This is a genomic window from Thalassolituus sp. (genome assembly GCF_984348125.1).
On sequence record NZ_CFHJLR010000007.1, the window covers coordinates 1 to 57,671 of the forward strand.

A 57,671-nucleotide genomic window follows, 5' to 3' on the forward strand; every position below is an offset into this window, starting at 1 on the left:
AGTTTCAGTGTAAGGGAGGGGTGTCCATTTCATTAGCTTATTAGTGTGCGTGCGCATTTATCCTGAGACACTCTTTCGAGGTTTCCGAGGTAGCCTATTGATTGCATTGAAGAATCTTCCATAACTCATATCTCCCTTCCAGAAAAACGCGCACACCTGTTATTTCGGCGAGGGCTTGCTCAAAAACTTCATTCGAAGTTCATAAGCTCTGATTTGATATAGGGTTAAGTTACTACGCTCCCCCAAGACGGGCAAGCGCATCTGCCCTACGTGATGATATTCAGGTGAGCAGGCAACAAAATCGACCAATAAAAAAGGGCCCGAAGGCCCTTTATTTGAGTCGCTGTCGTTTGAGCGCAATACACACCAAACGCTGCAGGCAAATACCCTACATCACAGACTCAGTACTTTCTCACCGCGTGCAATACCAGAGACACCAGTGCGTACGGTTTCGAGTACGCAGCCAGCACCGATGGATTCGATGAAGGCTTCGAGCTTGTCGCTCGTGCCTGTCAGCTGGATGGTGTAAACGCTTGGGCTAACGTCAACGATCTGGCCGCGGAAGATGTCGGCAGTACGTTTGATTTCAGCACGTTGTGCACCAATCGCTTTGACTTTAATCAGCATCAGCTCGCGCTCGATGTGCGGGCCTTCTGACAGGTCAACCAGCTTAACGACTTCAACCAGTTTGTTGAGCTGCTTGGTGATCTGTTCGATCTTGCGCTCGTCACCTGTGGTAGTCATGGTAAGACGAGACAGTGTCTCGTCTTCTGTCGGTGCCACTGTCAGGGTTTCGATGTTGTAGCCACGCTGGGCAAACAATCCAACAACGCGGGACAACGCGCCTGGCTCGTTTTCAAGCAGGATTGAAATAATATGTCTCATGATCAGGTACGCTCCGTCTTGCTCAGCCACATATCGCGCATAGAACCTGTTGGTACCTGCATTGGATATACGTGTTCGGTTTCATCAACTGCTACGTCGAGGAATACCAGACGGTCATTGTATTTACCAAAGGTGTCTTCAAGCGCCTGTGGTAACTGATCACGGTCGGTCACGCGAATGCCAACGTGTCCGTAAGCTTCTACAAGCTTAACGAAGTCAGGCAATGACTCCATGTAGGAGTGCGAGTGACGACCTTCGTAGTTCATGTCCTGCCACTGGCGAACCATACCCAGTGAGCCGTTATTCAGACACAGGATTTTCACCGGAATGCCGTACTGCAGACAGGTCGACAGTTCCTGAATGTTCATCTGAATCGAACCTTCACCAGTAACACATACCACCATGTCATCCGGGAAGTTCATTTTGATGCCCATCGCCGCCGGGAAACCAAAGCCCATGGTGCCCAGACCACCGGAGTTGATCCAACGGTTCGGCTTGTCGAACTTGTAGTACTGTGCCGCGAACATCTGGTGCTGACCTACGTCAGAGGTAATGAAGGCATCACCTTTGGTGGCAGTCCACATGGCTTCGATCACTTCCTGCGGCTTCATCAGCTGGCTGTCGTTTTTCTCGTAACGACCGCCATGACGCTCACGCCATTCGTTGATCTGTTTCCACCAGGTTTCCAGTGCTTCTGCATCGGGTGTTTCGTTGGCTTCGTCGAGCAGTGCCATCATTTCATCGAGAACCGCACCTACCGGGCCAACAATTGGCACGTCAGCGATAATGGTTTTAGAGATTGATGATGGGTCAATATCGACGTGGATGATTTTTGCATCCGGGCAGAACTTGCTGGTCGCATTGGTTACGCGGTCGTCAAAACGCGCACCAATACAGATAACAACGTCTGCGTTGTGCATGGTCATGTTGGCTTCGTAAGAGCCGTGCATACCCAGCATGCCGATAAAGCGCTCGCCAGTGCCCGGATACGCACCCAACCCCATCAGGGTGTTAGTGCATGGGAAGTTCAGACGATCAACCAGCGCACGCAGTTTGTCGGAGCTGCCATCAATGATGACACCACCACCGGAGTAGATTACCGGACGCTTAGCAGCCAGCAGCAACTCAACGGCCTTTTTAATCTGACCTGAGTGACCACGCTGTGGCGGCGTGTAAGAACGCATTTTAATTTTCTTCGGATAGACGTACTCGTAACGCTCGTTCGGCATCGTCATATCTTTCGGAATATCGATCACAACCGGACCAGGGCGACCGGTGTTGGCGATGTAGAACGCCTTAGCAACGATCTCTGGAATGTCTTCAGGACGACGAACCGCAAAGCTGTGCTTAACGATAGGACGCGATACACCCAGCATGTCGGTTTCCTGGAAGGCGTCGTCGCCCACTAAGTGGCTCATTACCTGACCAGAAATAACGACCATAGGGATGGAGTCAGTAAAGGCCGTCGCAATACCCGTAATGGTGTTTGTTGCGCCCGGACCAGAAGTAACCATCACCACGCCCGCTTTACCCGTCGCGCGCGCATAACCATCAGCCATATGAGCAGCGGCCTGCTCATGACGGACGAGTACGTGCTTCACTGCGCTCTGCTTGTACAGCGAGTCGTAAACGTGAAGCAGCGAGCCGCCCGGATAACCATAAACGTATTCAACACCTGCTTCGTGAAGTGCACGAACCAGCATGTCTCCGCCGGAAATTAATTCCACCGTAAAATCCTCTGTTCTTGTGCTCACCGTTGAGCACGAGTTACGTATGTTCGAGTCGGGTCTGCACCATCAACAGCTCAAACGGAACGGTTGGGGCAATCCCTTAAAAGGCTGGATGAGTCACTCTTAGTTCGTCATCAGATACCGGGTGCCTGGTCCAGGAAACCGGGGTCAGGGCCAGGCACGGAGGGTAACCGCATCAAAGGCCATGTATGACAATCACCGCGCTCCGGGTGTGTAGCATTGGGTGAGCTGTCATTTATGGCGTTTATTCTATCAGTACTTGATCAATGTGTGAACCACCAAACCCCTGTAAAATCAAGGCTCAGGCCGGTTTTTATCACTGTACTCAGTAAGGTTTCAGCAACGGTATTATCCAGTCTGAAAACGGGGCAGGTTTTACGCTTTCCAGATCAGGCTGACCTGACGGCCGGTGACACCATCACGACGATAAGAAAAATACCCACTTTCGTCTTCGAAAGTGCAGATCCCTCCTCCGTGCACACTGCCAATGCCCGCACGGATGAGCTGCCAACGAGCCAGCTCAAAAAGATCTGCATACCAGCGATCTCCCTCTCCCTTGCGGAAGCAGGTTTCGGGCGCATCGGGAAAGGCTCCTTTAACTTCAGGGCCAACTTCGAAGGCTTCAAACCCGATCGCCGGGCATAAGTAAGCACTTACCTGAGACACATCAGAGAACTCTTTAAGAGTGTTGAGCAAGACGCCCGAAGCCAGGCCACGCCAACCAGCATGGGCAGCCGCGATCTTGTCGCCGCTCTGATCACAGAACAACACAGGCAGACAGTCGGCCGTCATCACAGCGCAGGCGATACCTGCTTCTGTGGTGGCAGCCGCATCGGCTTCTGGGATTATTCTGAGTGAGTCAGCGGCTGCCTGAAATACCTCAACACCGTGTACCTGCTTCAGCCACTGGATGCCTGAAACGCCGGGCAAAGCATCAAGCAGTGTCGCTCGATTAGCGGCCACGGATTCGGGTAAATCACCCACATGATCGCCAAGGTTAAATCCGTTATACGGCGCTAACGAAACGCCGCCGCGCCGACCCGAATAGTAAGCGTGAACGCCTTCCGGCAATGACCATTCGGGTTCATGCAGGTCGATCATTAATAGTCGTCCTGCAGGGCTTCGTCGTCGGCCAGTGTATTCAGCAGTTCAACAAAGTCATCCGGGAGTTCGATTTCCCATTCCATGATTTCTTCGGTACGCGGGTGAATCAGCGTCAGGGCTTTTGCATGAAGTGCCTGTCGCGGAAATTTTGCCAGCATTTCGCGTAACTCTGGGCTGACGCCTTTCTTTAATCGGGTGCGGGCAGCGTACGTAGCATCACCAACGAGAGGGTGGCTGATATGCGACATGTGCACACGAATCTGATGCGTGCGGCCAGTTTCCAGCTTGCAGCGAATGTAGGTATGCGACGGAAACTTATGCAAGACACGATAGTGAGTGACCGCTTCTTTACCCATAGGGCTAACGGCCATCTTGGTGCGCTGCGTGCCGTGGCGGCCAATCGGCTCGTCGACCGTACCACCCGCAACCATGTGCCCCTGCACTACCGCCTCGTACTCTCGCCCCATACTGCGGTCCTGCAGCTGAGCGACTAAGTGCGTCTGCGCCTGTAATGTCTTGGCTACTACCATCAGGCCCGTGGTGTCTTTATCGAGACGATGGACAATGCCCGCGCGCGGAATATTGATCAGATCAGGGCAGTGAAAAAGCAAACCGTTGAGTAAGGTGCCGGTGCGATTACCCGCCGCTGGGTGAACAACGAGGTTGGTCGGTTTGTTCAATACCAGAATGTCATCATCCTCGTAGACGATATCCAGCGGGATATCTTCTGGCTCCCATTCGCCCTCAGCCTCCAGCTCGGCGGTTAAGGTCAGGGTCTCACCACCAACCACCTTATCGCGCCCCCGGACAGATTTGCCGTTCACCAGCAGCTGGCCATCTTTGATCCATTGCTGCAGGCGCGAGCGTGAGTAATCAGGGAACAGCTTGGCGGCCACCTGATCAAGGCGTTTGTTACCCTCTTGATAGGGAACTTCAATGGTGTGGTCTATCTGGTCAGACATAGGAAACCTTTAATGTGCGCGACGGATGATGATGACGCGCAGTTGTGTTCTAATACGGCGTATCGCGAAATTATATAGATGTATGAGAATGCACTCCATAAAGTCCATCCTGTTGGCACTGATCACAGCGTCTTTTCTTTCAGCCGGCCTGAGCGCCTGCTCTTCGAACCCTGAACGTGAAGTACGTACCGAAGCCGAGTACTACGAAGAAGCCCGCGAGGCCATCGACGACGATAACATGCTGATCGCGGAAGACCGCCTGAAGCGACTCGAAAGCGAGTACCCGTTCGGCCAGTACGCAGAGCAAGCTCAGCTTGAGCTGATTTACGTCAGCTTCAAGATGTCAGACATGGAAGGTGTTCTGGCTAAGTCTGAGCGCTTTATCCGTCTTCACCCACAGCATCCGAAAGTTGATTACGCTTACTATATGCGCGGTCTGGCAACCTACGAGCTGGGTTTTGCCTTCGTCGAGCGCTACCTGAGTGATGAAACAGAGTACCGTAACCCGGTGCCCCTGCAGGATTCATTCGCGTATTTCTCTGAGTTGCTGCGCCGCTTCCCTGACAGCGAATACAACGCCGATGCGCGTGCCCGCATGGTTTACCTGCGTGAGCGTCTGGCCAGCTATCAGATCAACGTCGCTAAGTATTATATGAAGCGTCATGCTTATCTTGCTGCGGCAAACCGCTGTGAAGAAGTTCTGATCCACTACCAGAAGACGCCGTATGTTAAAGACGCGCTGGCGATCATGACTGAGGCTTACCAGCTGCTGGAAATGGACGAGCTGGCTGAGAAATCACTGGCGCTGTTGAAGCTGAACTATCCGGATCACCCACAACTGGTGGATGGCCAGCTGGAAGAAAGTGGACTGGCAGATGTCGACCGTCGCAGCTTCTGGAACATCATCAGCTTTGGCCTGATCGACTGATCAGCCCGACTGATTTTCACCCTGCCAGCCCCCTGACCCCGCCCAGCTGGCAGGAAAAATGAATTTTTTGTTACCCAAACGTGCTGTTTCGCCGATAAATATTGACAGATAGCCGAACCAAGCCCATAGTCCTTCTGGCAAGAAAGAAAGTCTCCTGTCTAAATACTCCATCTCGATGTCAGTTAGCTGTAATACCTCGGTTTGTAGTTTCTAAGTTCAGCCTTATTTCATGCTTTATCGTCCTTAGCGTGGCTTTGTGTCATGCGGGACACCACTGAATACAATCCGAAAGGTAAAAATTATGTCTGATAAAACAACTGGCACAGTAAAATGGTTCAACGAATCTAAAGGTTTCGGCTTCATCGAGCAGGAATCTGGCCCTGACGTTTTCGCTCACTTCAGCGCGATCACCGGTTCTGGCTTTAAAACTCTGGCTGAAGGCCAGCGTGTTGAGTTCACTGTAACTCAAGGCCAGAAAGGCCCACAGGCTGAGAACATCGTCGCTCTGTAATCAGAACGTGATGCATAAAAAAGCGCAGTCGGGAAACCGACTGCGCTTTTTTTATAGCTCAAGAAAAGCGGAGGCGAATTACTCCTCGCTCCAGATGTCCGCCAGACTGTGCATCGCATCAGAGAACGCCAGATTCATCGCATTCAACATAGATGACGTCGATGTCTGAGTGAAAGCCCGACCAGCCTCTGTACGCAGCACTGCCACGTATTCTTCCAGGTCAGCTTCTGGAATATCTTTCCAGGCGTATACCATGTACGCAACGACCATCTGATCCATCTGACCACTTACGGCCTGCAACTGAGCATCAATAACTGGCTCAACCGCATCAAAATCCATTGGCTCATCTGGGTTCTGTTTGGCAGATACAGCGGCATACACAGACAGAGCGATTCGCTTCTGAAACTCCATCATCATGTCGGCTGCGTTGCTCAGTTCAGCAACTTCTGAAGCCAGCGACAACAATTTGGTTCTGTCCTGAAGCTTCTGTACTTCGCCCATCAACACCTGTGGCTGGACCAGAGTCGCGTTATTTTCCGCTTCTGTGATGTTGCTAGCCTTATCTGACTTGTACCACTCAAGCATGATCTCGGTTTCAGAGTCGCTGAGAGAAGATTTCAGTTCGCCACGCACATGATCAGCGAGCTTATCTTCACGGAACGCGCTGGCAAGAACATCACCTGACTTCTTCAGCGCTGCGTCGCTCATACCCGTCGACTCTGGAGATAAACCAGATGCCATCATTGGGCCAATGGATGCCAACTGATGCTGAATACCTGAAAGCTCCATCAGGCGATCGACTTTAGACTGAGCGAAAGAAAACGAGGCTGTCAGCATCAAAAGACTGAAAGCAATGAATCTCGGTAGCGTGGTATTTATATATTTTGGAGTGATACGTGTTACAGCCATGAAGGTACCTTATATCCCTGGTTGAGAGTGTTTATTCGGGATGGCCGCAGAGTGCGGCCATCCCTGATGACATTACTGCGGCGTGCGCACTACCATCAGGCGCAACTCTGTCATATCTTCAAGAGCATAGCGAATGCCCTCTCGGCCAATGCCTGAGTCTTTTACACCCCCGTATGGCATATGGTCGACGCGCCAGCTCGGCACATCACCAATCACGACACCACCGACTTCCAGCTCATCCCAAGCTTTCTGTGCTTTATACAGATCGCGGGTGAAGATACCCGCCTGCAGACCGTAGCGGCTGTCGTTTACTTTTTTCAGAACAGCGTCGTAATCATCAAACGGCTCTAAAATAGCCACGGGGCCAAACGCTTCTTCCGCGCTGAGTTCGCAATCCGCTGGTACTTTTTCCAGCAAGGATGCCTGCAGCATATTGCCGTCACGCTCACCACCACACAGTAAGGTCGCACCGCGATCCAGAGCGTCTTTAATCCAGCCATGCAGACGTTCCGCTTCGCCTTCGGAAATCATCGGACCAATAAAGGTTTCCGGATCTTTCGGGTCGCCGCTTTTCAGTGCCTTGGTTTTAGTCAGCAGTTTTTCTTTGAACGTGTCATACACATCGCTGTGGACATACAAGCGCTGAACACCGATGCAGCTCTGACCCGACTGGTAGAAAGCACCGATGATGACACGGGCAACCGCATCATCGAGATCCCAGTCGTTATCGACAACACATGCAGCGTTGCCACCGAGTTCCAGCACGACCGGTTTTTTACCAGCACGGGCTTTCAAAGCCCAGCCAACTTCAGGAGAACCGGTAAAGCTCAGAAGCTTCAGGCGGTCGTCTTCGGTAAGCATATCGGCACTGTCACGGCGACACGGCAGAATAGAAAACGCCCCTTTAGGGAGATCAGTTTCTGCGAGAATTTCACCAATCACCAGAGCGCCAATCGGCGTCATGCTGGCTGGTTTCAATACGAACGGGCAACCCGCCGCAATCGCCGGCGCGACTTTATGTGCAGCCAGGTTCAACGGGAAGTTAAACGGGCTGATAAATGCGCACGGGCCGATAGGCACGCGCTGAGTCATACCACGATAGCCTTTGGCGCGCGGACTGATATCCAATGGCAGAGTCTCGCCCAGCATACGCGGTGTTTCTTCCGCCGCGATTTTAAAGGTGTCGATTAAGCGACCTACTTCGCCTTTCGCATCGTTAATCGGTTTACCGGCTTCAATACACAAGGCTTCGGCCAGTTCGTCAGCGCGCTCGGTAAAGCGTTTCACACAATGCTCAAGAACAGCCTGACGTTCATAAACCGTCATTTTACGCATCGCTTCGGCTGCGCCTTCGGCCGCTGCAATGGCTTCATCCAGAACATCCGGCGTCGCCAGTGGCACTTCGTAAGCGACTTCTCCGCTGTATTTATCGGTAACTTTCAGGTCTGTATTGGCGTATACCGCTTCGCCTGCGAGATAGTAGGGATAGGTCTTACTCATGTCAGATCACCAGTTGCGAGAGTGCATTTCGTATCGGTTCAGGAATTGGGACGGATTTATTGGCCGCGCGTTCCACAAATACGTGAATAAAGTCGCCAAAGGCACAGGCCTGATCTTCGCCTTCTTTGAAGATAGCGACACCATAGGTCACTGAGCTGTTGCCCAGCTTGTTGACTCTCAGGCCAACTTCGATGGCGTCTGGGTAGGCAATCGGGGCAAGGTAATTACAATGTGAATTGACCACGAAACCAACAATCGGCGCATCATGAATATCCAGCCCACCCTCTTCGATTAAATGGCGGTTAACTGCCGAATCAAAATAAGAATAGTAAGTCACGTTGTTAACGTGGCCGTAGATATCGTTATCCATCCAGCGGGTAGTAATGGGGACGAACTTTTTATAGTCACTGCGTGACAGCGGTTTTTCACTGCTCATGGGTCATCCTTTTTTCAAAATTAATAAGCGGCGGTGTAAATAGCCAGCGCATCCGCTTCGGTGACTTCGCGTGGGTTATTAATTAGCAAACGTTGCTGCAGCAAGGCTTCACTGGCCAGCATAGGAACAGCATCTTCCGGGATGTCACATTCCCGCAGCCTCATTGGCAGGCCGGTCTCTTTGATCCGCTGTTCAAGCCAGGCGATCAGAGTGTTAGTAACCTCCTCATCGCTGATCCCGGCTGATGTTTCTGAGAAATCAGCTCCCATAATATAGGGCGCTAATTCCGCGTACTGTGCTGCCGCTTGTTTATCCGCTGCGTTAAACCGCATTACGTGCGGCAATACGAGGGAATTACTCAGACCATGCGGAATATGGAAATGGCCACCCAGTGGATACGCCAGTGCATGTACTGCCGCCACTGGCGCATTGGCAAATGCCTGACCAGCATACAGCGCACCGAGCAACATATTACTGCGCGCTTCGAGGTTGTGCCCTTCGTTAACAGCAGCCATGAGGTTCGATGACAACAGGCGCAGCCCTTCTTTCGCCAGCATGTCGGACACAGGGTTTTTCTTATGCACAGAGGTGTAGGCTTCAATAGCGTGCACCATGGCATCAATGCCGGTCGCTGCCGTAACGTGCGCTGGCAGGCCTTTGGTCAGCTCGGCATCTAATAAAGCAATGTCGGGCTGTAAAACGGGAGAAACCACGCCCGCCTTAGTCGTTGCACCTGTGGTAACGATAGCGATGGGAGTAACCTCAGAGCCTGTGCCTGCCGTAGTAGGCACCTGCAATAAAGGCAGACGTTTACCACGTGCATTGCCAACACCGTACATATCGCTTAACGGCTGTTTGCACTCTGGGTGAGCCAGTAAGGCCACCAGCTTGGCGACATCCATCGAGCTACCACCGCCAAATCCCACCACATAATCGGCTTTAGCAGCACGCGCCTGATTCGCGGCGTCGATGACCGTGCTGTCAGCCGGGTCGGCTTCAACGTCTTTAAACAGTGTTAACTGAATACCCGATTCTGAAAATGCTGGCAGTACGTCCTCAAGCAAGCCAATACTGATAATGCCCGGGTCAGTTACCAGCATGACGCTACGCGCACCCTGCTCTTCACAGATACTGGCCAGGCGCCGGGCTGAACCCGGCTCATTGATGATGGTGCGTGTCGTTGTAAACGTAAAAGCTGTCATTATTATTCTCTGCTGATTATTTAGTGGCGGACAAACTGCTCTGCTGTCAGGCCAAACAGGTTATCAGCCGACGTTTGTAGTACCTGGCGATGCAATTCTGCACGCGGCAGAATACGCTCAAAATAGAAACGCGATGAGGCCAGTTTCCCTTCATAAAAATCCTGATCGCCCGACTTTTCATCAAGCTTCTTCTGCGCTGTCAGCGCCATACGTAGCCAACCGTAAGCCAGAAGAACATACGATGAGAAATTCAGGAAGTCGGTCGCACAGGCGCCGATTTCTTCCGGATTATTGGCCGCACGCTTGATGATGTCCTGCGCCAGCTTACGCCAGTGAGCATTCATGGAAGTGAGTGCAGCGACTTGCTCACGCAAAGATTCATGCAGATCGTTCGCTTCGCATAAAGCGTCAATTTCGTCCTGCAATTTAGAAAGCTCGGCACCCTGATCGCCCATCACTTTGCGACGCATCAGATCCAGTGCCTGAATACCGTTGGTGCCCTCATAAATCTGAGTGATACGACCATCGCGTACCAGTTGCTCCATGCCCCATTCGCGAATAAAGCCATGGCCACCATACACCTGCATGCCCAGGTTAGCGGCTTCTGCGCTCATATCAGTGAGGAAGGATTTCACAACCGGGATCAGCAGCGCAGCGCGCACTGCGGCCTTTTCACGTTCTTCAACGTCAGGATGGTGTTGCTCCATATCCAGATACTGAGCCGCTTCGTACGCAAGAATACGGCAGCCTTCGACCAACGTTTTCTGAGTCAGCAGCATACGGCGTACATCGGGGTGAACAATAATCGGATCGGCCGCTTTCTCTGGTGCTTTCGGACCAGAAAGCGAACGCGACTGTAAACGGTCAATAGCGTATTCGACGGCGCCCTGATACGCCATTTCAGCAACGCCCAGACCCTGCAGGCCCACCTGGAAACGTGCATCGTTCATCATGGTAAACATGCACGCCAGACCGCGGTTTTCTGTACCGACAAGCCAGCCTTTAGCGTTATCAAAATTCATCACACAGGTTGCTGCGGCTTTGATGCCCATCTTGTGCTCTATCGAGCCGCATACCGCTGGGTTGCGGCTGCCGTCTTCGAGCACTTTTGGCACAAGGAAGAGCGAAATGCCTTTCACCCCAGGTGGTGCGTCCGGCAGGCGAGCCAGTACAAGATGAACAATATTGTCGGTCATGTCCTGCTCACCACCACTGATAAAAATCTTGGTGCCAGAGATTGCATAACTGCCGTCTGCCTGTGGCTCGGCTTTGGTGCGCAGCAGGGCAAGGTCAGTACCGGCATGAGGTTCGGTCAGACACATGGTGCCGGTCCATTCGCCGGAGACCATTTTCGGAAGATACGTATTTTTAAGCTCGTCGCTGCCATGCATGTTCAGCGCGAACACAGCACCGTCCGTCAGGCCGGTATACACACGGAACGACAGATTGGCGCTCATCATCATTTCCTGAAATGGCGCCGCCATCGATACAGGAAAGCCCTGACCGCCAAACTCTTCACTGCCGGTCATCGAGGCCCAGCCGTTTTCACAGAACTGCTGATACGCCTCTGGGAAACCCTCCGGTGTTTTTACTTCACCATTTTCAAAGTGAATCCCTTCTTCGTCACCACTACGGTTCAGCGGTGCCAGTACGCCCTCATTAAATTTTGCGCCTTCTTCCAGAACGGCATCGACAATTTCTGCCGTCAGATCATCACGACCGAGGCGGGCAAAATGTGAAGTAGCGTCGAGTACTTCGTGCAATACGAAACGCATATCCTGCAAAGGGGCTTTATAGGCTGTCATATCTGTAACCTGTTTTTAATTTATTATTTTCTGGGTATCAGTTAGCGATATCTGAAAACTTACCGCCACTTTCGGCGAGTTTTTTCAGCAACGGAGCTGGCGCACATGCCTCACCGAACTTATCGGTCAGTGCTTGTGTACGAGCAAGAATATCGCTTAAACCGCACTCATCGGCGTATGCCATAGGGCCGCCGCGCTCTTTCGGGAAGCCGTAACCATTCAGGTAGACCTTATCGATATCGGCACTGTTGCGGGCAATGCCCTCTTCAAGGATTTTCGCGCCTTCGTTCACCAGCGCAAGAATGCAGCGATCAACGATTTCCTCATCGCTGATATCTCGGCGGGTGAAGCCGGCTTTTTCTGAAGTTTCGACTATCAATGCTTCAACCGATTCGTCGACGATGGCCTCACGGCTGCCTTTTTCGTAGCGGTAGTATCCTTTACCTGATTTCTGACCGAAGCGCTCCTGTTCACAGAGCTGGTTGTCCACACGGACATTCAGTTCTTCAGGAGAGCCTTCAGGGAGCTGCACTCCCGAGAGCTGACGCGAGCGCCACTCAAGATCAATACCGACAACGTCGTACATACGGAACGGGCCCATCGCCATACCAAAGTTCTGCAATCCGCTATCGACCTGCGCTGGCAGTGCTCCCTCTAACAGCAGTCGGCGCGCCTGAAACACATAAGGCTCCAGCATGCGGTTACCGATAAAGCCATGGCAGTTACCTGCGACAACGGCGACTTTGCCAATGTGCTGGCCCAGATCTTCAGCCAGCTGCAGTACCGCAGGAGCAGTCTTCTCACCGCGAACAATCTCAAGCAGCTTCATAATGTGTGCTGGGCTGAAGAAGTGCAGACCGAGTACCTGCTCTGGGCGTGAAGTCGCCGCGGCAATGGCATCAACATCGAGATATGACGTGTTGGTCGCAAGGATAGCGTTCGCATTCAGCGTTTCATCCAACTGCTTGAAGATGGTTTTTTTCAGGTCGATATTTTCGTAGACCGCTTCAATCGCGAGCTGCACATCGGCAATGTCAGCGTAGTCTCCGCTCAGGCTGAAGCAGGCCAGGCGCTCGTCCGCCTGAGCCTGAGTGATACGCTCACGCTTTACCATGCCGGCATAGATGCCTTCGATGTAGCTCATAGCTTGCGCCCGTACGTCTTCGTTCAGGTCGAGCAGAGTCACTTTGATGCCTGCATTCGCGAATGAGATAGCAATGCCGCGGCCCATGGTGCCCGCACCAATCACTGCAACCTGCTGGATGTCGTTTACGCTTGAGGGGAGATTCGCTTGAGTCATATACCTTGCCTGTCCGGATTGTTATCCGGGTTACTATTGAGTTGTTATGCTTATTCGATCAGCTTCTGGGCTCATTCTGACCAAGATTGAAGAAGCACATGAAATTAAACATAGTGATATAGCTTATTGTGATGATGAATATCCGCAACTTTGACCTCAACCTGCTGGTCATCTTTGACGCCCTCATGCGCGAGCGCAACGTATCGCGGGTCGCCGACCAGCTGGCTCTGAGCCAGCCGGCCATCAGCAATGCTCTCAACCGCCTGCGCAGCCTGCTCGACGATCAACTGCTGATCCGCACCGCACAGGGCATGCAACCGACGGCACTGGCATTATCATTGGAAGGGCCGATACGTCAGGCCATTCAACAAATCGAGACCACGTTGTCCGGCGGTCATCAATTTGATCCTCAATCCAGCCGCCGCCGTTTTCGGATAGCGACTACAGACTACGCCGAACTGGCGCTGATGCCACGTTTATTGGCTTACATGCGCACAACGGCGCCCGGAATCGAATTCGACATTCTTGATCTGCCACCGGATACGCCGACGAAAGCGCTTGAAGATGGCAACTTAGACCTGTGCATCGGACGCTTCGGAGAGCTGCCGCCCCGCATTCGCCGCACAGGATTTCTGAAGGAGGATCTGGTTGTCGCCTATGACCCACAGCAACTGGACCTGACCTCCGGGCTGGATCTGGAACGATTTCTTGGCTTACGCCACATATGGGTATCGGGTGGGCAACACCGGGGGGTTGTCGATATGTGGCTGGACGATAACAACCTTGAGCGTGAGATCGTTCTTGTCACGCCCAATTACCTTGGCGCCACGCATCTCATCATTGGCAACGATATGGTCGTAGTGCTGCCAAAACGCATGGCCGACCAGTATGCAGGGCTGCTACCTATCGCGCTGGCTTCGCTGCCTCTGCCGATACCACCGTTTGATGTCGACATTATCACATCTTCCTTGCGGGGCGATGACCTCGCGCTGGAGTGGCTTATCAGCACTTTACAGCAGGAATTTACTGAGATCTGACGGATGAACCGTCGCAACCCGCGTCGTTGACGGACTCGCACACTGGCAAATCCAGCCATATAGTTATACATTAGTTATACCAAACAACGTAGAAATGTATAACTTATGCACCTCGGGCTGATTCTCGGCGACCAGCTGACACACGACCTCGCAAGCCTTCGCGTTCTCGATCCGAAGGTGGACCGGCTGATCATGGCCGAAGTCCGCGATGAGGCCACCTACGTAAAACACCACAAACAGAAGATCGCTCTGCTCTTCAGCGCCATGCGCCATTTTGCACAGGAGTTGAGAGATGCGGGGTGGCAGGTGGATTACTACGAATACAACAGTCAGGGAAACTTCAAATCCCTGTTCGACGTAGTGAAGCACTATGCAAAAGAGTATTCGGCTGAGCGCCTGATCCTGACCCAATGTGGTGAATACCGTTTGCAGAATGCGATGGACCGGGAATGGTCAAAATCACTGAACATCCCGGTCGATGTGTATGGCGACGATCGCTTTATCGCCACAACAAAAGAGTTCACAGACTGGGCCGACGGTCGCAAGCAACTACGTATGGAATACTTTTATCGGGAAATGCGCCGTAAAACCGGTTACCTGATGAAAGACGACAACCCAGAGGGCGGACAATGGAATTACGACGCCGATAACCGCAAAAAGTGGGATGGCAAAACTCCCTTTCCTAACCCTCCTGTGTTTGAACGCGATGATATCGACCGTGAAGTCATAGAACTGGTCGAAAAGAACTTCGCAGATCACCCAGGTTCGCTCGATGAATTTCACTGGGCGACTACAAGAAGCCAGGCTTCAACCGCGCTAGGCTTTTTTATTCAGCATTGCCTCAGCAATTTCGGTGATTTTCAGGACGCTATGGTGCGCGGTGAAAAAGCCTTGTTTCATAGCCTGCTCTCTCCCTACCTGAACTGCGGATTACTGACAGCGAAACAAGTATGTGATGCTGCCCAACGTGCCTGGGACGAAGATCGTGCCCCCCTGAATGCAGTAGAAGGCTTTATTCGCCAGATTATCGGCTGGCGCGAGTACGTGCGAGGTATTTACTGGCTTCACATGCCCCGATACGCGAAACAGAACACGCTGAAGAACAAGCGCTCACTGCCCCGCTATTACTGGGATGGCGATACGAAGATGGCCTGCATGGCCGACTGTTTTAAAAACACATTTGATCATGCCTACGCACATCATATTCAGCGCTTAATGGTCACGGGTAACTTCGCGTTACTTACCGGAATTAAACCTGAAGAAATCTGTGACTGGTATCTCGCGGTATACGCCGATGCCTACGACTGGGTTGAGCTTCCCAACACACTTGGCATGGTCATGCATGCCGACGGTGGATATCTGGGGAGCAAGCCCTATGCTGCTTCCGGAAATTACATTCATAAAATGTCGGATTACTGCTCGCAATGCCATTACTCAGTCAAAACTCAGGCGGAGGAGGACAGTTGTCCCTTTAACAGTCTGTACTGGCATTTTATCGACCGTCACCGTGAGGATTTCAAAAACAACCATCGAATGGGGATGATCTACCGGACTCTCGAGCGGATGAAGGACGATAAAAAAGATCGGATTATTGCCCGCGCCGACGACTTACTGAGCCGCCTAGATGACCTCTGATATGGCACATAAAAAATTGAACCTGCCGGAAAAGAACTGCGAATACTGCCTACGCCCTTTCTGTTGGCGGAGAAAATGGGCGCGTGACTGGGACAACGTACGCTATTGCTCACAGCGCTGTAAGCGCGCTGCTAAATCAACACCCGCTGCAAATCTTTGCGCCAGCGCGAGTGTGGAAGACGAGTTCTGATGCAAAAGACGACTCAAGTATTATGGCTGCGGAATGATCTGCGCCTACATGATCATGAAGGCTTTCGGCTGGCCGTCGAATATGGCGCGCCTCTCGCTGTCATCTATATCTTACCCGAGCACTGGCTGAATACAGATGATGATGGCATGAGCAGACTGGGGAGTGCCAAAGCACATTTCCTGCGAGCCTCATTGATTGATCTTCATCGACAGCTTGAAGATCAGACCATTAACTTCAATATGTATCATGGTCACCCAGTCGACATCATTACTCGACTCAGAGATGAACTGTGTGGCGACATAAGGCTGCTCACCTCGGATGCGCAGGCCCCTGAAGAACAAGAGTGGCTGGAAGCGGTTAAAGAATACGACATTGATCTGGTGACCTACGAAAGTCAGACACTCTTCAGTCAGGCACAAATGGCCACCTTACTGAACGACTTTCCTGCATCTTTTTCTAAATTCAGAAAAACGGTCGAAAAAAGACCAGAGCTTTTTTATATCCCTGAAAGCGCAGAAACAACCCGCCTTCACATCCATGAACAACCACTGAGAACCAGTGCCTCTATCAGCTGGCCAGGCAGCGAATACGCGGTTTCACTCGGCTGTCATGGAGGAGAAAGACCAGGGATAGAGTGGCTAAGTCGTTATGTGTGGGACGATAAAGCCATCACTCATTATAAAGAAACGAGGAACGCACTGACCGGTGAGAACTTCAGTAGTCGTCTCAGTCCGTGGCTTGCCTGGGGCTGTCTATCGCCGCGTTATATCTGGCATGAAATACTTAAGTTTGAAGCCAGCTATGGTGAGACAGAGCATACCTACTGGCTCAGATTCGAACTGCTCTGGCGGGAGTACTTCCACTGGTCAATGCGAGTGCATGGCGACCGATTGTTTGCACGCTCAGGAATCCAGAGAAAGAAAATCGAAGCTTCAGACAATAGTGTCCACTGGCAGGCCTGGTGTAATGCCAGTACGGGCGTCCCTATGATTGATGCAGGACTGCGCGAGCTAAGACATACCGGCTTTGTTTCAAACCGCCTGCGCCAGAATATGGCCAGCTACTTTATTCACCAACTTAAGCTGGACTGGCGACTGGGTGCCCGCTGGTTTGAGATGTATCTGTGCGACTTTGACGTTGCCAGTAACTATGGAAATTGGGCCTACCTTGCAGGTGTCGGTCACGACCCAAGACCCGTTCGTGAGTTCAACCTGAACAAACAGCTTCATCAATATGATCCAGAACTCAGTCATATCAGGCGGTGGTGCCCGGAAATAGAAGAGAATAGTCTGCAGGACGTTCTTGATCATCAGGCAGGAAGAAAACTTCTCGCGTCCTTCCCTCCGCCCGTCGTTACCGTACCGGCTTTTGATATTAAATCATGACGCAAATAGTATGGTTTAAGCGTGACCTGCGCTTACAGGATCACTCTGCACTCTGGCACGCTGCGCAATCGGGAACGGTACTGGCACTCTATATTTTTGAGCCTGATTACTGGCAATTGGATGACACCAGTCAACGCCAGTGGGCATTCACACGGGAAGCCCTGATCGATCTGAATCAACAACTGAAAAGGCTCGGTGGCGAACTCATCTGTATGAGCGGAGATGCGGTGCTTCGTTTTAATAAGCTGACAGAAGTTCTGAACATTCAGGGGATTCACAGCCATGAAGAAACTGGCAATCTCTGGACTTTCTCACGTGATCTGAAATTAAAAAAGCTACTTAAGAAATCCAATATTCCGTGGACAGAATACCCGCAGAACGGCGTGCGACGGCCTAACCGTAATCGCGATGACTGGGCATCCCACTGGAATCAATGGATGACGCAGACGCAATATCCAATACCCGATCACATTAATTTCCTGACCCTTGATCGAAACGAGAATTTTCTGAAACCCGAACAACTTCCAGAGCGTATTTCCTGCCAGCTGCCTTCTGTGCAGCAGCCGCAAAAAGGAGGGCGTGAAGAAGGTGTAAAAATACTCTCGGACTTTCTGAACCAACGCGGCGAATACTACCGTGGCTCAATCAGCTCTCCATTAACAGCAGAAAATGGCTGCTCACGGTTAAGCCCTTATCTGGCAGTGGGTTGCATCGGTATGCGCGAGCTTGTGCAGGCGGTTCGAAACCGGCGGCGAGCAGCGGAAGGGCGTTGGAAGGCGAGTCTGTCGGCATTTGAATCCCGGCTGTGGTGGCACTGCCATTTTATTCAGAAGCTCGAAGATCAGCCGGATATGGAAATTCAGAATCTTCATCCACTGACAGAGCAGCTCAACCGCCCTTTCGATGAGGAAAAATTCGAGGCCTGGAAAACAGGCAACACTGGCTGGCCGATGGTCGATGCCTCCATGCGCTACTTAATTGCCAACGGCTGGGTAAACTTCCGCATGCGTGCCATGCTGATTTCGATCGCATCCTACCCCCTAGCTCTGCCCTGGCAACCTGTGTCGCGCTATCTGGCATCTCTGTTTACCGATTATGAGCCGGGCATTCACTATCCGCAGGTGCAGATGCAGGCAGGGACTACCGGGATTAATATTCCGCGCATGTACAACCCTATCCTTCAGGCGCAACGACTGGATGCCAAAGGTCTGTTTGTACGTCGTTGGGTGCCCGAATTACAGCATGTCTCAGATCAATGGATCTTCGAGCCCTGGTTAATGCCACGAGCAATTCAGGAAAATTCACACTGTATTATTGGCGAAGACTACCCTGCTCCTCTGGTCGACTTCGCCGCGGCAACCCGACGAGCCAGAGCCGACCTGAAATCCGTTCGTGACTCTGAATTCTTTACCACTGCTCAGCTAATCGGTGAAAAGCATGGCTCGCGAAAGCGTAATTCAAGCCGACGAATGACAGGCAAAAAAAAGGCCCGCGATGCGGGCCAAATGACGTTGTTTTAAACAGCGAACTTTACAGGTCCTTCAACGCCGAAATTGTATCCTGCAGAACCTTCTTAGCATCGCCTGCCACCATGAGTGAGTTATCACGGATGAAGAGTTCGTTAGGAATACCTGCAAAGCCAGGTGACAGACCACGTTTAACAACAACGACAGTCTTAGCATGGTGTACATCAAGAATTGGCATACCGAAGATAGGTGAATTCGGATCTTCTGCAGCCGCTGGGTTAACAACGTCGTTCGCACCCAGAACAATCGCAACATCAGTCTGCGAGAATTCAGGGTTGATCGCGTCCATTTCTACCAGCTGATCGTACGGTACTTCCGCTTCCGCCAGCAGTACGTTCATGTGGCCCGGCATACGACCGGCAACCGGGTGAATTGCGTATTTAACTTTCGCACCCTGCTTCTCCAGCATACCAGCCAGTTCACGTGTCGCGTGCTGAGCTTGTGCAACCGCCAAACCGTAACCCGGAACAAATACAACGTTCTGAGCGCCATCAAGCAGCATCGCCAGTTCGTCAGCGGAAGAGAACTTCACTTTGCCTTCGTAGAAAGCATCGTTTTCTGAACGGCTTACGCCTGAGCTTTCAGACATAGAGCCACCGAACAGAACGTTCGTCAGTGAGCGGTTCATTGCTTTACACATGATGCTGGTGAGGATGATACCGGATGCGCCTACCAGAGAACCGGTAATGATCAGGCCATTGTTGCCCAGCACGAAACCCGCAGCCGCACCCGCCAGACCTGAGTATGAGTTCAGCAGTGCAACCACTACCGGCATGTCAGCGCCACCAATTGGCATTACCAGACAGATACCCAGAATCAGACACAGAACAATCAGACCCGCGATCAGCAGATCAGAGTTAACAGGATCGACCGCAGCAAAGTAAGCTGCACCCGCCAGCAGAGCTGCCAGGCTCAGTTTTACAATCCACTTGAACAGGCGGACCTGCTTAGCGTCGCCGATTTTTCCTTTTAGCTTACCAACCGCGATAAAAGAACCGGTCAGAGTCACAGCACCGATCAGAATCGACAGAATAACGGCGATAGACCAATCGTACGTAGGAACAAACTGACCCATCTCAGCCAGCTTCTGGCTTTCAAGGTAGTTAGCCGATGCCACCAACAGGGATGCACCACCACCGATACCGTTCAATGCAGCAACCAGTTCAGGCATGTCTGTCATTGCGACTTTCTTGGCGATAAACGCACCGATTGCACCGCCGATCAGCACACCAATAATGATGTATTCGTAGCTGACAACGTTATTGTCGAGCAGCGCAGCAATAATCGCCACCAGCATACCCGTTGCCGACATCTGGTTACCACGAACCGCTGTCTTTGGCTTGGTCATGCCTTTAATGCCGAGAATAAAGAGTACGGCGGCGACCAGATAACCGATGTTAATTACAGTTTCCATGAATTAATCGCCCCTTACTTCTTTTTAAACATGTTGAGCATGCGGTCGGTAACCATAAAGCCCGCCACAATATTGATGGTCGCCAGCGCGATCGCTGCAACACCCAGAACCGTCGACAGGACCGTCGTGTGCTCGCTGCCGCCAGAACTGATGATGGCACCCACAACAACAATGCCCGAAATAGCGTTAGTACCACTCATAAGCGGCGTGTGCAGAGTTGGCGGTACTTTGTTAATCACTTCCACACCAACGAATACAGCCAGCACAAAAATCGTGAGGCTCAGGATAAACATTTCCATAAGACTACTCCTTACGCGTTACCAGCCAGTTGAGCACTGAGCCCTTCGTGTTTTACTTCACCGTCTTCGGTTACCAGGGTAGCCGCGACGATATCGTCTTCCATATTTACAGACAGTTCACCTTCGTCCGCCATGTTCAGCAGGAAGGTAGAAATGTTTTTGGTCAGAAGCTGGGAAGCATGCACAGGAACACGACCCGGGTGGTCGGTATAACCGATGATCGTCACGCCATCGAGGTATACTTTGTCGTTCGCCACAGTGCCTTCGACGTTCCCGCCACGCTCTGCTGCCAGATCGACAATCACTGAACCTTTTTTCATGTAGTGCAGCATGTCTTTGGTGATCAGACGAGGAGATGGCTTACCTGGAATAGCAGCGGTCGTAATTACCAGATCTGCCTGAGAGATCTTGGTGGTCATCTGCTCACGCTGCTTACGATAAAATTCTTCTGATTTCTCGCTAGCGTAACCAGAGCTATTGCCTTCTTCCGTTTCAAGGTCGAATTCAACGAATTTAGCGCCCAGAGATTCAACCTGCTCACGTACTTCGGCACGCGTATCGTACGCTTCTACAACAGCACCCAGACGACGGGCAGTAGAAATAGCCATCAGACCGGCAACACCTGCACCGATGATGAATACTTTAGCCGGGTGGATGGTGCCCGCTGCAGTCATCAGCATCGGGAAATACTGAGGCAGAGCCATAGCGCCGGTCAGTACAGAACGGTAACCGCTGATTGCACCCATCGAGCTGAGTACGTCCATAGACTGTGCACGGGTTGTACGTGGAATAAATTCCAGAGCGAAAGAGCGTACTTTCTGTGCCGCCAGCTTTTCTACCATTGGCAGATTAAACCAGGCGTCCATCAGGCAGATCAGCGTGCTGTTTTCTTTCAGCAGAGGCAGCTCTTCTTCCTGAGGGTTGCGCACTTTCAGAATAATATCGGCTTGCTCATAAAGAGACTCTGCAGACGGGGCAATGCTTGCACCGCATGCACGATATTCTTCGTCACCAAAGTGTGCGCCATCGCCTGCACCCTCCTGAACAACGACTGAAAAGCCTTTGTCCAGTAGTGCCTGTATACCCGAAGGTATAATGGCAACCCGGGCTTCCCCAGGATAAATTTCCTTAGGTACACCAATCAGCATGGTTAGTACTCCTGTTAATTTAAATTTAAAGTCTGAAGTTTTTAAAACAAACAAGAGCCGCCTGCGGTCAGGTTACTGACTGCATAAGCGGCTTTTTTGTAAATATGGAATTAACTACATGAAACGTCTGTCAGCCAAAGGAACGGCGTTGCTCCTGTCGTTCCTGGTGGTGAGTTTCGCCTGAGGTCTCCTTGCCGGCGACTGCCTGCAACCCCAGAGTAGTCAGAGTATGACGACGAATATCCTGCAGCAGATGTGCGTTATCTACCAAAGATTCACCGTAAGAAGGCACCAGAGCCTTCAGTTTTGATTTCCAACCACCGTCCATACGCATACGGAAACAGCGCTCTAATACTTCGATCATAGCCTGGGCAGCCACGGATGCACCCGGAGATGCACCCAGTAACGCAGCCAGAGTACCGTCTTCAGCAGCAACCAGTTCGGTGCCGAACTCAAGCTTGCCGCGGCCTTTTTCATCTTTCTTAATAATCTGCACGCGCTGACCAGCATGTGCCAGCGTCCAGTCCTCTGCTTTAGCAGAAGGCAGGTATTGTTGGAGTGTTGCAACACGGTCTTTGTGTGACTGCATTACCTCGCTAATCAGATAGCGGGTCAGATCCATGTTATTCAGGCCTACGTCGATCATGGGTTTCAGATTATTAGCGCTGACGGATTTTAACAGATCTAGACGTGATCCTGCCTTAAGAAATTGCGTTGTGAACCCAGCATATGGCCCGAACAACAATGCAGGTTTGCCATTAATGATACGTGTGTCGAGGTGTGGCACCGACATAGGAGGTGCTCCAATGGCTGCTTTGCCGTACACCTTGGCATGATGCTGTTTAATTACATCTTCGTTCTGGCATACCAGCCACTGCCCTGATACCGGGAAACCGCCGTAGCCTTTACTTTCAGGAATGTCTGATTTCTGCAGCAGAGGTAATGCACCACCACCAGCGCCCAGGAATACAAATCCTGCCGTGATCGCTTCTTTCTTACCTGTGCTGCGATTTTTGATAGTAACGTGCCAGTTGTTGCCGCCGTTCTTTTTCAGAGCGGTAACTTCATGGCCAAGACGCAGGTCAAAACCATTTTTCTTTTCTAAGTTGGTAACCATGTTGCGGGTAAGAGAACCGAAATCAACGTCAGCACCGTAAGCAACGCGTGTCGCCGCAACAGGTTCTCCGTCAACGCGCTCATCCATAACGAGTGGCATCCACTCAGTCAGTGTCTGAGTATCTTCGCTGTACTCAATGTCAGCAAACAGGTGATGGTCTTTCAGCTTTTCGTAGCGCTTGCGCAGAAACTCAACGTTCTCTTTGCCCCAGACAAAGCTGATATGCGGCGTTGAATTAATAAATTGATCAGGTGACGGCAGATCGCCAGACTCCACCAGAGATGACCACAGCTGCTGTGAAATCTCGTAATTGGCATTGATAGTGAGCGCGCGTTCGATTGCAACGTCGCCATCGGCACTCTGAGGTGTGTAGTTGAGTTCGCAGTAGCCTGCATGACCCGTACCGGCATTGTTCCAGCCGTCTGTGCTTTCGGCTGCAACCTGATCCAGGCGCTCTACCATCAGGATATTCAACGAAGAATCCAGTTTCTTTAGTAATGTCGCCAGTGTTGTGCTCATTACGCCACTGCCCACGAGCAGTGCATCTACTTTATTCGTTGCCATCTTGATTTCTCCAGTAGGCGAAGATCATATTGTCCGATTAGCGCGGGTGTGCGCAGTGACTGCCGGGCTTGTGGCCCTGACTGTCTTAATATGTGCCTATGATACAACGAACGCTGAACAGCTAATCTGTATAGTTTTTTATTATAAGTATAAGTCAGAGCTTATAGATAAATGTTTGCGTATCCATACGGGTTATACGAAAGTCAGGTTGTGGACAAGCGGCAGCCTTACCCTGCCGCGGAGAGGAGATACTTTCAGGAGGCCTCGGCAGCGCCTTCGGTAGGTGGGTGGAAGCCTTCCTTCCCGTATAACTCTGATAACAACCTTGCTTCGCCATTCGGCTGCACCATACGCGCATGATGCCGCTGTAACTGACGCGGGTCTTCAACACCGCAGCTGTGTGCGATAACACCGACTTCGTTAACAAGAGTACGGACAAAGTGAGCGACTCGCTCCGCCTTGTCTGTTGGAACCAGACCACGCTGCAGCCTGGGGTCGTGGGTTGTAATGCCAGTCGGACAGGTGTTTTTGTTGCACTGCAGAGCCTGAATACAGCCTAGGGCGAACATAAAGCCGCGTGCCGACGTAACAAAGTCTGCGCCGACACAGATTGCCCAGGCCACCCGGTCGGGCGTGATCAGTTTGCCTGAGGCTATAACTTTTATCCGTGGACGTAATTCGAATTCATCAAGGGTATCCACAAGCATAGGGAGCGCCTGAGCCAGCGGTAGCCCCATGTAATCGATTAACGATTGCGGTGCCGCGCCGGTACCACCCTCAGCGCCATCTAAAGTAATGAAGTCGGGCGCACTGTCTTTGCCGCGCAGATGGATCTCGCGACACAGGTCCCTTATCCAATCATTGCCCCCCAGTACGACTTTAAACCCGGTAGGCTTACCCGTAATGTCGCGCACATGGTTAATCATATCGAGCAGATCACTGACTGAGCGGACTTCCGGCTGGCCATTAGGACTGATTGAGTCTTCCCCTACCGGGATATGTCGGATCGCTGCAATCTCTTCTCCGACTTTGGCGCCGGGCAGGATACCGCCTTTTCCGGGCTTGGCCCCCTGGCTCAGTTTGATTTCAAACATTTTCACCTGAGGACGATGTGCGATTTCTATCAGCTTTTCGTCGTCCAGCGAGCCATCTTCTTTCCGTACTCCGTACTTCGCGGTGCCAATCTGAAATACGATGTCGCAATCGCCTTCGAGGTGATACGGCGATAAGCCACCCTCACCGGTGTTCATCCAGCAGCCCGCTTTCTTCGCGCCCCGTGACAGCGCTTGTACCGCAGGTTTAGACAATGCGCCGTAGCTCATACCAGAGATATTTATCAGCGCGCTGGTGCTGTATGGGTTACGACAGTTTTTACCTATGGTGAGTACCTGAGACTCGCTCAGGTCTTTGCTTAATGAAGGAAATGGACTGTTGACGAACATCACGGTACCGGCGGTATCAAGGCGCCGGGTCGAGCCAAAAGCGACCGTTGTACTCAGATTCTTAGCTGCACGATACACCCAGCTACGATCTGCCCGGTTAAACGGCATTTCTTCGCGGTCCATGGCGAAAAAATACTGTCGAAAGAACTCGCCCAGGTGCTCGAACAGGTAACGAAAGCGTCCGATGACCGGAAAGTTCCGTCGCACCGTGTGCTGAGTCTGAAGGCGATCCGAGACATAGGCCCAGAGAAACCAGAGCGTACCGAGCAGAAGCCCACCCAGAAAAAGCGCCAACAGAGCAAGGACGCCCCAAGCGGCGGCATAAAAAATATCATCGGTCATGCAGAATCTCCTGTGTCTCCGCACAGGGTAAAACAGTCTACTGAGTCGTAAAAGTCACTTCATCAACAATCTTGGTGGGACAGAGAGTTACCCTTGAGGGAGCTCAAATCAGAGGCACAAAAAAAGCAGCCCGAGGGCTGCTTTCTGGTGCTGTGGCATGGCCAACTTAACCCCGGCTTCATGCCATTGGGGTGATGTTCTTTACGTTCTTCGCGGTGAAGTAAGCGAATCCACCATCGATATCTCCCACCTCGACCCGGTTCGGCGCCAGAGGTGAACTCTTGATCGCTGCGATATACAAGCCCTTACTCGCAACGAGGTTTTTATCGACATCGTTAAAATGCGGCTGGGAAAAAGCAAACGTCTTACGTTCACAACCCCGTTCTAATGTGAGAATCAGCTGAGCATCTGCAAGATCCGATGCGCGTGAAAAGTTTACGTAACTCACCTGATAACTCTGATCGAATTCAAAAAGGTACTGATCGAGTGTCTGACGGCTGATGCTCATGATGCTTATTACCTGTAGCAGTTCTGTCTGTGTACAGTCTTAGGTTTAGCTGGCGACGGGCGCCTTTTCCATCGCGGATAACAGAAAACTACACGAAACTTCCGGGTGTCATTTTTCCGTGTTTTCAGCATGAATGAAGAGAACAAATGGGAAAGTAAAGGTAGGAATGCTACCTATGACAGGTGTCAATTATCCGTTCTGATTCACACCCCGTTACGCGGGTGAGATTACCACTCAGCCGCGATGACCTCTAACGCCTGGCTTAAATTGGGGTACTGAAAGGTAAATCCACTGGTTAACAGTGCCGTTGGTAAGACTTTTTGCCCCTGCAACAACAACTCAGACATTTCACCGAACACCATGCCCGCAGCAAAGGCTGGCATGAGAAATAGTGTCGGGCGATGCAAGACGTTGCCGAGCGTGCGAGTGAATTCGCGATTGGTCGCGGGATACGGAGCCGTCATATTCACTGCACCACTCAAAGAATGCTTAGTGATGAAATCCAGTGCACGGATGTAGTCATCCCTGTGAATCCAGGAGATCACCTGATCACCGGACCCGATAACACCGCCCAACCCCAGACTGAAGGGCAACCACATCCTTTTCAGCATGCCGCCGTGCTGACCCAATACAATGCCGGTGCGCAACCAAACGACACGCTCAGAGATCTCCTGAAGAGCATCGGCAGCCTGCTCCCATTCGATGCAGAGATTGGCTGAGAACCCGGTGCCAGGCGCAGATGACTCGTTAAACGACGGTGTGGAGCCCGGAACGCTGCCGTAATAGCCAACCGCAGAACCGGACAACACCAACTCAAAATGCTGCCCTGAAGACTTCGCCCAACGTACAAGACTTTCGGTTAATGTTACGCGGCTGGCCCTGAGCTCGGCTTTACGGGACTCACTCCAACGCTTGTCCGCAATTCCCTCGCCGGCCAGATTGACCAACCAATCTATTTTGTCAGTCACCTCAGAGAAGTCTTTGACAAAACTTACCTCATCGCCGAGAAGCCTTTTACCTCTCGCGGGGTCACGGGACAGAACAGTGATCCTGTGCCCGTGCGATACCCAGTGGGGTACAAGCTTTGAACCGATAAACCCGGTACCGCCTGTGATCAGGATGTGTTTGCTCATGGCTCTATCCTCCTGGCCTCGGTGGCCACCTGGTTTACCGGTTTCGCTAATCAGAATTGATCAGCGGTCATACCCATCAGGCTGTCTTTACCCGTTTCGATTTCAGCCAGCAATGACAAAGTCTGCGGTAGTAGCTTATGCATGTAGAAAGCAGCAGTCTCTTTCTTAGCGCCATAGAAATCGGTCTCGGTCGACCCGTCTGCGAGTGCCTGCTCTGCGGTTGCCACCATACGGCTCCAGAAATAAGCAATCGCCGTGAGTGCAAACAGGCGCAGGTACGGCGTTGCAGCAGAACCTGCCTGCTCGCGGTCACCCATACCGTTCTGCATCAGCCACATTGTTGCTTTCTGCAGGCGACCCGTTGCTGCTTTCAACTCATCGCCGAAGGGTACGCCACCTTCAGTTTTGATGTAGTTATCCAGCATAGCGAAGAAGCTCTTCACTGCACGGCCACCGGCATGACCTAGCTTACGGCCTACAAGGTCGAGTGCCTGGATACCGTTGGTGCCCTCGTAGATACGGGTAATGCGCGAATCACGTACGAACTGCTCTACTGGCCAATCCTGAGTGAAACCAGAGCCCCCCATAAGCTGCAAGCCATCGTTTGCGCAGAAGAAACCTTCATCCGTCAGGAACGCTTTAACGATAGGTGTGAGCAGCTGCACCATATCATCTGCCTGCTGGCGCTCTTCTTCAGTAGCCGCTTTGTGTGCGATATCAAGCTGCATCGAAGTGAAGTAAGCCAGTGCTCGGCCGCCCTCAATGGTGGCTTTCTGACGCAATAACATACGACGCACATCAGGGTGAACAATAATCGGATCTGCCGCTTTCTCCGGTGCTTGTGGGCCGGCAAGAGAGCGAGACTGCAGACGCTCTTTGGCGAAATCACGTGATACCTGATAAGCCGCCTCAGCAATGCCCAGCCCCTGGAGACCCACCATCAGGCGCGCGCTGTTCATCATCACGAACATAGCCTGCAAGCCCTTGTGTGGCTCGCCGATCAGCCAGCCTTTAGCACCTTCGAAGTTCATCACACATGTCGCGGATGCTTTGATACCCATCTTATGCTCAAGGCCACCGCAGAACGCAGGGTTGCGTGAGCCGTCGTCCAGGAATTTAGGCACCAGGAACAAAGAAATGCCTTTAGAGCCACCCGGTGCATCAGGCAGCTTGGCCAGCACCAGGTGAACGATGTTGTCCACGAGGTCGTGTTCACCACCTGTAATCCAGATTTTGTTACCTGTGATCGCGTAGGAACCGTCCGCCTGAGGGTCGGCCTTAGTGCGAATCAGACCGAGGTCAGTACCGCACTGTGGCTCAGTCAGACACATGGTGCCCGACCACTCACCGCTGATCAGTTTTGGCAGATACTTCTCTTTCAACTCGTCAGATCCGTAGCTGGTCAGAGCGTTTACTGCACCGTGCGTCAGGCCTGGATACATGCCAAGAGACAGGTTTGCTGAGCAAACCATTTCTTCTGCCAAGGTGTTAAGTGTGTGTGGTAGCCCCTGACCGCCGTATTCCACTGGACCCGCGAGCGCTGTCCAACCAGCTTCAGCGAACTGGCGATAAGCATCGGGGAAGCCCTCTGGGGTTTTGACCGCTTTGGTCTCGGTATCGTAGTGGCAACCCTCGCGATCACCAGACGTATTCAGCGGAGCTAACACGTTCTCTGCCAGCTTGGCACCCTCAGTCAGCATCGCATCCATAATTTCTCGCGTTGCATCCTCGCATCCCGGAAGTTCTGGCAAGACAGTGTCGCCGTTCAGTACCTCGTAAAGTACAAACTGCATTTCACGGAGTGGAGCACGATAAGTCATGGTATTTCCTCAACATTCAATAGTTATACGGTAGTTATACACAATAGAATAAATTTGTACAACAGATAAAATACCGCCACAATGACTAAGTGCTTACCCCAGATTGTCTTGTATAACCTAGAGGTCTCGGGGTTACATCTTTGGATCGCAGACTAAATGGGCTACCCAGGATCAGAGTTATGAAGAAGATCGCCATCATAGGCGCAGGCGTTGCTGGACTGACCGCACTCCAGGCACTGAAGCAGCAAGACTGCTCTGTGACTGTTTTTGACAAGTCGCGAGGTTCAGGCGGCCGTCTCTCGAGCAAAAAATCCGGAGCATCCAGTTGGGACATGGGCGCTCAGTTCATGCGCGCGCACACTCAAGAGTTCAAGGCTCAGCTGAAGGCGTGGGAAGCCGATGGCTGGATCGCACACTGGGATGTTACTCCCTGGTCTATCAACGGTACGCAAAGAACGGCCTCGCCGGATGATGTTGACCGCTATGTCGGCATGCCCCGTATGACGGGTCTCAGCCGGAAGCTGCTAGAGTCGGCGGATGATTTCATCACGCAAACACGCATTGTCGAGTCCCGGTTTAATAGCGACCAACTCAACTGGTCACTGGTCGCTGAAGATGGTTCAGAATTTGGACCGTTCGATGAGCTCATTATCAACACGCCACCACAACAGGCCCTGCCACTCCTGCCAGCAGAATCACCGCTCATTGGGCAGGTAGACAGTGTTCATATGCTGCCTTGCTGGACACTCCTGTATGGATTCGACGAACCACTGGATTGTGCTTTCGATGCTGCCTTTGTGAAGTCAGGTCCTATTTCATGGATAGCCAGAAACAACAGCAAGCCCGGCCGTGACGCTCGCGAGACCTGGGTCATTCAGGCGAATCACGAGTGGAGCGAACGTAAAAAAGATGCCCCGCGCGAGGAAGTTCAGAAAGAACTGGAAGAAGCCTTCGCAATTGCGACGGGCTGCTCTGCTATTCCGACTGATATCTGGCTACATCGCTGGCTATATTCATTACCCAGCAATGCGCCGGGGCTTGGCGCCCTGCGTGACGAACGACATAATCTCACGTTATGTGGCGACTGGTGTCACAAACCTTCTGTCGAAGGCGCTTGGCTCAGCGGTCGTGCCGCCGCGAACATTATTACGGGAAACAAACCATGAGGGATTCTAAAACCGCTACCCTGCTGCTGGCTCATGGCAGTAGCGACGCTAACTGGCTCGCGCCTTTCTCTGACCTTCTGGCGAATATACGCAAAGGCCTGCAAGGTGAACGGGTAGAGCTTTCTTACATGGAGCTCGCAGAACCTTCCATGGAAGGACAGATCATCAAGCTTGCTGAAGAAGGCTTCGGCCACATTGATATCATGCCGTTATTTTTCGCTGCCGGACGCCACCTTAGAAAGGACGTGCCCGGCCAGATCGAAGCTCTGCAGACCACCCTCACCGAACAAGGACTGGAGGTCACCATTGAGCTGCACCCTCCCGTTGGTCTTGAGCCAGAAGTGACAGATGCTCTTCGCAATATCGTAATAAGGCAGGTCAACTCAGATCCGGCCTCTTCTGAATGATCCTCTACCTGTAATTGCGTATATGTTGCAGCGCTATAGCGCTGCAATACACCAGGCTGCTGACCTCTCTGCAGTTCAAGTTATACAAAAATTAGATTTCTTGTACAATTTTTATTGACTTGTACAAGAAACCCAGCGCAGAATGGACTTATACAAATAACTCTCAGGAGTTGTACATGGTTTATTCATCCGACGATAAAATCCCCGTAGGCATCAGTGCCTGCCTCACTGGTCAAGCTGTGCGCTTCAATGGTAGTCACAAGCGATCACGCTTCTGCACCGACGTTCTGAGCGAATATTTCAACCTCCGCCCGATGTGCCCTGAAGTGGCGATCGGCATGGGCACACCTCGCGAGCCTATTCGTCTGGTCAGTGACACGCCTGCAGACGAGAGTGTCCGAGCTGTGGGCGTTGACTCACCTGAAATCGATGTCACTGACGACCTCCGTTCGGAGGCCGTGAAGGTCAGTGCTCTCAATCAAGATCTCTGCGGCTTTATATTTATGCAGAAGAGTCCGAGCTGCGGGTTGTTCGGTGTAAAGCGCTACCTGAGAAATGGTCACCCTGAAGGTAAAGCGTCAGGTATCTTCGCCGGTGAATTCGCTCGCCTGAACCCACTTCTGCCCATCGAGGAAGCTGGACGCTTAAACGATGCAGCGTTACGTGAGAACTTCATGGTCCGCGTCTTCACCTATCGCGATTGGCAGCTGTTTACTCAAACAACGGTCACTCCCGCGCGCCTGATCGATTTTCATTCACGCTATAAGTATTTGATCATGGCTCACAGTACCGTGATGTACAAAGAGACCGGGCGGCTTCTTAGCGACCTCTCTGGAGACATAAAGGAGATTGCTGATGAATATTTCACTCTCCTTATGACAGCACTGGCTAAACCAGCGAGCCGCAAAACTCACACCAATACCCTGATGCACCTGCAGGGGTATCTGAAAAATCTAATCAGTGCAGCAGACAAAGAAGAGCTGGCGAGGATTATTCTGGAATATCGTCGCGGAATTATTCCATTGGTTGTGCCACTTACCTTGCTTAAGCATCACCTTAATCACCACCAGGAAGCGAACGCCTACGCACGACAGCAGGTTTATCTGAATCCGCATCCTTATGAATTGGGGCTGAGGAATACGCTGTGAATATGGCAGAGTGCGCAGGCTATCCGATACGTGAATTTGCACGCCTGACCGGGGTCAACCCAGTCACCCTCAGGGCATGGGAGCGCCGCTACGGCATCATTCAGCCTTTGCGAACGGCTAAAGGTCACCGCTATTACACCGACGATCATGTCACTCAGGTGAAGTCGATCCTGTACTGGCTTGATCAGGGTTACCCAATTCGTCAGGTAAAGCTATTACTCAACGAGCCGCCGGCCCATCCATCGTCGCCATCTGATGAGTGGGACGACATTAAAAAACGGCAGCTGGCCGCTGCCCGTGATCTTAATTCCCGGGCGCTGGATGATGAATGGAGTAACGGTCTGGCAAGTTATCCGATGGCCGTTTATTACGAACGCTGTCTAGTCCCTGTTATTACTGAACTTCAACAAGACAGCAACGGCACTCTGATCCTCAACGCCTATACCCATTTGCTGCAGCGCAAACTCGCACAACTGATACAGCTCCAACAAAAGCATGCGGAAGGCCCGGGGCTGCTTATGTGCACTAACCACGAACAGGCAGAACTCCATCTTCTTGCCGCATCTTATGCCCTGGGAGCCGCCGGATTCCGACTTGAGTACTTTGGCGTGAATCTGAATCCGGATGACATACGTATAGTGTCAGACATGCTGGATTTCTCCTGGGTGTGGGCACACGTTCACCCGACGGGTCATGACGAACAGGCTTTATGGCAAAGCCTTTCAGAGAAATGCCGGATTCCGGTTTACTTTTCGGGCGCCATCCCCGACGACACAGACGAAGCACAGGCACTGCAACAACCCATGAGTAAGCAGATACAGACATTCATCCAACACGCCGGAGGCCGCTCATGACCCGCCTCATGTGGTTCAGAACCGACTTACGTGTGCTCGACAATCCTGCACTGATGCACAGCCGCCGAGATGACGAGGAAGCAACGCTGGCTATTTACTTTGCGACAGAAAAGCAGTGGCAGCAGCACGATCTGGGAGATCGCAGAACGAACCTGATGAAACAGGCTGCCTGTAACCTCCGGGAATCGCTCGATGAATTGGGTATCCCGCTGCTCATTGTAGAGAAAGATACTTTTGCGGAAGCCAGCGAGGCACTGCAGCACATTATCAGAACCTACGATGTCTCAGAGCTGAACTACAACCTCGAATACGAAGTTAATGAGCGCCATCGGGATATAGAGCTGGGTCAGTGGTGCAAAGCGAGTGATGTGCAGGTGAATAAATTCCATGATCAGTGCATCGTTCCTCCGGGTGATCTGAAAACCCAGAATAATGACCCATATCGTGTGTATTCGCCTTTCCGCAAAGCCTGGCTGCGCCTGAAGAAAGACTACATAGAATCACCGTCTGCGGCTCCGCAACAACAGGACATGCGCACCATCAGCCACGACATACGTGACCACTGGGCGGAGAAAAGCTGGACGCCGGACTACAACAATGACGCCCTGTGGGACCCAAGTGAAGACGCCGCACACGAACAACTCAAAGAGTTTCTGGATAAAGATGGTCTTCAATATCACGAACAGCGCGATATTCCGGAATTAGATGCGACCAGTCGCCTCTCTTTCTATCTTGCTCTTGGAGTGCTGTCGCCACGTCAGTGTATCTACACCGCCTGGCAGCGTAACGGGTGTTTACTCAGTGGTGGAGAGACTGGTCTCGACAACTGGATTAATGAACTCGTATGGCGTGAATTCTACCGACACCTGATTGTGGCCTATCCTGAGCTATGTAAGCACCGTGCTTTCCGCCCGGATTACGAGAATATTCCATGGAGAGACAGCTCTGGAGATTTCGAGCGCTGGTGTAACGGTGAGACGGGCTACCCTATCGTAGATGCAGCGATGAAGCAGCTTCTGGAACAGGGCTGGATGCACAACCGACTGCGTATGGTGACAGCGATGTTCCTGACTAAGCACCTGCTGATTGACTGGCACAGGGGCGAGAAGTTTTTCAGCCAGCATCTGGTCGATGCTGACCTCGCGTCGAACAATGGCGGCTGGCAGTGGAGCGTCTCCACCGGCGCAGATGGTGCTCCCTATTTCCGGATATTTAATCCTGTGACGCAATCTGAACGGTTTGATGAACAAGGGCACTTTATTGCCCGCTACCTGCCAGAGCTGAACAATCTGTCACCGAAAGCACGACACTTTCCGGATGACAAGGCCCGAAAAGCCTGCGGTTATCCTGAGGCAATCGTAGATCATAAAGCAGCGCGGCAACGTGCGCTGGACACATTCAAAAGCATGGAGAACTGAGGCAAACGCCCGGTGAAAACAGGTATGACGAGCATTCGCAAAAAATCCTGGCTACTGAACATCACCCGCTGGTTCGATTCCTACGCAGGAAACGACGCCCCCATGACCAGTACGCAATTTAACTGGGTTCGGGTGATTCCGTTTCTGATCCTTCACCTGGCATGCTTTGCCGCATTCTGGACTGGCGTAAGCACTGTCGCCCTTGTGACCTGTCTTGGCCTGTTCTGGCTCAGAATGTTCGCTATTACGGCATTTTACCACCGCTATTTTGCCCATCGCAGCTATAAAACCAATCGCTTCTGGCAGTTTATATTTGCTTTGCTCGGCAATATGTCAGCGCAGCGCGGACCACTCTGGTGGGCAGCACATCATCGTGCACACCATCAGCACTCAGATACCGAAGAAGACCTGCACTCGCCCGTTCAACGTGGATTCTGGTGGAGTCATATGGGTTGGTTTACCTGCGACGCCAGCTTCAAAACTCAGCTCCACCGAATAAAAGATTTTGCGCGTTTTCCGGAGCTCAAATTTCTGGACCGTTTTGACAGCTTTGCACCACTACTGCTGATTGTGATCCTGTACATCGCTGGGGAACTAATGGCGGCTTTTGCGCCGGGTATGAATACCAACGGTGCACAGATGGTGGTCTGGGGTTTTGTCATCTCAACCGTCATTCTTTTTCACTCGACAGTGACCATTAACTCACTGGGCCATATTTGGGGCTCTCGTCGCTTTAAAACCAAAGACGGCAGCCGCAATAACGGCGTCCTCGCACTTCTGACGCTTGGCGAAGGCTGGCATAACAACCACCACCGCTGGGCTGTATCGGCCCGCCAGGGATTCTACTGGTGGGAGATCGACATCACCTACATGATACTCAAGGCAATGAGTTGGGTCGGCATAGTGCACAGTCTGAACCCTGTACCCGCACATGTTCTGAAGGAGGGGCGTAATGGACAACGCGCACAATCAAGCCACAACGAGTGAGACTGCGGAAGCACTTACCACAGACTCCCGGCTCGCTGCTTTCTACAAGCTCTATAACACACTAAGCCCAGAAACGGCTGGGACCCAGAAGCTAAGGCGTTGCCTCGCAGAGGTCTACCACCCTGATATCGTCTTCAGTGATCCTATGCACCGCATATTGGGTATTGATGCACTGGAGAAATATTTTGAAGGCCTGTACGAAAATATCACGTACATCGATTTTCAGTTTCACAAAGCCTGGGTTGAATCTGACTCAGGCTCTGTCCATTGGACAATGCGCTATCGCCACCCACGGTTGAAGGCTGGAAAGCACGACATCGTCGTTGATGGCGTCACCATACTGCGATGGGAGGGCAGCCTTGTTGTCCAGCATCAGGATATCTTCGACGCGGGCAGTCTCCTCTACGAACACCTGCCAGTCATAGGCTGGCTCATTCACAAATTGAAGGAGCGTATGGCATGACACAGGCCCCTCCACTCAGTCAACAGGTGATATGGCTGACAGGCGCATCCTCGGGTATCGGAGAAGCGTTAGCAGATGAGCTCGCACCGCGATGCCAGGCACTTATTATCAGTGCACGCTCGGAAGACAAACTGCGGCCACTGGCTGACAGACACTCCAATGTCACCGTCATAACCGCTGACATTACTGACGAAGAGAGTCTCAGGGGAGCGGTCTCTGCCATCGAAAAAAAATATGGGAAGCTCGACACCCTGATTGCCAATGCAGGGACCTGTGAGTACGTCGATGTTACTGATTTTGATACTGCTCTGTTTCGCCGGGTTTTTGAAACCAACATGATGGGGCTGGTGAATACCACCGCCGCTGCCCTGCCTTTGCTACAAAAAAGCCAACGAGGCTATCTGGTCGGCGTTGGTAGCAGTGTCTCTATGCTTGCCATGCCACGCGCACAAGCTTATGGCGCGAGCAAAGCCGCAGTGGCACATTTTTTGGAAAGTATGAAAGCCGACCTCCAGGCCATGGATATCGATGTATCTCTGGTCAGTCCGGGCTTCGTCAAAACACCACTGACAGACGTAAACGACTTTCCTATGCCAATGCGTATCAGCGCTGAGCAAGCGGCGGAAGAGATCGTGAAAGGTGTAGAGAAGCGCCAATGGCATATCCACTTCCCCAAAGGCTTCACCCGTATTCTCTGGTTTATCGGACAATTGCCCGCTTTTCTTCGCCATAGGATCACAGCTCAGATGTCCCGTACTGATGAAATGCTGCAGCAACAGGAAAAACGACAGATGAAACAACAGGAATCTGATTCATGAATAAACGCGTCGCAATCATTGGTTCAGGTATCGCAGGATTAACCTGCGCCTGGTTATTAAGAGAGAAGTACGATGTCTCTCTTTATGAAGCAAATGACTATGCCGGTGGTCATACCCAAACTACAGACGTTGAAGTTAACGGCACCACCTGGCCAGTGAATACCGGGTTTATCGTGTACAACGACTGGACGTACCCGAACTTTATCCGCCTTATGGATTTGCTCGGTGTTAAAAGTGAAGAATCGGACATGAGCTTCAGCGTGAAGTGCGAGCAGTCCGGGCTGGAGTACAATGGCCATACCCTTAATACATTGTTCGCTCAACGCAGAAATATCCTGAAGCCCTCTTTCTGGGGCATGATCCGAGACATCCTGAAATTCAATAAAGAAACTCGGGAAGAACTCGCCAACGACAGCGTCGACCAGACTGAAACGCTCGGCGGTTACCTGCGGCGGAAAGGCTACGGCGAAGCTTTCAGAACAAAATACATCATTCCTATGGGGGCCGCAGTCTGGTCAGCCAGTGAAGAAATGATGATGCAATTCCCGGTCTATTTTTTCCTTCGCTTTTTCAATAACCATGGCATGTTGAGTGTTGATGAACGCCCGCAGTGGCGGGTAATTTCGAACGGCTCGCGCAGTTATGTGACACGCATACTCGAAGATCTGCCCGAAGATCAGGTTCATCTGAACACTCCAATTGACGGCGTCAGCCGCTCTAAAGACGGAGTCATAGTCAGCAGCCACAGGGGGCATGAGCACTTTGATGAGGTGATTTTTGCCTGCCACAGTGATCAGGCACTGGGAATGCTGAAAGACGCGACCAGCGATGAGAAGGATATTCTCGGTGCTATTCCCTACAAGATGAACGATGTCGTTCTGCACACAGATAAAACCATTCTGCCCCAGCGTCGATTGGCATGGGCCTCCTGGAATTATCATATTGGAGAGGAAAGTCAGGATTCGGTCGCCGTCACCTACTACATGAATCGCTTACAGAATTTCGATGACGCACCGGTCGATTTTTGTGTCACGCTGAATAAAACAGAAGCGATTGATCCCGATAAAATTATTCGACAGTTCCGCTACGCACATCCGGTGTTTACTCTCGAGGGTATGGCCGCACAACACAGACATAGTGAAATCAGCGGCAAAAATCACTCTCATTTTTGTGGCGCTTACTGGTTTAACGGTTTCCACGAGGACGGTGTGAAAAGTGCTCTGCGTGTGACGGAAGCGTTGGGAGTTCCTCTGCCATGAGCATGACCCAGAGTGCAATATTTACCGGCACAGTTCGTCACAGGCGTTTTCATCCAGTTAAACACGCCCTGAATTACCGCGCTTTTATGGTGTGGCTGAATCTGGATGAGGCGGACGATGTGCTCCACCGCTCTGCACTCTGGGGGCAATCCCGCTTTTCTCTTGCGCGCTTTCGTCGCGAGGACTACTTTTCACTGCCTGACCTACCACATCAATCAACAGCGGATAACCTTAAGCTGCACGTCTGTGAAGCCTTCCGGCGCGAAACAGGTATGGAGCCGGAGCAGATCTGTATGATGACCAATCTGCGCTATTTCGGTTATCTGATTAACCCAGTGACCTTCTATTACGCCTACGATGCTGATGGCAAACATCTGGGTATTCTTTCTGAGATTACCAATACTCCATGGGATGAGCGGTTTCACTACACACTGCTCAGCCAGCGAGCGGCCAGCCATGCAACTGCCGCGCAAGTCGACCCAACAGAAAAACCTCGCGGAATAAAGCCTGAGCACACTCTGCAACACGCAGATGGCCACCAGCGCCATCGTTATCGGTTCAATAAAGTTTTTCATGTATCGCCATTTAATCCGCTGGATATGACGTATATCTGGAGCATGCCAGAAGTGACGGACGACTGCCTGATTCATATGCAGACGATGAATCAGGGCAGGCTCGACTTCGATGCCACGATGACTATGAACAGACAGCCCATGACATCGAAAACGATGCGCAGAATTTTACTTCACTACCCCTTTATGACCATGAAGGTGGTTTGGGGAATCTACAGCAATGCGTTGCGTCTCTGGCTGAAGAAGAGCCCTTTTTACGATCACCCTGACAATGATCCCGAGCAGGACCATAAAAAATCTATCGCCCCACGACAGGAGCACTTATGAAAACACTCACAGTGACCGCCGAAAATATGCCCTGGATTGATCGTTTCTGCCGTAATGGGCTGATCGATACGCTTAAGAAACTTCACACTGGATCTCTGGAAATTGTCGAGGGTGATAACACATTGCAGTTCGGTAAAGCCGGATCAGACATGCACTCACGCATCGAGATTCTGGACAGCGAGGCCTACCGCAGCATTGCACTGAACGGCAGCGTCGGCGCTGGTGAATCCTACATGACCGGTGACTGGACCTGCTCAGATCTCCCGATGCTGATCCGGATTCTGTCCCGTAATAAAGACGTCGTTGATCAGATAGACAGTGGCTTGGCGAATCTGGGTAAGTTTGCCCTTAAATGGCTGCACTCACTCAACCGCAACACTGAAAAAGGTTCACGACGCAATATCGCTGCACACTATGATCTCGGCAACGATATGTTTGAACTCTTCCTTGATCCGACCATGATGTATTCCAGTGGTATATTCCCGAGTGCAGATGCCACTATGGAAGAAGCGTCAGTGTATAAACTGGACCGTATCTGCAAAAAGCTCGACCTGCAGCCAACAGATCACCTGGTGGAAATTGGTACCGGCTGGGGAAGCATGGCCATCCACGCGGCGAAACATTACGGCTGTAAGGTAACCACAACGACTATTTCAGAACAGCAGTACGCCTGGGCCGAAGAAAAGGTCAAAGCGGAAGGGCTGGAAGACAAAATTACCCTCCTCAAAAAAGACTATCGTGCACTCGAAGGTGAGTACGACAAGCTTGTCTCTATCGAGATGATTGAAGCCGTGGGCTGGGAATATCTGGATACCTACACCGCGACAATCAGCAGACTGCTTAAGCCTGAGGGTATCGCCCTGATTCAGGCGATCACAATTGAAGATCAACGTTATGAGCAAGCGAAAAAAGACGTCGATTTTATTAAGCGTTACATCTTCCCTGGGAGTTTTATTCCTTGTGTGACCGCTATTCAGAACTCATTCACACAATGTACCGACATGAAGATGGCACACATGGAGGATATTACGCCCCACTATGCCCGCACGCTTGATGCCTGGAGAAAGCGCTTCCTCGCCAACAAGAAAGCCATCATGGCTAAGGGTTACGGCGAAGACTTTATTCGCCTCTGGGATTTCTACTTTGCGTATTGTGAGGGAGGGTTCGCTGAGCGGGTTATTGGCGACGTTCACCTGATGTTCGCTAAACCCCTGAATCGCAGTGAACCGGTGCTTGGTAATCTCTGATGTCTGCATCAAAGCTGAAAATCATTAATGCCGTCGGGTTCCAGCTTTGCTGGTTTGCGTGTGTACTGGGAGGTAGCTTGTGGGCCCTCCCTGCCGTACTGGCATTTATGGTATGGCACAGACAAGTCGCGACCAAAGCAGAATGGCTGTTTATTTCGATACTCAGTCTCTGCGGTATAGCCCTGGACACACTCTGGTACCAGCTCGGAATTTTCAGCTTTGATAACTACTCCATGCCGGTTATTCCAGCCTGGCTCGCGCTGTTATGGCTCGCCTTTGCTTCGACGCTATTCCATTCGCTATACGTAATCTTCTCCAGAATCTGGCTCATTGTGCCTCTGGCTGCGATATCCGCCCCGATCAGCTACTACGCAGGTCAGGAGTTCGGAGCCATCGTCCTTGGCAGCAACGCCCTTTGGGTCATTTCAGCGTCCTGGGGCAGCCTGATGCTGATTGCCTCACTTGCACATTCGCATCAGTTTCCTTCAGAAATATCATCCACGACTCAGAGGAAAAGCCGTGATTAAGTATCTTACGACGGCCTTATTAGTTTCTTTATCCAGCCTGCTGACCGCGGAAGAATCGGTTCTATCTTACCGAGGTGATGCATTCAGTCTGGAGGGCGGCGAACTTCTTTATACGGAATATCACGAGTTAACCACTAAAGACGGCCGGCCTGTTGCCCGTGAGACCCGCTATCAGACACCAAACACTGAAGAGTTCGCACAAAAACAGAATCAATACGGTGAAAATCCGGCCACACCCAACTTTAACCTCAACGACACACGCTATGACTACTCTGAAGAGGTAACCTACAGCAATGGTAAGTGGCGTGTCAGTTACAGTGAACCTGATGAGTCAGATAAAGGGACACTCGGGTCACCAGATTACACTCCGGTCATTGATGCAGGCTTCGATGAGTTTGTACGCTCGGAGTGGCCAAAGTTGCTGAAGGACAAAACCGTCCGGTTTTCGTTCGCGGTACCTTCAAGGCTGGAGTGGGTTAATTTCCGTCTGATTCCTCTGCAGCGTGAAGAGGGAAAGCTCACAGTCGAAATGCGGTTGAGCTCCAGGCTCCTGTCCTGGCTTCTTGAGCCAGTTGAGCTGACTTATGATGAAAAAACTCAGCGACTCCTGACCTACCGTGGCCTTACGAATATCAGAGATAAGGACGGCGAGGGCATCAAAGCTGAAATCCGATACACTTACCCGGATTAAACGACGACTAAAAGGAAAGGAAGATGCGTCCGTTTGCAGTTCCACTGATCATTGCCATCAGCGCTCAGGCCGTACAGCTTCACGCAGAGGTCACGCTGGATAAAGTGACCACCACCGGAGAGGAAGTCGAATCTCCGCGACCTACCACAGAAAAATTATTAAAAATCCCGGGCGCCGGTAATGATCCGCTCAGAGCTTTGGAGGCACTTCCGGGTGTCGTCTTTGGCAATGGACGCGAAGCCGCACCCGCCGTGCGCGGATCATCGCCCGACGATAACGCCTACTACCTCGATTTTCTGCCAGTCGGTTATCTCTTTCATAACGACGGCTCAAGCATCGTCAATGACGCTCTGGTCGAAGGTTTTGAGCTCTACCCTGCGGCCTTTGGCCCGGAATTTAATAATGCCACCGGCGCAGTGATCACCGCAGATTCCCGCTCGCCCTATTTTGACGACCAGCAGACCATCGTCGACTTAAGCTTGTTACGCGCTGGGGTTCTGTTTGATGTTCCCGTCAATGAATCCAATGCCGCATTTCTGAGCGCTCGCATGAGCCTGTTTCAGTACTATCTCGAAAACCTGGTCGATGACGAGGATTTCGAATTCACTACGGTGCCTGAATTTTACGACTATCAGGGCGCATGGGAATACCGACCGGATTCCGTGTCTGCGCTTCGTTTCCAGGCCATTGGTGCCCGGGATAAAGCCGGCTTCGATTTCCCCGAAGACTCTGATTTTGTTCAGCAGGACCCCGCACTTAGCGGTGGGCTGGAGGCCGAACAATACTTTAATAGTCAGGGCGTTGTTTACGAGCGCTTTTTTTCTTCGGGTCTGAGCATGAAAACCGGTATATCTCAACTTGAGGAGAGCTTCGAGTTCAGTATCGGGCAAGGCAATTTTATTGATGCCAAAAGCAATCGTTACGGTCTGCGCTCGCAGTTTATTTATCCGGTTTCCCTTTCTCATGAACTTCAGTTCGGTGCTGAATATTCGGAACAGAACATCAACTACAAAGGTCGCTTTTCCGCACCACCCTGTGATGAGTTCTCCAGCGATTGCCGTCTTGTTACGGCGACGGAGGAATTAACGGGCTCCGGAAATTTTGTAATACGCGAATTCAACGCCAATCTGGCTGACCAGTGGAACATTCTTCCCTGGTGGCAGCTGACCCCCGGCGTGCTCGCCTCCTATAATGAATTTACCGAAAACACGTACGCAGAGCCGCGACTGGAAAGCCGCATTCAGGTTGCACTGCCACTGACATGGACGCTTGGCTTTGGCGAGTACCATGCTTTGTCGGGCAACCCCGGGCAGTACACGCCGGAATTCGGAAACCCAGACATCAACGAAACCCGTTCGACACACTACGAAACAGGCCTCGAGTATCAGATCAGAGACGGCCTCAACCTGACGTCCGAACTCTACTACAAAGACATTACAGACATTGTCGTGTCACGCGCCCCGCAAAATAACTACCCCGGCCTGACGACTGAGGAATATAACGCTCTGCCGCGCTATACCAATGACGGCAGCGGTCAATCATGGGGCGTAGAAACCCTGGTGAATGCGGATTACAGCGACCGTTGGTATGGCTGGGTATCGATGACACTCTCTCGCACCGAGCGGAGTAACGACATCACCGATGAGAACTTTCGCTACTCCTACGATAAACCCATCGTCATAAATGCAGTCGGCAATTATCGCTGGAATGACCGCTGGACCTTCGGCCTGAAATGGCGCTACGAGAGCGGACAACTCGTGACTCCACTTGAGGGCGTTGAAGAGGACGATGACACCCCGGACCTGTTCAATCCTATCTACGGCGACCCGTTTTCGGAGCGACTTCCAGCCTACCACCGCCTCGACTTCAGAGCAGACCGTGCCTACCAGTTCAGCCGCTGGAGTATGGACCTCTACTTTGAGGTGATTAACCTCTATGCCCGGGAAAACGTCGTAGGCTACCGTTACCTGAATGCCGACTACAGCGAGCGTGAGGAGGTCAACGACCTGCCTCCGATTGCTTCCTTTGGTGTTCGTATGGTCTTCTGAGCATGCAAATTGGATACAAAATGCAGTCAATTGTCTCATATATCTTTTCAATTGCTGTTTTTATGGCCATACTGTCCAAAGTTAAAACTCAAGGAACACTCAGCCCATGCAGATAGGTAAACGCGAAGAATTCGACCTTAACGAAATGGCTATCTTCGTTCATGTTGTGGAGGCGGGCAGTTTTACTGGCGCTGCGCGCCATCTGAGCCTCCCCAAATCGACTGTCAGCCGCAAGATTACTCAACTCGAAGAACGTCTCGGTGTACGCCTGATTCAGCGCACAACGCGAAGTCTGCGGCTTACTGACACAGGTAATGCTTATTACAACCAGTGCGCACGCATCCTGGGCGAAATTGAAGAAGCCAACATCGCGGTCACGCGTATGCAGAGCACGCCAACGGGCACTCTTCGTATTACGGCGCCTGTTCTGTTCGGCTCAACTGTACTTTCCGGACTAATAGCAGATTACTGTGACCAGCATCCTCAGGTGACTGTGGATATGGTGCTCAGCGACCAGAAGCTGGATCTGGTTCAGGACGGTATTGATGTTGCCTTCCGGGTCGGTACCCTCGAAGACTCTTCGCTGATTGGCAGACACCTTGGTGATGTGCGTTCAATTCTTTGTGTCAGCAGTGATTATGTGAAGAAGCACGGCGAACCTAAACATCCGGACACGCTGGGTGAGCACGAGCTGATGACGCTTTCACAATGGCCGAGCTGGCAGCTCTGTGGACCGTCTGGCCAGACGCACAGTCACAACGTGCATGCTCGTATTCAGGTGAATGACTTTGCCAGCCTGTACACCCTGGCACTGTCGGGTGCAGGCATTGCTCCGCTGCCGACTTTAATTGCGGCGCCAGCAATTCGCGCAGGCTCGCTCGTTCAGGTATTGCCTGAATGGCCTTTCGAAGCCAGCCCGATTCATGCACTCTATCCAAGCAACCGCCACCTTTCTGCGAAGGTGCGCAGTTTCGTAGAATTCGTTATTGAATCCGTCCGCCCTACCCCACCGTGGGAAGTCGGACACGACATTGCACGCTCCGAATAGTAATTACGAGGTTCAGGGATGAAAACTGTTTTGCTGAGTAAGACCGCAACCATCATCACAGCCGCCCTGCTGGCGGCGTGCTCACCAGAGGCTACCGAGACGGAAGAGGCCGACAAGGCGAAAGTACTGACCAAACAGACCACGACTTCTGCCGATACCGATGCAAAACCTAAGGTTGCGCCGACGCGCTCCGCCGCAGATCTCGCTCGGGATCAGTACAGACACCCTGCTGAAACCCTAATGTTCTTTGAGGTTGAGCCTTCTCACACCGTTGTTGAGTTATGGCCGGGTGGCGGCTGGTATACGGCCATACTGGCACCGTATCTTAAACAGAACGGTCAGTTGATTGCAGCGCATTTCCCGGCTGACAGTGAAATCAGTTTTTTCCAGAAAAGCCGTGCCGCATTTAATAAGCGCTTCCTGCTGCAACCTGAGCTTTATGGCAATATTTATGTCACTGAACTGGCGCCGCCGCAGAAGCTTACAATTGCCCAAGCCGGAGAAGCAGATCGTGTGCTGACGTTCCGTAACGTGCATAACTGGATGCGTAACCGCCAGGAACAGGCGGTTTTCGATGAAGCCTACCGGGTGTTGAAACAAGGTGGAATTTTAGGGGTTGTCGAGCACCGCGCTCCAGACTCATTTTCCCGCGAAGAGATGGTAGAAACCGGATATGTCACTGAATCCTATGTGACTCAACTCGCGATTAACGCAGGTTTTGTTCCAGATGGTCATTCTGAAATCAACGCCAATCCGAAGGACACCCGGAATCATGCTCATGGCGTATGGTCTTTGCCGCCGACATTACGGGGTGGCGACATTAACCGGGCTGAATTTCTCGCCATTGGCGAAAGCGATCGTATGACGCTTAAGTTCAGAAAACCCTGAACCGAAAAGCAGGCTCATAGCTCGACGCCATCCATGCCGATCATGGTCACCCAATGTTTGTTGTCGTGGTCGGTGTCCACGCGCAAGCGCAACATACCTGCGTATGGAATGCCAAGCCGGTTCATCGCTTCCGGTGCCAGAGACAAGAGGTGCTGAGCCAGTACCCGCATCACACCACCGTGCGTCACGATCAATATTTGCTGGCCAGCATGTTGTTCAAGAACATGTTGCCATCCTTCCAGTACCCGCGATTGCAACTTGCCTACAGGCTCCCCTCCCGGGGCGCAGAAGTTCATCGGGTCTTCCCAGAGCTGGCGGACATGGGTCTGCTCAGCTGACATGATCTCTTTAATGGGAACATTCTCCCACGCTCCATAATCAATCTCAGCCCAGCGCTCATCGATGTGCAAAGTTAAACCGGATTGCCCGGCGACCCGCTCTGCGCTTTCACTGCAGCGACTCAACGGAGAGGACACCACGCGCTGCCAGTCACCGGGATTTCGCTCCAGCCTTTCCTGAAACTGACGACGGCCGTTGTCTGTCAGGCGGTGATCAGTGCGGCCACGAAATACCTCGCCACCCTCGGGCTCACCGTGACGAATAACGTCAAGGAACGTGACTATACTGCTCATTCTTTATCGGGCTCCGGCGAAGACGCTGTCAGTGTCTAAACTTATGACCACATGGTAACAAATTTACCCGAATCATCTTCAGGAGTATGAACATGAGCGCGCAATCATTTGCAGAAATGCGTATGGAGCCACGCTGGCAACTGAAAAGCACCGTCAGCGTGTTCCGCAAAGGAGGCAGCGACTGCCTCGGGTTACTGGTCAACTGGTCAAAGAGTGGCTTAATGATATCCAGCTACCAGGCGTTAAAAGAAGGCGAGACGCTTGATGTCGACCTGGTCGACATCCTGCAGGACAACGAACGTCGTACCGCGCCCTGCCGCATTGAGATCGCCTGGAGTAGAGAACTGAACCCCAGTCTTTACGGCAGCGGCTGTCGTCTGGTCGAAGGGTCCGCAATGTTCGACGCAATGATGCAGGACTATTGCGACGACTGAGCAGCATCGTACACTGTCCTGACATTCTCACTCGACAGGACAGCCATGCTGCAGTTTGGCATAGATCTCGGTGGTACCAAGACAGAAATCATCGCTTTAGATCCGAGCGGTAAAGAACTCCTGCGCCGCCGTAAACCTACCCCCCGCGATTGCTACGATGCAATCCTTAACAACATCCTGAGCCTGGTGAATGATGCTGCATCTGAACTTGCTCAACCCTACACTCTTGGGCTGGGTATCCCCGGCGCGCTTTCGTATCAGACTGGACTGGTAAAGAATGCCAATACCACCTGCTTGATTGGCAAAGATCTCAAAGGCGATTTAGAACGCGCCCTTGAGCAGCCTGTCGTTATCGCCAACGATGCCGATTGCCTGGCCCTGTCGGAAGCTACCGATGGCGCAGGTGCCGGCTTCCCTACTGTATTTGCTGTGATTGTGGGTACTGGATGCGGCGGAGGCTGGGTTGTCAGAGGCAGCCTGGTATCCGGGCCAAATGCGATTTCTGGAGAATGGGGGCACAACCCTCTCCCGTGGCGCGAAGATTCAGATGCGGTGCTGAACTGCTACTGCGGTTTATCCGGCTGTCAGGAGACAATCCTCTCGGGCACCGGCATTCGCTTACAGGCCAGAGAAGAAACCGGTAAAGACCAACCTGCAGAAGTCTGGGTGGCAGCCGCAGAAGCTGGTGACGAAGAAGCTAAGGGCGTGTTGTTCAGACATCATCGACGGCTGGCGAAAGCACTCGCCGCCGTAATTAACCTGATGGACCCTCACGTTATCGTGCTTGGTGGTGGCGTCTCGAACATTGCCAGTGTTTACGACGTGGTACCGCAGCTCTGGCAAGAGTGGGTATTCTCAGATTCGGTGGTCACGCCATTGAAAAAATCGGTCCATGGCGACTCCAGCGGAGTGCGCGGTGCCGCCTGGCTGGGTGCTCAGGCGGTACACTCAAGCACAGTCTAATCGGCTAACCGACTACGCACAGGCCGTTGAAACACGTTTTCGAGGCAGTCAGTGCAAGGCAAAAACAGGCGAGAAGCGGAGTTTATAAGTCATAAATGAGCATTATGAGCCTGTTTTTAACGAAGGAATGACAACGCAGATAGTTTTTCAACAACCTGTCAGAGTAAATACCCGCCAACAGTCGCGGTAGCAATAATAACCATCCACACCGACAACGAGCGGATATGCAGGCGTTGCCAACGATCAAGTTCGGCAGCGGCCTCCTCAGCACTCTCATCAACCGGGCACGACATAGCGACTGACTGCCCGGCCAGAGATTCATTTGCTACACGGTAGAGAACGTCGGCACTGTTCGTCGTGCGGTCCCAAAGGTAAGAATGAAGCACAGGAAATGCGCGCAGAAAGTCTCCGGCTAGCGCATAGGTTAATCCCAGAAGCCGAACGGGAATCCACTCAATCCAGTGCAGGTAGCGCCAGCCCTGTGCGTCGCAATGCGTTGCACGCGCATATTGGAGAGAAAACCACGCCAACAGAATCCCGGCAATATCCGCAACCATGTACCAGAAGACCATCAGGAAAAAGAATTCAAACCAACGATGCAGAAGTGCCCGGATCACCTGATGATTCATAGTGGTCAGATCATCACTTACTCTCACCTCAGGCACGGCAAGGTACTGATCAGCGCAATGATAGGCCCCTTGTGTATCGCCCTTTTTTAAGTCACCGCGATAGGCTTCGAGGTGCTTGCCGATACTGATATGCGACAGCACGTATAGCAAGACAAGAATCTTCAGTAACACACTGAGCAGACCAAAGGCATAGGGATCAGCCAGCAACATCGCCGCCGTAATAGTGACAACCGGTAGAACCACAACAACCGAGTACCTAAAATGGCGATGCCAGTTCATAAAGCGTGGCAGCCTTTCTACCTGCTTCAGCCACCAGGCGAAGGTGCGGCTACTGGTGCTGCGATGCGGTAAAGGGAAGCGCTGCTGCCATAATAAGACGACAAACAGAACGAGAAACTTCATTTCTACTCCTCAGGACACCCGTCACCCGTGACCAGCGAGGCACGGTAACGCGTCCAGTCAAAGGCAGGCCCGGGGTCCGTCTTCCTGCCAGGGGCAATGTCTTCATGCCCGGTTATCCGCTCATCCGTGATCATGCGGTAATGCCGCTTAAGACACTCAGTCACCGCCGTAAGCTGCTCATACTGAGCATCGCTGTACGGAGCAGTGTCGGTTCCTTCCAGTTCTATTCCTATAGAATAGTCGTTGCAATTATCGCGGCCAGAAAATTGCGACTGCCCCGCATGCCAGGCGCGATCATCAAAACTTACAAACTGAGTGATCGCACCGTCGCGCTCGATAAACAGGTGACTGGACACCTGCAAGTCTGCGATGGTCTCAAAATAGGGATGTTGCCCCGCATCAAGTTGATTGCAGAAAAAGCGTTGCACACAGCCGCTGCCGAATTGCCCAGGTGGCAAACTGATGTTGTGAATCACAAGCAGGGAGATATCTCCGACGTCCGGGCGAGGACCAAAATTCGGGGATGGAATCCATTGGGCAGAATCCAGGCGACCATTCGTTATCTTCATTATTTTCCAAAGCAATCAATGTTGTTCTTCAGCTCTTCAAGTTTGGCATAAACACAGCGGGCCGATATAGTCCGGGGACCAGCGAATATGACAGGAATATAAAATGGAGTTTCTGAATACTCTCAATGGCATTGTCTGGGGCTGGCCAATGCTGGCTTTAATTGCGCTTACAGGCCTGTTTTTAACTATCGGCCTGAAGGCTTACCCTATCCGGCATCTGAAAACCGGATTCGTCGAATTATGGCAAGGCAGACATAAACACGGTGAGGGAGAAATCTCTGGCTTCAATGCCCTGATGACCTCACTCTCGGCAACGATCGGCACAGGCAACATTGCCGGGGTCGCAACGGCTGTCGCTATGGGAGGCCCTGGCGCCATTTTCTGGATGTGGATCATCGCTCTTGTTGGTATGGCCACAAAGTATTCTGAAGCCGTGCTGGCTGTGCGTTTTCGCGAACAGAATGAACAAGGGCACTTTGTCGGTGGGCCCATGTACTACATCCGCAACGGCCTTGGGCCTAAGTTCAAGTGGCTTGCGGTCGCCTTTGCTTTCTTCGGTATGCTCGCGGGATTCGGCATTGGTAACGGTGTACAGGCCAACTCGGTGGCCGACGCCATGTCGCATATCTCACCAGGCGGCACTGGCATTCCTGAATGGGTAACGGGTCTGGTGGTTGCTGCTTTGGTGGGTCTGGTCCTTATCGGAGGCATCCGCAGAATCTCAGACGTCGCGGGCAAGCTGGTTCCGTTTATGGCGATTACTTACGTGATCGCCGGCGTCGTTCTACTGGGAATCTATGCCAATGAAATTCCGGCAGCGCTGGAGCTGATCGTTACACACGCCTTCACACCTATTTCGGCCGCGGGAGGCTTCGCAGGCGCCACCGTCTGGGCCGCGATTCGCTTCGGTGTCGCACGTGGAGTCTTCTCAAACGAAGCTGGCCTTGGTAGCGCTCCTATTGCACACGCCACAGCAACCACAGACAGCCCCGTGCGTCAGGGTACAATCGCGATGCTGGGCACCTTTATCGATACTATCGTCATATGCACCATTACTGGCCTGGTGATCGTTGCATCCGGTGCTTGGCAAACCGGTGCTTCGGGCGCCAGCCTCACGGCGTCTGCCTTTGACGCCGGACTCCCGGTGATTGGCCAGTACATAGTCACGCTTGGACTGGCAGTATTCGCTTTCACCACTATTATCGGTTGGTCATTTTACGGTGAGCGCTGTACTGAGTATTTATTTGGTATCAAAGCGGTTCCGGTATTCCGGCTTATCTGGGTTGCAGCCATCCCGATTGGCGCTACACAAGAGCTGAATGTCGCCTGGCTCATCGCGGATACTCTGAACGCTATGATGGCCCTGCCTAACCTGGTCGCACTGATCCTGCTCAGCCCTGTCGTGTTCGGCCTTACCCGGGAGTATCTACAAAAAGGTTCCCAGAAAGACCTGTAGTAAACCAGTCGGGCAGTATCAGTTGGGGCGCGACTTCGTGTAGAATCGCGCCCTCATGATATGAACCCACTCATAGAACGAAGCCCCAGCCATGGACCTCACTCAGCATCAGACAGACATCAGCAATGCAGTTACCCGCGCCATTAAAGAAGACATCGGCACTGGTGATATTACCGCGCAGTTAATACCGGCAGAGCAGAAAAGCCATGCACGTATCATCTCCCGGGAACATGCAGTGATTGCTGGGCAAGCCTGGGTGACTGAAGTGTTCAGGCAAGTTGACCCCGAGGTCGAAGTTGACTGGAAGGTCAAAGACGGAGACGTGGTTGAGGCTGACCAGGTACTGTTTGAACTGAAAGGCTCGTCACGCTCACTGTTGAGTGGTGAACGCTGTGCTTTAAACTTCCTGCAGAGCCTGTCTGGAACGGCGACTCTGTGTGAACACTACGCCTCTCTTGTTGAGGGTACTGGTGTAAAACTACTGGATACCCGTAAAACCATTCCTGGCCTTCGTATCGCACAGAAGTACGCCGTATCCGTTGGCGGATGCTTCAATCACCGCATTGGTCTCTATGATGCGTTTCTAATCAAAGAAAACCACATCATGGCAGCAGGCAGCATTTCAGACGCTGTACGTCAGGCGCATGACATTGCTCCGGGTAAACCCGTGGAAGTCGAAGTGGAAACCATGGCGCAACTGGAAGAAGCGATCGACGCTGGTGCCGACATCATCATGCTGGATAACTTCAGCCCAGCCGATATGAAAGTCGCTGTCGCTTTCACACGAGGCAAAAGCGCAGGCAATATCAAACTCGAAGCCTCAGGCGGCATCACCAAAGACACTTTGCGCCATTATGCAGAAACCGGCGTAGATTATATTTCGATTGGTGCACTCACCAAAGACTGTAAGGCGATTGACCTGTCGATGAGGATGGTTGGCTAAGCCAACAAGCCTCTGTCATTTTGCGCCGCACCTCCCGCAAATGCCCACCAGAGTGACGATAATTGTCACTCTTTGCCAACTTTTTGCGCGTTTTTCGAACAGATATTTTTATGACGCCAAAAAATGTGACTTAAGCCCGGAAACAGGGCTTGCTGGTCTCAGAGAAGCTTGGCAAACTCCATCCCACAGTCATGATTAATGACAGGTAAGACCGCCGGAAGGGCCCCCAAAGAAGGACCGGAAAGCAGTCACCCAATAACAAATCTCGAAAGAGAGTGGAGAAGCCCTATGAAAAACATGAAAGCCCAACAAGGTTTTACCCTTATTGAATTGATGATCGTGATCGCGATCATCGGTATTCTGGCGTCAGTTGCATTGCCTGCTTATCAGGATTACACCAGACGCGCAGAATTTGCCGAAACGACACTAGCCACTAGCCCTTACAAGATGGGGATTTCAGTGTGTGTCCAAAGCCTCGGTGTAGCAAACGCCGCCCTCTGCGATAACGACACCAACGGCATTCCCCCAAATGTCACAGCAGCGGCCAACGTAGTCGGCATCACTGTAACTGGTACAGGTCCGGCCAAAGCAACTGGTGGCGCCGTAGGTGACACCTTCATCATTACCGCAACAGCGCCTACCGACTCTCCGAACGCCACCGAAACATATACGCTGACTGGCACTCTTGCCGCTGGCGGCAAGATCAACTGGGGTCCTGGTGTCTGCTCGAATACCAATGCAAGTCTTTGCTAATACGCCGAGTTAGGAAAAACCCCGCCTTGCGGGGTTTTTTTTTGGAGGAATATTGAGATAGAAATCCCATTGGCAAGCCAATACCGTAGAGTGTATTGCTCCCGTCTGATACCGTTGGCGTATGAATTCTCTAGGAAAGCGTGATGTCGAAATTAACCGGCTTAGCAAGGCAAATTGTTGAAAAAGGTCTATTGTCGGACGAACTGGGTCAGGAGCTATGCCAAAAAGCGCTGAATGAGCGCACCTCGTTCACCAATGTTGTAGTGCAGTCCGGCTCAGTTTCTTCAATATCTCTCGCTACCGTTGCCTCGGAGGAATTCGGTCTTCCGTTGCTCGATCTGGCAGCATTTGACATTGAGAGCTCACCCGACAAGCTTGTTAGTCCGGCGCTCATCGAAAAACACCGGATTTTGCCTCTGTTCAGCAGAGGTAACCGACTCTTCGTTGCACAGAGCGACCCTTCTCAAATCCTCGGAATTGATGAAATAAAGTTCAACACTGGCATGACAGTAGAGTCAATCTTGGTCGAAGAGGACAAGTTATCTGTCGCGCTGGATAAACTAATCAGCGGAGCAGATACGAGCCTGGAAGATGCGTTTGATGATCTCGATGCTGCATTGGACCAGGTCGATCTGGAAGATCCAGAGAAACAGCAACAAGATGACGATGGTAGCCCAGGTGATGATGCCCCTATCGTCCGTTTCGTCAATAAGATACTCTTGGACGCAATCCGAATTGGAGCATCCGACATTCATTTTGAACCTTATGAGAAAAGATATCGCATTCGCTACCGCACAGATGGTGTGCTAAAGGAAGTTTCCCAACCACCGATTAACTTAGCAGGTAAGATCGCCGCTCGCCTGAAAGTAATGTCGCAGATGGATATCTCTGAACGACGCATTCCTCAGGATGGTCGTATTAAGATGAAGATATCTAAAAATAAAGCCATCGATTTTCGTGTTAATACGCTTCCTACCCTCTGGGGCGAGAAGATTGTATTGCGTATCCTCGATCCCTCGTCTGCGAAACTGGGGATCGATGCCCTAGGCTATGAAGAAGACCAAAAGCAGCTCTACCTTGAAGCTCTATCAAACCCTCAGGGTATGATTCTGGTAACAGGCCCGACGGGATCCGGTAAAACAGTTTCCCTCTATACAGGACTGAATATTCTCAACGTAGAAGGTACAAACATTTCTACAGCTGAGGACCCGGTAGAGATCAATCTTGAGGGCATTAACCAGGTCAACGTGAATAATAAGGTAGGCCTCGATTTTGCCTCGGCACTGCGCTCATTCCTGCGCCAGGATCCGGATGTTGTCATGGTGGGTGAGATTCGGGATCTTGAAACCGCTCAGATTGCGATTAAAGCGGCCCAAACAGGCCACCTTGTTTTATCCACACTGCACACCAACAGCGCGGCAGAAACACTCACGCGACTTGCTAACATGGGAGTTCCCGCATTTAATATTGCCACCTCTGTTTCCTTGATTATTGCTCAGCGTCTCGCACGTCGCTTGTGCTCCAGTTGCAAAACTCCTGCAGAGATTCCGCCTGAGACCCTGCAAGAAGAGGGGTTTACTGAAGAGCAAATTTCTCACGGAGACTTCTTCTCACCGGTGGGCTGCCCCCACTGCAATGGTGGATACAAGGGCCGAGTGGGCATCTATGAAGTCGTAAAGGTTACAGATGCGGTTTCACGTATTATCATGTCTGGCGGTAATTCTATTGAAATATCCGATGCGGCCCGCAATGAAGGCTTTGCCAATCTGAGAACATCCGCGCTGAAGAAGGTGGCTGCTGGCATCACCAGCCTGGAAGAAGCAAACCGTGTGACAATGGATTAAGCCTCTGACGTTAGTGTCAGCGTAAAAGAGTGTAGAACAATGGCGAAACAACAAAAAACAGCCACCTTTGTTTGGGAAGGCATAAACCGTCGCGGTCAGGCAAGCAAGGGCGAGATCGTCGCACTGAATTCCGCCTATGCGAAGGCGCATTTGCGTAAACAAGGCATCGAACCTCGCAAGGTCAAAAAACGGACCGAGCCTTTGTTCGGTATTGGTGGCCAATCGCGCAGTAAAAGAATTAAGCCTGCGGATATCTCATTTTTCACACGGCAAATGGCCACTATGGTCAAGGCGGGTGTGCCACTTGTTCAAGCGTTCGATATCGTTGCAGACGGTGTTGATAATTTGTCACTGAAAAGAGTGATCTCAGACGTTAGGGAATCTGTCTCCGCAGGTAACGATTTTGCCGCCGCATTAAGATCCTATCCTCAACATTTTGACGAGCTGACTTGCAACCTGATTGAATCAGGTGAACAGGCGGGTACGCTACAGACCATGCTTGATAAAGTGGCCCTCTACAAAGAAAAGACAGAATCACTGAAAGCAAAAGTCAAAAAGGGCTTGATGTATCCTACTATCACATTAGCAGTAGCTTTTTTAGTCACCGGTATATTACTGATCAAAGTTGTCCCGTCGTTCGAAGAAATTTTTTCTAGTTTTGGCGCGGAGTTACCCGCCCCGACCCAGTTTGTCGTTGGGTTATCCGAAGTCGCCCAAGATTATTATCTGTATGTGATTGCGGCTCTGGTGATTCTTGGAACCAGTGTGACACAGGGCATCAAGAAATCTAAACCTTTCCGCGACAAGGTCGATGCGCTACTTCTTGGCGTTCCCGTTTTTGGTGATCTGATCAAAAAAGCCGCGATTGCCCGCTACTCGAGAGTACTATCGACAACGTTCGCAGCCGGTGTTCCCTTGGTGGATGCACTTGATTCAGTGGCTGGTGCGGTGGGAAATTCGGTGTACCGGGACGCGGTATTCAAGGTCAGAGATGAGGTTTCTTCGGGTCAGCAACTCCATTTTTCAATGAGGAGCACTAAGGTGTTTCCTAACATGGTGGTACAAATGGCCAGTATTGGTGAAGAATCTGGTGCTCTCGATGATATGCTTGGAAAAGCAGCAGATTACTATGAAGAAGAAGTCGATAATGCTGTTGATAACCTTACTGCTATGATTGAACCAGCGATTATGATTTTTTTGGGCGTTGTCATCGGTGGCTTGATCGTTGCGATGTACCTTCCTATCTTCGAAATGGGTGATGCCATACGATGAGCGCCTTGATTGCATCAGTCGAAGGAAACTTGGCGCTGCTCTCCACTCTGGTTCTGATCCTCAGCCTCCTTATTGGCAGTTTCCTGAACGTCGTGATTCTGCGTATGCCGATCATGATGTTCAGAGGCTGGAAGCAAGAATGCCAGGGGATGGAAGAGGAACTCCCGGACCACCCGGCCATTAACGACCTGAGCAAGCCCTATAACCTGATTACTCCAGCTTCCCACTGCCCTTCTTGCTCCGCGCCGGTTAAACCGTGGATGAATATCCCGGTCATCAGCTGGATTTTCCTTCGTGGCCAATGTGCGTCGTGCGGGTCTCGTATTGGTTTGCGTTATCCGCTGGTTGAGATTGCTACAGCAGTCATGAGCGGCCTCTTACTGCTTAAGTTTGAATGGGGTTGGCCACTGCTGGCGATGCTGGTGTTCACCTGGCTTCTGATTACGATGTCGGTTATCGATATTGATCATAAGATCCTGCCGGACACATTAACACTCGGCTTGCTCTGGCTCGGCCTTCTGCTGAATACCCAGGGAATGTTTACTGACCTTCAGTCGGCTGTTCTTGGGGCGGCACTGGGCTATGGTGTGCTTTGGGGATTCTTCTGGGTCTTCAAATTGCTCACGGGCAAAGATGGCATGGGCTATGGTGACTTCAAGCTACTCGCCGCACTTGGCGCCTGGTTCGGCTTTCAGTCGCTGTTGACCATTATCATTATGTCGAGCGTTGTCGGTGCCGTCGTTGGTATCGCAGGAGTGATTGTACTTGGACGTGATCGTCAGGTTCCCATTCCTTTCGGCCCCTATCTCGCTATGGCTGGTTGGATCGTAGCCATGTGGGGTAATGAAATCACGCAGTGGTACTTCTCGGTCATATAAGCGGCTCTTCGAATAGCTCTTACGGGGTGCCGTTGCAAGTCGCTTTTACAGGTCGAAGGTTCAGGCCTGTTCGTTCTTTTCTTTTTAGTATTGTTTGAAGCAGGCTCTCAATCAGAATGTTTATTCTCGGCCTTACCGGCGGCATAGGCAGTGGTAAAAGCGCTGCCAGCGCGTATTTCAGAGATCGGGGCATTGTCGTCGTCGACGCCGATATTGTTGCCCGTGAAGTGGTTGAGCCAGGCCAACCTGCCTTGCTCGCCATCGAAGAGCGGTACGGGTCTGACGCCCTTCTTGATGACGGTACGCTTAACCGTGGCTGGCTACGCGCAAAAGTCTTTGCAGAACCTGATGAACGCAAATGGCTGGAAAGCCAGACCCACCCGAGAATACGGGATAGCATTATTGCGCAATTAAAAGCAGCGACATCCCCCTACGCCATTCTGGAATCTCCTCTTTTGTTTGAGAGCGGTCAGAGCGAGCTGGTCGCCCGCACCCTGGTGATCGATGTTCCAGAAGAGATTCAGGTTGAAAGAGCCTCCTCGCGTGATGGCAACGAGGAAGAACAGATTCGCCGTATTATTGCAGCACAGTTGCCGCGCTCAGAGCGGTTGCAGAGAGCAGACGATGCGGTAGATAATTCAAGCAATCTTGAAGCTCTGTACAGTCAGCTTGAGCCGCTTCATCAGTCGTACCTGCAATTAACCTGAGGTGTTCGTGGAAGTTAAGTGTCCAACGTGCGAAAAAAAGGTCCAGTGGACCCCTGAAGAGAAGTACCGCCCTTTTTGCAGTGAGCGCTGCAAGCTGATCGACCTTGGCGAGTGGGCAAGCGAGGGACACGCGATTCCAGGGAAACCCATGACTGATGAGCTTATGTCTGGTGATATCTCAGACGACATGTTTGCCGCCGACGAAACCCTCAGTGACCACCTTAAACGTCATTGATAGGTGATTGAAGAAGGGTTGATCCGAGCGGATCAACCGCTCGCAGGAATTTTTTCAACCAAAGCCATCAACTCTTCTGTTTTAACCTTATCTGAAGCGAAAACCCGACCAACTTCAGAGAGGTAGCCGGTGAGGCTTTTATCCATCTTCAGCCCCTCATTAAAGACACGGCTGGTCTCGAGAATACCGTTCTCAAGAACCTTCTGAATCACCCGCTCCTGTTGCTCATCCATGCCCAGAAACTGGATTTCCTGCTCAATTCCGTCGGCAATGTCTTCCACCGCATCGGCAATGCGAACCATCACGTCGTGATAACCTTTATCTATATTCTCCATAATATGCGTCATACGAGATGTGAGCTTAACTACCAACTTGCTTTCGAGCTTCAGCGACTCCACATTGTCCAGAGCTCCGACTCTGGCATCCAGCCCCTGCAGCAAAGAAAAGACATTATCCTTGATCGCACCGTACTTATTAGGGTCATCTACTGGCATGTTCCTGACCAGTAAGGAAACGCGCCCGTAATTCATTATGGAACGCTTACCGAAGTCGACATAGCGTCCCATTTCGCTGCACTCGCGCAGTAAGGTCGACTCCAGGTCCTTCGCCATCCCATTCGCTTCCATGTTCTTTTCACCGAAACGACTGCGAATCTGCAGGGAACTACTGATGTTGTAACTTTTAAGTGCCTGAAACAGTCGCATCCCCGCCTGGTCCAGGTTCTCACACTGGTTGATATCCAGCAGAAACTGAATATTTACTCCCAGATCAGAGGTGTCTGACATGGCAATAAATGCCATCTCATTAGCCTTATCCAGCTGCTGTTTTAACTGCTCGTTAGCGATGCGGTTAAAGATGGCTTTCATCAGGCGAATCTGTAACTCTGCGCCGTTACCGAACTGGATATGGTCATCACAACCGGCATCGTAGAACGCCAGGCGGGAATCCAGATCGCGCTCTTCTGTTGCCAGTACAACCACGGGTAATGGTGAAATTACCGGGTGATGTTTGAGTGCCCGAACCTGTGCCTGAGCGCCTGTTCCGTCAGCCTCTTTGTCAAGCACGATAGCAAGCTTGTATTCTTCAAGGTCAGGCAGGTGAAATGTTTCCTGCGCAGTCGCAACAGCCAACAGCGAGAACTGATCTCCGAGGTTTTCCTCGAGCTTTTTTATATCGTTGCAGCCAACAACGAGGACCTTGTATTCCATAGGCGTTAAGGCATCTAGTGAGACG

The 57,671-nt window shown here is 51.8% G+C and carries 55 protein-coding genes; 33 read left to right on the plus strand and 22 right to left on the minus strand.

Translation table 11 applies throughout. The annotated features are described in order from the left end of the window. Window positions 1-393: 393 nt before the first annotated feature. From ilvN to rluD, 4 genes are all read right to left on the minus strand, one after another. Window positions 394-885, minus strand: coding sequence for an acetolactate synthase small subunit (gene ilvN / locus AC5E51_RS06660; protein ID WP_068440118.1), 492 nt, complete (start codon window positions 883-885; stop codon window positions 394-396). A gap of 2 nt (window positions 886-887) precedes the next feature. After that, the gene (locus AC5E51_RS06665; protein ID WP_068440079.1) at window positions 888-2,612 is read right to left on the minus strand and encodes an acetolactate synthase 3 large subunit; all 1,725 of its coding nucleotides are present in this window, start codon (window positions 2,610-2,612) and stop codon (window positions 888-890) included. A gap of 399 nt (window positions 2,613-3,011) precedes the next feature. Next, window positions 3,012-3,737, minus strand: coding sequence for a peptidoglycan editing factor PgeF (pgeF, locus tag AC5E51_RS06670; RefSeq protein ID WP_491778340.1), 726 nt, complete (start codon window positions 3,735-3,737; stop codon window positions 3,012-3,014). Then, a complete protein-coding gene (gene rluD, locus AC5E51_RS06675; protein WP_491778341.1) occupies window positions 3,737-4,702 on the minus strand; it encodes a 23S rRNA pseudouridine(1911/1915/1917) synthase RluD in 966 nt (321 codons plus the stop codon). Before rluD ends, pgeF begins: the two co-directional genes overlap by 1 nt. 88 nt (window positions 4,703-4,790) lie before the next feature. On the opposite strand from rluD, the gene AC5E51_RS06680 reads away from it, so the two are divergent. Both AC5E51_RS06680 and AC5E51_RS06685 read left to right on the plus strand, forming a co-directional pair. After that, entirely contained in the window at window positions 4,791-5,630 is an 840-nt protein-coding gene (locus AC5E51_RS06680; protein WP_139325802.1) for an outer membrane protein assembly factor BamD, read from the plus strand. 301 nt (window positions 5,631-5,931) lie between these two features. Then, the gene (locus tag AC5E51_RS06685; protein WP_068440070.1) at window positions 5,932-6,141 is read left to right on the plus strand and encodes a cold-shock protein; all 210 of its coding nucleotides are present in this window, start codon (window positions 5,932-5,934) and stop codon (window positions 6,139-6,141) included. Window positions 6,142-6,219: 78 nt separating this feature from the next. On the opposite strand, the gene AC5E51_RS06690 is transcribed toward AC5E51_RS06685, so the two are convergent. The 6 genes from AC5E51_RS06690 to AC5E51_RS06715 all read right to left on the minus strand — a co-directional run bounded on the left by AC5E51_RS06690 (window position 6,220) and on the right by AC5E51_RS06715 (window position 13,293). Beyond that, the gene (locus tag AC5E51_RS06690; protein ID WP_491778342.1) at window positions 6,220-7,050 is read right to left on the minus strand and encodes a hypothetical protein; all 831 of its coding nucleotides are present in this window, start codon (window positions 7,048-7,050) and stop codon (window positions 6,220-6,222) included. A gap of 72 nt (window positions 7,051-7,122) precedes the next feature. Beyond that, window positions 7,123-8,550 carry an aldehyde dehydrogenase family protein gene (locus tag AC5E51_RS06695; RefSeq protein WP_491778343.1) on the minus strand — a complete coding sequence of 476 codons (1,428 nt, stop codon included), beginning with the start codon at window positions 8,548-8,550 and terminating at the stop codon, window positions 7,123-7,125. Between the two features lies 1 nt (window position 8,551). Further along, window positions 8,552-8,986 (minus strand): acyl-CoA thioesterase, encoded by a 435-nt coding sequence (locus AC5E51_RS06700; protein ID WP_068440066.1) that lies wholly within the window; start codon window positions 8,984-8,986, stop codon window positions 8,552-8,554. A 20-nt stretch (window positions 8,987-9,006) separates the two neighbouring features. Next, window positions 9,007-10,188 carry an iron-containing alcohol dehydrogenase gene (locus tag AC5E51_RS06705; protein WP_068440064.1) on the minus strand — a complete coding sequence of 394 codons (1,182 nt, stop codon included), beginning with the start codon at window positions 10,186-10,188 and terminating at the stop codon, window positions 9,007-9,009. Window positions 10,189-10,208: 20 nt separating this feature from the next. Next, window positions 10,209-11,993: an acyl-CoA dehydrogenase C-terminal domain-containing protein gene (locus tag AC5E51_RS06710; protein WP_301378013.1), complete on the minus strand. Its 1,785-nt coding sequence runs from the start codon at window positions 11,991-11,993 to the stop codon at window positions 10,209-10,211. A 37-nt stretch (window positions 11,994-12,030) separates the two neighbouring features. Further along, complete coding sequence (locus AC5E51_RS06715) at window positions 12,031-13,293, minus strand: 3-hydroxyacyl-CoA dehydrogenase (protein WP_491778344.1); 1,263 nt, start codon at window positions 13,291-13,293, stop codon at window positions 12,031-12,033. Window positions 13,294-13,424: 131 nt separating this feature from the next. On the opposite strand from AC5E51_RS06715, the gene AC5E51_RS06720 reads away from it, so the two are divergent. The 5 genes from AC5E51_RS06720 to AC5E51_RS06740 all read left to right on the plus strand — a co-directional run bounded on the left by AC5E51_RS06720 (window position 13,425) and on the right by AC5E51_RS06740 (window position 19,060). Next, window positions 13,425-14,330 (plus strand): LysR family transcriptional regulator, encoded by a 906-nt coding sequence (locus AC5E51_RS06720; RefSeq protein WP_301378011.1) that lies wholly within the window; start codon window positions 13,425-13,427, stop codon window positions 14,328-14,330. Window positions 14,331-14,435: 105 nt separating this feature from the next. Continuing rightward, window positions 14,436-15,965: a cryptochrome/photolyase family protein gene (locus AC5E51_RS06725; RefSeq protein WP_491778345.1), complete on the plus strand. Its 1,530-nt coding sequence runs from the start codon at window positions 14,436-14,438 to the stop codon at window positions 15,963-15,965. 1 nt (window position 15,966) lies between these two features. Further along, window positions 15,967-16,155 (plus strand): DUF2256 domain-containing protein, encoded by a 189-nt coding sequence (locus AC5E51_RS06730; protein ID WP_491778346.1) that lies wholly within the window; start codon window positions 15,967-15,969, stop codon window positions 16,153-16,155. Further along, window positions 16,155-17,540, plus strand: coding sequence for a DASH family cryptochrome (locus AC5E51_RS06735; protein ID WP_490364037.1), 1,386 nt, complete (start codon window positions 16,155-16,157; stop codon window positions 17,538-17,540). Before AC5E51_RS06730 ends, AC5E51_RS06735 begins: the two co-directional genes overlap by 1 nt. Next, entirely contained in the window at window positions 17,537-19,060 is a 1,524-nt protein-coding gene (locus AC5E51_RS06740; protein WP_491778347.1) for an FAD-binding domain-containing protein, read from the plus strand. The genes AC5E51_RS06735 and AC5E51_RS06740 overlap by 4 nt, the downstream gene beginning before the upstream one ends. Before the next feature lie 10 nt (window positions 19,061-19,070). Here AC5E51_RS06740 and AC5E51_RS06745 read toward each other — a convergent pair whose 3' ends face one another. The 8 genes from AC5E51_RS06745 to AC5E51_RS06780 all read right to left on the minus strand — a co-directional run bounded on the left by AC5E51_RS06745 (window position 19,071) and on the right by AC5E51_RS06780 (window position 28,853). Next, on the minus strand, window positions 19,071-20,480 hold the full coding sequence (locus tag AC5E51_RS06745; RefSeq protein WP_076515265.1) for an NAD(P)(+) transhydrogenase (Re/Si-specific) subunit beta: 1,410 nt from the start codon (window positions 20,478-20,480) through the stop codon (window positions 19,071-19,073). A gap of 14 nt (window positions 20,481-20,494) precedes the next feature. Next, window positions 20,495-20,779: an NAD(P) transhydrogenase subunit alpha part 2 gene (locus AC5E51_RS06750; RefSeq protein ID WP_068438061.1), complete on the minus strand. Its 285-nt coding sequence runs from the start codon at window positions 20,777-20,779 to the stop codon at window positions 20,495-20,497. A gap of 11 nt (window positions 20,780-20,790) precedes the next feature. Further along, window positions 20,791-21,927, minus strand: coding sequence for a Re/Si-specific NAD(P)(+) transhydrogenase subunit alpha (locus tag AC5E51_RS06755; protein WP_076515268.1), 1,137 nt, complete (start codon window positions 21,925-21,927; stop codon window positions 20,791-20,793). 130 nt (window positions 21,928-22,057) lie between these two features. Continuing rightward, on the minus strand, window positions 22,058-23,608 hold the full coding sequence (gene mqo, locus AC5E51_RS06760) for a malate dehydrogenase (quinone) (protein ID WP_491778348.1): 1,551 nt from the start codon (window positions 23,606-23,608) through the stop codon (window positions 22,058-22,060). Between the two features lie 254 nt (window positions 23,609-23,862). Next, the gene (locus tag AC5E51_RS06765; protein ID WP_068439223.1) at window positions 23,863-25,392 is read right to left on the minus strand and encodes an FMN-binding glutamate synthase family protein; all 1,530 of its coding nucleotides are present in this window, start codon (window positions 25,390-25,392) and stop codon (window positions 23,863-23,865) included. 178 nt (window positions 25,393-25,570) lie between these two features. Next, window positions 25,571-25,900, minus strand: coding sequence for a hypothetical protein (locus AC5E51_RS06770; RefSeq protein ID WP_068434966.1), 330 nt, complete (start codon window positions 25,898-25,900; stop codon window positions 25,571-25,573). A gap of 227 nt (window positions 25,901-26,127) precedes the next feature. Continuing rightward, complete coding sequence (locus AC5E51_RS06775) at window positions 26,128-27,033, minus strand: TIGR01777 family oxidoreductase (RefSeq protein ID WP_488046676.1); 906 nt, start codon at window positions 27,031-27,033, stop codon at window positions 26,128-26,130. A 50-nt stretch (window positions 27,034-27,083) separates the two neighbouring features. Further along, entirely contained in the window at window positions 27,084-28,853 is a 1,770-nt protein-coding gene (locus AC5E51_RS06780) for an acyl-CoA dehydrogenase C-terminal domain-containing protein (protein ID WP_068439228.1), read from the minus strand. A gap of 179 nt (window positions 28,854-29,032) precedes the next feature. On the opposite strand from AC5E51_RS06780, the gene AC5E51_RS06785 reads away from it, so the two are divergent. From AC5E51_RS06785 to AC5E51_RS06860, 16 genes are all read left to right on the plus strand, one after another. After that, complete coding sequence (locus AC5E51_RS06785; RefSeq protein WP_068439230.1) at window positions 29,033-30,019, plus strand: NAD(P)/FAD-dependent oxidoreductase; 987 nt, start codon at window positions 29,033-29,035, stop codon at window positions 30,017-30,019. After that, window positions 30,016-30,426 carry a sirohydrochlorin chelatase gene (locus AC5E51_RS06790; protein WP_068439232.1) on the plus strand — a complete coding sequence of 137 codons (411 nt, stop codon included), beginning with the start codon at window positions 30,016-30,018 and terminating at the stop codon, window positions 30,424-30,426. Before AC5E51_RS06785 ends, AC5E51_RS06790 begins: the two co-directional genes overlap by 4 nt. 176 nt (window positions 30,427-30,602) lie before the next feature. Continuing rightward, window positions 30,603-31,574, plus strand: a complete 972-nt coding sequence (locus tag AC5E51_RS06795; protein ID WP_068439234.1) for a YbgA family protein — start codon at window positions 30,603-30,605, stop codon at window positions 31,572-31,574. Between the two features lie 2 nt (window positions 31,575-31,576). Continuing rightward, window positions 31,577-32,428 carry a MerR family transcriptional regulator gene (locus AC5E51_RS06800; RefSeq protein ID WP_491778349.1) on the plus strand — a complete coding sequence of 284 codons (852 nt, stop codon included), beginning with the start codon at window positions 31,577-31,579 and terminating at the stop codon, window positions 32,426-32,428. Continuing rightward, a complete protein-coding gene (phrB, locus tag AC5E51_RS06805) occupies window positions 32,425-33,846 on the plus strand; it encodes a deoxyribodipyrimidine photo-lyase (protein ID WP_491778350.1) in 1,422 nt (473 codons plus the stop codon). Before AC5E51_RS06800 ends, phrB begins: the two co-directional genes overlap by 4 nt. Before the next feature lie 24 nt (window positions 33,847-33,870). Beyond that, on the plus strand, window positions 33,871-34,833 hold the full coding sequence (locus AC5E51_RS06810; RefSeq protein WP_488073328.1) for an acyl-CoA desaturase: 963 nt from the start codon (window positions 33,871-33,873) through the stop codon (window positions 34,831-34,833). Next, complete coding sequence (locus AC5E51_RS06815) at window positions 34,799-35,296, plus strand: nuclear transport factor 2 family protein (protein WP_301388506.1); 498 nt, start codon at window positions 34,799-34,801, stop codon at window positions 35,294-35,296. Before AC5E51_RS06810 ends, AC5E51_RS06815 begins: the two co-directional genes overlap by 35 nt. After that, window positions 35,293-36,114, plus strand: coding sequence for an SDR family NAD(P)-dependent oxidoreductase (locus AC5E51_RS06820; protein ID WP_301388507.1), 822 nt, complete (start codon window positions 35,293-35,295; stop codon window positions 36,112-36,114). Before AC5E51_RS06815 ends, AC5E51_RS06820 begins: the two co-directional genes overlap by 4 nt. Further along, complete coding sequence (locus AC5E51_RS06825; RefSeq protein WP_491778351.1) at window positions 36,111-37,373, plus strand: NAD(P)/FAD-dependent oxidoreductase; 1,263 nt, start codon at window positions 36,111-36,113, stop codon at window positions 37,371-37,373. Before AC5E51_RS06820 ends, AC5E51_RS06825 begins: the two co-directional genes overlap by 4 nt. Next, window positions 37,370-38,272 carry a DUF1365 domain-containing protein gene (locus AC5E51_RS06830; protein WP_491778352.1) on the plus strand — a complete coding sequence of 301 codons (903 nt, stop codon included), beginning with the start codon at window positions 37,370-37,372 and terminating at the stop codon, window positions 38,270-38,272. The genes AC5E51_RS06825 and AC5E51_RS06830 overlap by 4 nt, the downstream gene beginning before the upstream one ends. Further along, window positions 38,269-39,519 (plus strand): class I SAM-dependent methyltransferase, encoded by a 1,251-nt coding sequence (locus AC5E51_RS06835; RefSeq protein WP_488073327.1) that lies wholly within the window; start codon window positions 38,269-38,271, stop codon window positions 39,517-39,519. Before AC5E51_RS06830 ends, AC5E51_RS06835 begins: the two co-directional genes overlap by 4 nt. Continuing rightward, window positions 39,519-40,046 (plus strand): DUF2878 domain-containing protein, encoded by a 528-nt coding sequence (locus tag AC5E51_RS06840; RefSeq protein WP_297531288.1) that lies wholly within the window; start codon window positions 39,519-39,521, stop codon window positions 40,044-40,046. The genes AC5E51_RS06835 and AC5E51_RS06840 overlap by 1 nt, the downstream gene beginning before the upstream one ends. After that, window positions 40,039-40,737, plus strand: a complete 699-nt coding sequence (locus AC5E51_RS06845; protein ID WP_301388509.1) for a hypothetical protein — start codon at window positions 40,039-40,041, stop codon at window positions 40,735-40,737. Before AC5E51_RS06840 ends, AC5E51_RS06845 begins: the two co-directional genes overlap by 8 nt. 23 nt (window positions 40,738-40,760) lie before the next feature. Continuing rightward, window positions 40,761-42,785, plus strand: coding sequence for a TonB-dependent receptor plug domain-containing protein (locus AC5E51_RS06850; RefSeq protein WP_491778353.1), 2,025 nt, complete (start codon window positions 40,761-40,763; stop codon window positions 42,783-42,785). 106 nt (window positions 42,786-42,891) lie between these two features. Beyond that, on the plus strand, window positions 42,892-43,833 hold the full coding sequence (locus AC5E51_RS06855) for a LysR family transcriptional regulator (RefSeq protein WP_491222921.1): 942 nt from the start codon (window positions 42,892-42,894) through the stop codon (window positions 43,831-43,833). Window positions 43,834-43,851: 18 nt separating this feature from the next. Further along, on the plus strand, window positions 43,852-44,721 hold the full coding sequence (locus AC5E51_RS06860) for a class I SAM-dependent methyltransferase (protein WP_301377690.1): 870 nt from the start codon (window positions 43,852-43,854) through the stop codon (window positions 44,719-44,721). Between the two features lie 14 nt (window positions 44,722-44,735). Here the strand turns inward: AC5E51_RS06860 and AC5E51_RS06865 are convergent, their stop codons facing one another. Further along, window positions 44,736-45,353: a histidine phosphatase family protein gene (locus tag AC5E51_RS06865; RefSeq protein WP_491778354.1), complete on the minus strand. Its 618-nt coding sequence runs from the start codon at window positions 45,351-45,353 to the stop codon at window positions 44,736-44,738. Between the two features lie 92 nt (window positions 45,354-45,445). On the opposite strand from AC5E51_RS06865, the gene AC5E51_RS06870 reads away from it, so the two are divergent. Beyond that, a complete protein-coding gene (locus tag AC5E51_RS06870; protein WP_301377686.1) occupies window positions 45,446-45,787 on the plus strand; it encodes a PilZ domain-containing protein in 342 nt (113 codons plus the stop codon). A 45-nt stretch (window positions 45,788-45,832) separates the two neighbouring features. Beyond that, on the plus strand, window positions 45,833-46,750 hold the full coding sequence (locus AC5E51_RS06875; protein ID WP_491778355.1) for an ROK family protein: 918 nt from the start codon (window positions 45,833-45,835) through the stop codon (window positions 46,748-46,750). 158 nt (window positions 46,751-46,908) lie between these two features. Here AC5E51_RS06875 and ampE read toward each other — a convergent pair whose 3' ends face one another. Together ampE and ampD are read right to left on the minus strand one after the other, a co-directional pair. Continuing rightward, entirely contained in the window at window positions 46,909-47,781 is an 873-nt protein-coding gene (gene ampE, locus AC5E51_RS06880; RefSeq protein ID WP_068434398.1) for a regulatory signaling modulator protein AmpE, read from the minus strand. Window positions 47,782-47,783: 2 nt separating this feature from the next. Further along, window positions 47,784-48,350 (minus strand): 1,6-anhydro-N-acetylmuramyl-L-alanine amidase AmpD, encoded by a 567-nt coding sequence (ampD, locus tag AC5E51_RS06885; RefSeq protein ID WP_068434395.1) that lies wholly within the window; start codon window positions 48,348-48,350, stop codon window positions 47,784-47,786. Window positions 48,351-48,453: 103 nt separating this feature from the next. Here ampD and AC5E51_RS06890 point away from each other — a divergent pair, with 103 nt between their 5' ends. From AC5E51_RS06890 to yacG, 8 genes are all read left to right on the plus strand, one after another. After that, window positions 48,454-49,806 (plus strand): alanine/glycine:cation symporter family protein, encoded by a 1,353-nt coding sequence (locus AC5E51_RS06890; protein WP_068434392.1) that lies wholly within the window; start codon window positions 48,454-48,456, stop codon window positions 49,804-49,806. 91 nt (window positions 49,807-49,897) lie between these two features. Next, a complete protein-coding gene (nadC, locus tag AC5E51_RS06895) occupies window positions 49,898-50,749 on the plus strand; it encodes a carboxylating nicotinate-nucleotide diphosphorylase (RefSeq protein WP_068434390.1) in 852 nt (283 codons plus the stop codon). 288 nt (window positions 50,750-51,037) lie between these two features. Beyond that, a complete protein-coding gene (locus AC5E51_RS06900; protein WP_491778356.1) occupies window positions 51,038-51,502 on the plus strand; it encodes a pilin in 465 nt (154 codons plus the stop codon). Between the two features lie 143 nt (window positions 51,503-51,645). Further along, window positions 51,646-53,346, plus strand: coding sequence for a type IV-A pilus assembly ATPase PilB (pilB, locus tag AC5E51_RS06905; RefSeq protein ID WP_491778357.1), 1,701 nt, complete (start codon window positions 51,646-51,648; stop codon window positions 53,344-53,346). Between the two features lie 39 nt (window positions 53,347-53,385). Next, on the plus strand, window positions 53,386-54,618 hold the full coding sequence (locus AC5E51_RS06910) for a type II secretion system F family protein (protein ID WP_491778358.1): 1,233 nt from the start codon (window positions 53,386-53,388) through the stop codon (window positions 54,616-54,618). Then, entirely contained in the window at window positions 54,615-55,496 is an 882-nt protein-coding gene (locus AC5E51_RS06915; RefSeq protein ID WP_491778359.1) for a prepilin peptidase, read from the plus strand. Before AC5E51_RS06910 ends, AC5E51_RS06915 begins: the two co-directional genes overlap by 4 nt. Before the next feature lie 116 nt (window positions 55,497-55,612). Continuing rightward, window positions 55,613-56,203 (plus strand): dephospho-CoA kinase, encoded by a 591-nt coding sequence (gene coaE, locus AC5E51_RS06920; RefSeq protein ID WP_491778360.1) that lies wholly within the window; start codon window positions 55,613-55,615, stop codon window positions 56,201-56,203. 7 nt (window positions 56,204-56,210) lie between these two features. Then, window positions 56,211-56,438: a DNA gyrase inhibitor YacG gene (gene yacG, locus AC5E51_RS06925; RefSeq protein ID WP_491778361.1), complete on the plus strand. Its 228-nt coding sequence runs from the start codon at window positions 56,211-56,213 to the stop codon at window positions 56,436-56,438. A gap of 32 nt (window positions 56,439-56,470) precedes the next feature. Here yacG and AC5E51_RS06930 read toward each other — a convergent pair whose 3' ends face one another. Next, on the minus strand, window positions 56,471-57,646 hold the full coding sequence (locus AC5E51_RS06930; protein WP_491778362.1) for a response regulator: 1,176 nt from the start codon (window positions 57,644-57,646) through the stop codon (window positions 56,471-56,473). Between the last annotated feature and the right edge of the window lie 25 nt (window positions 57,647-57,671).

Coding starts and splice junctions, on each gene's coding strand:
- AC5E51_RS06810 (WP_488073328.1), top strand. CDS start 33,871: ATGACGAGCATTCGCAAAAAATCCTGGCTACTGAACATCACCCGCTGG.
- rluD (WP_491778341.1), bottom strand. CDS start 4,702: ATGTCTGACCAGATAGACCACACCATTGAAGTTCCCTATCAAGAGGGT.
- AC5E51_RS06835 (WP_488073327.1), top strand. CDS start 38,269: ATGAAAACACTCACAGTGACCGCCGAAAATATGCCCTGGATTGATCGT.
- AC5E51_RS06825 (WP_491778351.1), top strand. CDS start 36,111: ATGAATAAACGCGTCGCAATCATTGGTTCAGGTATCGCAGGATTAACC.
- AC5E51_RS06785 (WP_068439230.1), top strand. CDS start 29,033: ATGAAGAAGATCGCCATCATAGGCGCAGGCGTTGCTGGACTGACCGCA.
- AC5E51_RS06815 (WP_301388506.1), top strand. CDS start 34,799: ATGGACAACGCGCACAATCAAGCCACAACGAGTGAGACTGCGGAAGCA.
- AC5E51_RS06860 (WP_301377690.1), top strand. CDS start 43,852: ATGAAAACTGTTTTGCTGAGTAAGACCGCAACCATCATCACAGCCGCC.
- AC5E51_RS06780 (WP_068439228.1), bottom strand. CDS start 28,853: ATGACTTATCGTGCTCCACTCCGTGAAATGCAGTTTGTACTTTACGAG.
- AC5E51_RS06730 (WP_491778346.1), top strand. CDS start 15,967: ATGGCACATAAAAAATTGAACCTGCCGGAAAAGAACTGCGAATACTGC.
- AC5E51_RS06915 (WP_491778359.1), top strand. CDS start 54,615: ATGAGCGCCTTGATTGCATCAGTCGAAGGAAACTTGGCGCTGCTCTCC.
- AC5E51_RS06865 (WP_491778354.1), bottom strand. CDS start 45,353: ATGAGCAGTATAGTCACGTTCCTTGACGTTATTCGTCACGGTGAGCCC.
- AC5E51_RS06795 (WP_068439234.1), top strand. CDS start 30,603: ATGGTTTATTCATCCGACGATAAAATCCCCGTAGGCATCAGTGCCTGC.
- ampD (WP_068434395.1), bottom strand. CDS start 48,350: ATGAAGATAACGAATGGTCGCCTGGATTCTGCCCAATGGATTCCATCC.
- AC5E51_RS06685 (WP_068440070.1), top strand. CDS start 5,932: ATGTCTGATAAAACAACTGGCACAGTAAAATGGTTCAACGAATCTAAA.
- AC5E51_RS06725 (WP_491778345.1), top strand. CDS start 14,436: ATGCACCTCGGGCTGATTCTCGGCGACCAGCTGACACACGACCTCGCA.
- pilB (WP_491778357.1), top strand. CDS start 51,646: ATGTCGAAATTAACCGGCTTAGCAAGGCAAATTGTTGAAAAAGGTCTA.
- mqo (WP_491778348.1), bottom strand. CDS start 23,608: ATGGCAACGAATAAAGTAGATGCACTGCTCGTGGGCAGTGGCGTAATG.
- AC5E51_RS06680 (WP_139325802.1), top strand. CDS start 4,791: ATGCACTCCATAAAGTCCATCCTGTTGGCACTGATCACAGCGTCTTTT.
- AC5E51_RS06830 (WP_491778352.1), top strand. CDS start 37,370: ATGAGCATGACCCAGAGTGCAATATTTACCGGCACAGTTCGTCACAGG.
- AC5E51_RS06765 (WP_068439223.1), bottom strand. CDS start 25,392: ATGACCGATGATATTTTTTATGCCGCCGCTTGGGGCGTCCTTGCTCTG.
- nadC (WP_068434390.1), top strand. CDS start 49,898: ATGGACCTCACTCAGCATCAGACAGACATCAGCAATGCAGTTACCCGC.
- AC5E51_RS06695 (WP_491778343.1), bottom strand. CDS start 8,550: ATGAGTAAGACCTATCCCTACTATCTCGCAGGCGAAGCGGTATACGCC.
- ampE (WP_068434398.1), bottom strand. CDS start 47,781: ATGAAGTTTCTCGTTCTGTTTGTCGTCTTATTATGGCAGCAGCGCTTC.
- AC5E51_RS06850 (WP_491778353.1), top strand. CDS start 40,761: ATGCGTCCGTTTGCAGTTCCACTGATCATTGCCATCAGCGCTCAGGCC.
- AC5E51_RS06705 (WP_068440064.1), bottom strand. CDS start 10,188: ATGACAGCTTTTACGTTTACAACGACACGCACCATCATCAATGAGCCG.
- pgeF (WP_491778340.1), bottom strand. CDS start 3,737: ATGATCGACCTGCATGAACCCGAATGGTCATTGCCGGAAGGCGTTCAC.
- AC5E51_RS06715 (WP_491778344.1), bottom strand. CDS start 13,293: ATGACTCAAGCGAATCTCCCCTCAAGCGTAAACGACATCCAGCAGGTT.
- ilvN (WP_068440118.1), bottom strand. CDS start 885: ATGAGACATATTATTTCAATCCTGCTTGAAAACGAGCCAGGCGCGTTG.
- AC5E51_RS06710 (WP_301378013.1), bottom strand. CDS start 11,993: ATGACAGCCTATAAAGCCCCTTTGCAGGATATGCGTTTCGTATTGCAC.
- AC5E51_RS06755 (WP_076515268.1), bottom strand. CDS start 21,927: ATGCTGATTGGTGTACCTAAGGAAATTTATCCTGGGGAAGCCCGGGTT.
- AC5E51_RS06855 (WP_491222921.1), top strand. CDS start 42,892: ATGCAGATAGGTAAACGCGAAGAATTCGACCTTAACGAAATGGCTATC.
- AC5E51_RS06750 (WP_068438061.1), bottom strand. CDS start 20,779: ATGGAAATGTTTATCCTGAGCCTCACGATTTTTGTGCTGGCTGTATTC.
- AC5E51_RS06735 (WP_490364037.1), top strand. CDS start 16,155: ATGCAAAAGACGACTCAAGTATTATGGCTGCGGAATGATCTGCGCCTA.
- AC5E51_RS06930 (WP_491778362.1), bottom strand. CDS start 57,646: ATGGAATACAAGGTCCTCGTTGTTGGCTGCAACGATATAAAAAAGCTC.
- AC5E51_RS06900 (WP_491778356.1), top strand. CDS start 51,038: ATGAAAAACATGAAAGCCCAACAAGGTTTTACCCTTATTGAATTGATG.
- AC5E51_RS06840 (WP_297531288.1), top strand. CDS start 39,519: ATGTCTGCATCAAAGCTGAAAATCATTAATGCCGTCGGGTTCCAGCTT.
- AC5E51_RS06770 (WP_068434966.1), bottom strand. CDS start 25,900: ATGAGCATCAGCCGTCAGACACTCGATCAGTACCTTTTTGAATTCGAT.
- AC5E51_RS06800 (WP_491778349.1), top strand. CDS start 31,577: ATGGCAGAGTGCGCAGGCTATCCGATACGTGAATTTGCACGCCTGACC.
- coaE (WP_491778360.1), top strand. CDS start 55,613: ATGTTTATTCTCGGCCTTACCGGCGGCATAGGCAGTGGTAAAAGCGCT.
- phrB (WP_491778350.1), top strand. CDS start 32,425: ATGACCCGCCTCATGTGGTTCAGAACCGACTTACGTGTGCTCGACAAT.
- AC5E51_RS06870 (WP_301377686.1), top strand. CDS start 45,446: ATGAGCGCGCAATCATTTGCAGAAATGCGTATGGAGCCACGCTGGCAA.
- AC5E51_RS06690 (WP_491778342.1), bottom strand. CDS start 7,050: ATGGCTGTAACACGTATCACTCCAAAATATATAAATACCACGCTACCG.
- AC5E51_RS06890 (WP_068434392.1), top strand. CDS start 48,454: ATGGAGTTTCTGAATACTCTCAATGGCATTGTCTGGGGCTGGCCAATG.
- AC5E51_RS06745 (WP_076515265.1), bottom strand. CDS start 20,480: ATGGAAACTGTAATTAACATCGGTTATCTGGTCGCCGCCGTACTCTTT.
- AC5E51_RS06910 (WP_491778358.1), top strand. CDS start 53,386: ATGGCGAAACAACAAAAAACAGCCACCTTTGTTTGGGAAGGCATAAAC.
- AC5E51_RS06720 (WP_301378011.1), top strand. CDS start 13,425: ATGATGAATATCCGCAACTTTGACCTCAACCTGCTGGTCATCTTTGAC.
- AC5E51_RS06700 (WP_068440066.1), bottom strand. CDS start 8,986: ATGAGCAGTGAAAAACCGCTGTCACGCAGTGACTATAAAAAGTTCGTC.
- AC5E51_RS06820 (WP_301388507.1), top strand. CDS start 35,293: ATGACACAGGCCCCTCCACTCAGTCAACAGGTGATATGGCTGACAGGC.
- AC5E51_RS06790 (WP_068439232.1), top strand. CDS start 30,016: ATGAGGGATTCTAAAACCGCTACCCTGCTGCTGGCTCATGGCAGTAGC.
- AC5E51_RS06775 (WP_488046676.1), bottom strand. CDS start 27,033: ATGAGCAAACACATCCTGATCACAGGCGGTACCGGGTTTATCGGTTCA.
- AC5E51_RS06740 (WP_491778347.1), top strand. CDS start 17,537: ATGACGCAAATAGTATGGTTTAAGCGTGACCTGCGCTTACAGGATCAC.
- AC5E51_RS06875 (WP_491778355.1), top strand. CDS start 45,833: ATGCTGCAGTTTGGCATAGATCTCGGTGGTACCAAGACAGAAATCATC.